The following is a 53,860-nucleotide window of genomic DNA, read 5'->3' as shown; positions in this document are numbered from 1 at the left end:
AAGATTGATGCCGCGGACAGGACGGGGCCGTTGGGGGCCCGCAGGCAAGGAGAAGTGTTGGCGGTGTTAGCCCGCTTTCTTTTGCCTACTTTTCTTTGCGGCGGCAAAGAAAAGTAGGTGCCGCCCCGCACAGGGGCAACGCTAGCAGCCCGATAACAACACGCGGATGCCATTAACACGCGAACGCCACCAACCGCGACCGCCATCAACAACAACAACAAACCCCACCAACGTCACAGACAAAAAAATCACTTCATCTGCACAGACCCAGAAACACTAACCGTAACGGTAGAAGTCCCGCCTTCGACAGGCACAGGCGCCGCCGCCTTGGCGCTCACATCCGATCGCATGCTCATCATCATCACAGGCCGCGGCGACACACCACCGTTATGCCCGACGTTCACTTCGCGGATCGTATAACCGCTGTACCCGAACGCTTGCGCAGCCGCACCCGCCTGCTGCTTGAACGAAGCGATCGCTTCACCCGTCAGCTTCTGCTCGGCAGTCCGCTGCGCCTCAGGCGACAAAGAAAACTGCACGTTGCCGACCTGCATCACCGATGACAACTGCCCAGCGAGCTTCGAAGCCGCCGCAAAGTCACGCGACTCCAGCACGACCTCAGTACGACCACGCCAGGCCGAAATGCGGCCATCGCGATCCGTCGACGGATAGATCGAGAACGACCCCGTGCGCGCCGTCACGCCGCTCACACCCTTGGCCTTTTGCAACGCCTGATCGGCATGCTGGTTCAGCGTGCCCGTCAACGACGACGGATCGCTCGCTTCCTGTTCGTAGAACAGCGTGATGTCGACCACATCCTGCGGCACTTCGGCACTCGCCTGTGCGTTCAGCGACAACACGCCCGCCGGCTGATACTGCTGCACGACGGTTTGTGCCTGCGCCGCCACCGAGGTGAGCGCAAGAGCAACAGGCGCCGCGCATGCGCCGGCCGCGAGCGCCCACACGAGCGCGGATTTCTTCATCATTGTTCGACTCCTTCGTTTTGCAGGTTGTGCGTGCAGGCATCGGAGCACGCGTCGCCGACAGTTTGCCGGACGCGCGTGGCATGACGCTTGCGGGGCAGTTAGGCAGATGAAAGGTCGCGGGGTTCCCGAGTGTCTATTCGATTTTTTGTGTGAACGTGTACGCGAGCCTCGCACTCACGCAGCACGCTTCGCTAGCTGCTTCGTGATGAAGGTCCACTCTGCTTCCGTCACGGGCGTGATCGACAGGCGATTGCCTTTTGCGAGCACACGCATGTCGGCGAGTTCGGGATGCTCGCGCAACTCGGCGAGCGCGATCAGCTTGATCTTCTTCTTGAAGACCACATCGACAAGCATCCAGCGTGGTGTTTCCTGCGTCGACTTCGCGTCGTAGTACGGACTCTTCGGATCGAACTGGGTGGGATCGGGGTAGGCCGTCGACGACACTTGCGCGATACCCGCGATGCCCGGCTCAGGGCAACTCGAGTGATAGAACAGCACGCCGTCGCCCGTCTTCATGATGTCGCGCATGAAGTTGCGCGCCTGATAGTTGCGCACGCCTGTCCAGGGCAACGTGTGTTGCGGAGCGTTGGCGAGATCGTCGATGCTTGCTTCGTCCGGTTCGGACTTCATCAGCCAGTAGCGCATGAGTCGGATTGAACGTGAAGTGAAGAGGAGTGTAGGTTGGACCGCACAAAGAAAAACGGCACCGGACTAGGTCCGATGCCGTTCGTATGGGTCCCCGCCTTAGCCGCTAGGCCGGCATCCTGAACCTGAGGTTCAGAATTGGTCGCAGTTAGCAGCACTTCGGGTACATCAGACTGAGTGACGCGCACGCCCGTGCTACAAATTTCCGCAACCGTGCATATAGCATTGGTTCAAGGAATATATGACCTTGGCGAACCAGGCAGGGAAGCTTGAAAAACGTTTGCTCTACAACATGGACCCGATGATAAAACAATCAAGCCCTTCAAATTTGCTTTATTGCACGCTGTACTGTTGGATCACAGTGCCCAGCTGCTCATTCATCTGGTGCATTGTACGCCGGATTTCTTCGGCGGGAAATGATTCTCCATGTCGCACGCTGGCCTGCAGCTTAAGCAGTTCCGATGCCAGCGACAACGCCGCCATCACCGCAATGCGATCCTGGCCGCGCACGTTACTGTTCGCGCGAATCTTGTTCATCTCGGCATCGACACGCGCCACTGCTTCGAGCAGGGCGGCTTCCGTTTCCGGCGAGCAGGCAAGCCGATAAGGCTGGCCGAGGATCGACACTTCGATCTGCTTCGTGGTCATACGTTTTCTCCGTGGCGGGTCGCGTCACTGTTCGCGTCGTGATTGGCCTGCGCCTGTTGTTCGGGCGCGAGGAGATCGAGTTGATTGTCGGGCTCGTGAGCGCGAGCACGCGGCAACTTCTCGAGAATGGCATTCAAACGGACCTGCGCGTCATCGATCTTCGCGGACAACGCATCGCGTTCCGCTTGCAATGCGGCGCGTTCTTCGCGGGTCTGTTCGAGTTCTGCGCGGGTCGCGTCGCATTCGGCGCGCGCTTGTGCGAGCTGTTCTTCGAGTGCGAGGCGGGCTTCGTTATAACGCTGGCTGATCTCGATCAGCCGGCCGATGTTCTGTGACAGTGTTTCGAGTTCGGTGAGCATGTGCTGCGTCCTCTAAAGACATGGCATTCTAGCGCGGAATGTCGCACGCTCGGGCATTTGTCTCGTTTCGAGACGTAACAGTAGCGCTTTAACGCGGCTTTATCCAGCGCATTATCGGATGCATGCGAGCGATTCACGCATTTTTACCCTTTAAAAAAGGGCTCTTTTAACACTTCCCCGTCGGCGTGCCATGTGAGGCCGCGCGTTTCTTGACGCGTGTGTGCGTCACTTCTACACTTGCGGCACTTTGGTGCCCGCGCACGGTATCGCGCCGCGCGCAGTTAAACGGGAAGCAGGGAGCGAAGTCCGCCCGGACGAGCCAACCTGCGCTGTCCTCGCAACGGTACAACGACCGCAGTGTCTGCAGGTCGATCCATGCACGCATCGGCGGCTCATCAGCCGGTGCCGTGCGAAACGCCACTGCGCATGTTGCGTGGGAAGGCGGATCGGCCAGTCGTCAGCCCGGATACCGGCCAGAGTCCTGGAGCATGCCGCTCCTTGAACAGGCATCGGCCCACGAGGAGCGGGCCGCGCACGGACCCACAGGACTCTTTCGATGCTCACCCCAGTAGCTGTCCACCCGGCGTTGTCGCGCCCGGTGTTTTCACGCGCGATGTTGTCAGGCGCGAACGTGCCGCGTATCGCGCGCGCGCCGCTTGCCGCGCTTGCCGCATTCGCATTCGCTCAGGCGCCGCACGCTGCGTTTGCGCAAACGGCTGCGTCGGCACAAGCGCCGCAAGCGGCCGATGCAGCGAACCCATCCGCCACGTCCGCGGATCGATCGGACAACGGCTCGACGGCCACGGCCTCAACGACGAACGCGACCGCACTGTCGCCCATCGTCGTGACAGCCGATCGTCGCGCGCAAAAACTTGCCGATGCAATTCCGCAGACCACGCTATTCGACCCGCAGGACATCGCCGACAGCAGCGCGCGCGATCTGCCGGGTCTGCTGCAGTTCGCGCCCGGCGCACAGATCGTGCGCAATGGCGGGCCAGGCGCCACGTCGAGTCTCTTCCTGCGTGGCGCGTCATCGACCCAGTCGCTGGTGCTGATCGACGGCGTGCGTGTCGACTCGGTGAGCCAGGGCAATGCGCAACTCGAACAGATCCCGCTCGATCAGATTGATCACGTCGAGGTGGTCAACGGCAATGTGTCGGCGTTGTATGGCTCGGGTGCGATCGGCGGTGTGGTGCAGGTGTTCACGAAGGATGGCGGCAATCATCCACCGCGTTTTCACTTCGACGTGGAGTACGGCAGCTATCACACGCAACGTCAGTCGGCGGGTGTGGACGGCGCGCTCGACAAGGACGGCCGCACGACCTTCAGCATCACGCTCGCGCGCGCGAAGACGGATGGCTTCTCGTCGATCGACCCGGCGCTGGCGCCCGTCAATCCGAATGCAAACGGCTATTTCAACGAGAGCGTGAGCGCGTCGCTGCGTCACAAGCTCAACGAGAACTGGGACATCGGCCTGCGCTACTTCCAGTCGAACGGCAACGACAGCTTCGACAATCCGTTCGGCTTGCCCACCGATCTCAACAATCTGCACAGCAAGGTGCAAACGGTTTCGGCGTTCGCGAACGGCAAGCTCACCGACTGGTGGACGACGCGTTTCGTCGCGGCGACGGGCAACGATCGCAGCAACACGTCGCTCAATGGCGACTATCTATATCGCTACGATTCGGATAACCGGCAGTACACCTGGCAAAACGATTTTACGTTTGCGCGCGATCAAAAACTGCAGCTGGGCTACGAGCATCTCGACCAGACACTCGACTCGAACCAGTACAGCGCGCCCGATCGTCACGTGAACTCTGTGTTCGCGGGCTACACGGGGCGCTTCGGCAACAGCCAGTTCCAGGCGAATCTGCGGCGCGACCAGTACTCGGATTTCGGCGGAGCCAACAGTTACTATCTGGGCTATGGCTACGACATCGACGAGTACTGGAAGGTGACTGCAAGCTGGTCCGATGCATTCCGCGCGCCGAGCTTCAACGATCTGTACTACCCGTACAGCGGCAATCCGCTGATCCAGCCGGAGCATAGCCACTCTGTGGAGGCAGCCGTGCAGTACGCATCCGATGCACTCGGCCTGCTGAAGCTCACGGTTTTCCAGACGCGCTATACGAACCTGATCGACTATGTGCAGACCACGCCGGGCATCTATGTCGCCGAGAACGTCGGGCACGCGAAGGTGCAGGGTATCGAAGGATCGTGGCAAGGGCATGTCGGCAAGACCGACGTGCGCGCGGCCGTGACCTTCCAGAATCCCGTCGATGAAGACACGCATACCGATCTGAACCGGCGCGCGCGGCACTTTGCATCGTTTGCGGCCAACCGCAATATCGGCGCGTGGCGCGTGGGCGGCGAATGGCTCGTGAGCGGCGAGCGCGACGACAGCGGCACGGCGCTCGGCGGGTATGGCATCGTGAATCTGTCGGCGCGCTACAACATCACGAAGGCATGGTACGTGGCTGCGCAAATCCAGAATCTCTTCGACAAGGACTATGAACTTGCCTACACGTACAACACGCCACGGCGCGGCGCGTACCTCACGCTCGGCTGGCAGCAGCAATAAAGTCGGCCATCACGCGCGATGAGCGGACTCGTTCAAGGCCAGCCGATGCACGCCACGCGAGGCATGAACGCGAAGCGTGCCTTCATGATCTGGGCCGTGCTCGGCCTGGCTGCGCTGGTCGTGTTCATCGCGTCGCTGGCGCTCGGCAGCGTGAGCGTTGCGCCGTCGCGCGTGCTCGGCGCGTTGCTGCCATCGACGGATGCATCGTCCGATCTCGCCGTGCAGATCGTGCGAACGCTGCGTCTGCCGCGCGCGCTGGCGGGCTTCGGTTGCGGCGCGTTGCTCGCGCTCGCAGGCGCGCTGCTGCAGGTGCTGCTGCGCAATCCGCTGGCCGAGCCGTATGTGCTCGGCGTGTCGGGTGGTGCGGCGAGCTTTGCACTCGTCGCGATGATCGCAGGCTGCGCCTGGTGGATCGTCGATGCGTCGGCGTTTGCGGGCGCGTTCGTGTCGATCGTGCTGGTGCTCGGGCTTGCGCGCGGCGCATTGTGGCGCGGCGAGCCGCAGGACGCATCGCCACGCCTGCTGCTGACGGGTGCCGTGATCGCGGCGGGGTGGGGCGCCATCATCACGCTGCTGCTGACCATCGCACCGGACAGCCGTCTGCGCGGCATGCTGTTCTGGCTGACGGGCGACCTGAACGGCGGCGGCATGCCGTGGCTCGCGCTCGGTGCGTTATGTGTCGCGCTGTGCGTCATCGTTCCCATCGCGCCGCAACTCAATATCCTGCTGCGCGGCGACCATGCGGCGCAGGCGCTCGGCGTGCATGTGATGCGTGCGAGGCTGCGTGTCTATCTCGTCGCGTCGCTCGCGGCCGCGGCGGCCGTGACGACGGGCGGCACGATCGGCTTCGTCGGACTCGTCGTGCCGCACATGCTGCGGCTCGCGTTCGGCAACGACCAGCGCATGCTGTTGCCTGCCGCTGCGCTCGGCGGCGGCGTCGCCGTGATGGGCGCCGACCTGATCGCGCGCACGGTGATTGCGCCCGCGCAATTGCCCGTCGGCGTGATCACCGCGTTGACAGGCGTGCCCGTGTTCCTGTGGATGCTGCTGCGACGGAGGCGACCGTGAACGCACGCACGTCTGTTGAAACCCTGTTGCATGTCCACGCGCTGACCTTGCGCGCCGGCTCGCGGACCTTGCTCGACGGCTTCACGCATACGTTTTATCCGGGCGAGGTATGGTGCATCGCCGGGCCGAACGGCGCGGGCAAGACCACCTTGATCTCGACGCTGGCGGGACTCGCGCGTCCCACGCAAGGACACGTCGAACTCGACGGCATACGCATGAGCGACTGGCCACTCGCGCGCCTCGCGCAGCGCCGCGCGTTGATGCCGCAAACCTCGCACGATGCCTTCAGCGCGAGCGTGCTCGACATCGTGCTGCTGAACCGCTTTCCGCATCTGGCCGGCTGGGGCTGGGAGCGTGACGAAGACCGCGCAGCCGCGCAGGCCGCGCTCGACACGCTGGGTCTCGCGCAGTTCGCGTCGCGTGACGTGCTGTCTTTATCAGGCGGCGAGCGGCAACGCGTCGCGCTGGCGGCGGCGCTATGCCAGAACGCACCGTTGCTGCTGCTCGACGAGCCGCTCGCGCATCTGGATCTGCATCATCAGATCGATTGCCTCGAAGCGTTGCGCACATGGACACGCGGCGCCGGGCGTACAGTGATGTTCTCGTGCCACGATCTGAATCTGGCGCGGCGTTTCGCGACGCACGCATTGCTGCTGGAAGGCAACGGCATCGCCCACGCCGGCCCCGCGCGCGATGTGCTGACGCCCGAGCTTGCCAGTCGCGCGTTTGGTTATCCGCTTGTGCTGATCCGCGATGGCGACGATGAAGCGCTGATTCCTGCCGCACGCCCATCGCCTCGCAACGAAACAAGCCACTGAATACGCCTCAACCGAACTCTTCACGCCTACACGAACATGAACACTTCATCTTCCCTGCCTGTCGTCGAGCCGCTCGAACAGACGCTGCGTGCCGACCTGCAGCGCATCATCGATCTGAAGACCAAGCCGCCCGGCAGCCTCGGCCAGCTCGAAACGCTTGCGCGACAGATGGGCATGATCCAGCGCACCACGCAGCCCACCATCACGCGACCCGCAATCATCGTGTTCGCCGCCGATCACGGCATTGCGAACGCGGGCGTGAGTCCGTATCCGCAAGCGGTGACGGCGCAGATGGTGCTCAACTTCCTGGCGGGCGGTGCAGCGATCAACGCGTTCAGCCGTGCAGCGGGCCTCGAACTCGAAGTCGTGAACGCGGGCGTCGCGCACGACTTCGCGCCGCACGCCAAGCTCGTCGATATTCCGCAGGGGCGCGGCACGCGCAACTTCGCGCAGGCACCCGCGATGTCGCGCGACGAAGCCCTCGCCGCCATGCGCGCGGGCGCGGAGCGCGTGCGTCATCATGCGGCGCTCGGCACCAATGTGATCGGCTTCGGTGAAATGGGCATCGCCAATACGTCGTCGGCTGCGTGCCTGATGAGCCGCCTGTGCGGCGTGCCTATCGACGATTGCGTCGGGCGCGGCACGGGTCTCGACAACGCGGGCCTCGTGAAGAAGCGCAACGTGCTCGCGGCTGCGCTTGCGTATCACCCGGCCTCGAACGATCCACTCGATGTGCTCGCAACCTTCGGCGGCTTCGAGATCGCGATGATGGCGGGCGCCTATCTCGCGGCGGCGCAGTCGCGCATGACGATCGTCGTCGATGGTTTTATCGCGACCTCGGCGTTGCTGGTCGCCGATGCGTTCGCGCCTGCCGTGCGCGACTACTGCGTGTTCGCGCATGCGTCGAACGAGGCGGGGCATCGGCGCATGCTCGATCACTTCGGTGCGGTGCCGCTGCTCGCACTCGATCTGCGTCTTGGCGAAGGCACGGGCGCGGCACTTGCTATGCCTTTGCTGCGCGCAGCCGCTGCTTTCATCAACGAGATGGCGAGCTTCGAATCGGCTGGCGTCGCGCAACGCGATGCATGATGCGTCGTCGCGCATCAAACCATGCGTTTGAAACGAGTCAAGGTGATCAACAGGAAACAGCGTACGAATAACGATGAATGAACTGCGTTATTTCTTCACGGCGCTCGGCTACTTCACGCGCGTGCCCGTGCCGCGCTGGGTCGGCTACGAACCGCATTATCTGAACGCGGCGGCGCGTTACTTTCCGTTGATCGGCGCACTGGTCGGCGCAGCTGGCGCAATCGTATACATGGCCGCGCTGCGCATCTTTCCGCCGGGCGTGGCCGTGTTACTGTCGATGGCAACGACATTGCTCATCACGGGTGCATTTCACGAAGATGGCCTCGCTGATTGCGTCGATGCGTTCGGCGGCGCCTACACGCGCGACGATACTTTGCGCATCATGCATGATTCGCGCATCGGTGCGTTCGGCGCGATTGCGTTGATGATCGCACTGGCGCTGAAGTGGCAGACGCTCGCCGCATTGCCGCCGCTGTACGCAGCGTGGCTGATGGTCGCGGCGCACGCGGCGAGCCGGGCGTGTGCGATCAGCTATCTCGTCACGCTCGATTACGTGCGCGCGGAAGGCAAGGCGAAGCCCGTTGCACAACGCATGTCACGCAGTGCATTTGGCTGCGCTATCGTTTTGGGTGTGCCGTGGCTCTTCTGGCCGCAGTGGCGCGCCGGTTGCATCACGCTGCTCGTATTGATCGCGTTGCGCTTCGTGTTGGGCCGCTATTTCGTCAGACGCATCGGCGGATATACGGGCGATTGCCTCGGCTTCGCGCAGCAGATTTTCGAACTGGCCATCTATCTGGTGGGGCTTGCATGGATATCGTACTGATACGACACCCGGCTGTTTCCGTCCAAGAAGGCGTGTGTTACGGACAGAGCGACGTCGCGCTGGCCGATGCGCCGGAGACGTCGGCGGCCGCGCTCGCCGTGCGTCTCGCCACCTTGCAGGTGCCTGCGCCACGCGTGCTGCTGTCCAGCCCGCTTACGCGCTGCGCGACGGTCGCGGCGGCGCTCGCGGCGAATTTCGGTTGTGCATACAGCACCGACGACAGCCTCAAAGAGATGGACTTCGGTGCATGGGAACTGCAGCGTTGGGACGCGATCGACCGCGCGCAGATCGATGGCTGGGCCGAAGACTTCGAAGGCGCGCGCGCCCATGGCGGCGAGAGCGTCGAGCAGTTCGTGACGCGCGTGCGTGCATGGTTCGACGTGTTCCAGCAGACGCGTGAACTGACGCCCGCCTATGTCGTCACGCACGCAGGCGTGATGCGCGTGATCGCGGCCATCGTGCTCGGCTTGCCGGTGCAACGCTGTCTGACATGGTCGATCGATATGTCGGGTTGCGTCTGGTTGCGCCGCGACGACGACACGCTGCAGTGGTCGCTGGTGCGCTGGAACGCCTGATTTTGTCTAGTGACCGGCGCGGTGCGAGCGCGCGGTATCGAGGTCTTCGCACAGTTGCGCCGCGCCTTGCGCGAGACGCGGCGCGGGGCGATTGATCAGATCGCCGTCGATGGCGAACAGGTTGTTGCGCGTCACGGCCGTCATACTGGGCCAGGCCTTCCACTTGTCGAGCGATGGCAACGGGCGGTCGGGTTGCGTCGCGCCGGGCGCAGCCGTGACGATTGCTTCGGGATTGGCGGCAAGCACCGCTTCCGTCGATACCGTCGGCACCAGCGGTTCGAGCTTCGCAAATACGTTGCGGCCGCCGCATAGCGCGATCACGTCGCTGATCATGTGCTCGCCGTTGAGCGTCATCAACGGCTCGTCCCATACCTGATAGAACACGCTGACAGGCGACTGCTTTGCATAGCGGTTGCGCAGCCTCGTGATTTCGTCGCGATACGTGCGTGCTGCGGTATCGGCGGCTGCCGACGTGCCGAGCAATGCGCCAAGCTTCGTCAGCGACACGGCAATATCGTCGAGGTGATGCGGCTCGCTGAAATAAAGCGGAATGTGCAGCGCGCGGAGTTGCTCGATTTGACGCTGCGCATTGCCATGCCGCCACACGACGATCAGATCCGGTTTCAACGCGACGATGCGTTCGAGATCGAGCGACTTGTTATCGCCGACACGCGGCAGCTGTTTCGCTTCGGGCGGATAGTCGCTGTACGACACCGCGCCGACCACTTTCGCGCCGCCTCCTGCTGCGTAAAGCATTTCCGTGACATGCGGCGCGAGGCTGATCACGCGTTGTGCGGGCTGCGCGAGCGTGACGGTCGCGCCCGTGTCGTCGGTGACGGTGATGGCGGCATGCGCGTGCGATGCGATGGCGAACGTGCACGTTGCGGCGAGCATGCGAAGTGAACGGAGCATGGTTTTTACGATGTCGTCATCGCGTGACGCAGGCAGGTCTCGAAGCGCGCCCATTCGCTTTCCGCCGCGGGCAGGCCGAAACGCACGCTCGCGGGATCGGCGAAGAAGCGCGTCCAGACGCCTTGCCTCGCGAGGGCTTCATGAAGTTGCGCGGCGCGTGCATCGGCGATCCATGCGAACAGCGGCGTCGAATGCACGATGAAGCCATATGTACGCAACAGCGCGACGAGGCGCGCGCTTTCCTGAGCGAGTTGTGCACGCATTGCCGATTGCCATGCCGTATCGGCGAATGCGGCACTCACGGCATGACGCGCGGGACCGCTGACGGTCCACGCGCCGAGCATTTCGTCGAGCGACGCAAGCAGGCGAGGGCACGCCAGCACAAAGCCCGCGCGCACCCCTGCGAGACCAAAGAACTTGCCGGGCGAGCGCAGCACCACGAGTCCATCGCGATGCGTCTGCGCAGCGATCGATTCAGCAGGCATCGCATCGGCGAATGCTTCATCGACGATCAGCGTGCCGCCACGTTGGCTCAAGGTTGCATGCCACTGCAGCAAGGTCGCTGCGTGCAGATGGTCAGCCGTCGGGTTGTTCGGATTGACGATCACGGCATGGGTGATGTCATCGGGCAACGTTGAACATGTGACATCTAATGTCGTCACGCGATGTCCCGCACGCGCAAACGCTGGCGCGTATTCGCCATACGTCAGCGGCGCAATGCCGACCGTGCCCTGTCGCAACAGTTGCGGCAGCGCACGGATCGCCGCCTGACTGCCCGCGACGGGCAACACATGCGCTGCATCCGGCGCGCCGTAATAACGCGCCGCGCGTTCCGCGAAGCCGTCGCCGCTATCGGGCAAACGGCGCCACGCATCGGCGGGAACGGGCGGCACGGGATAGCCGTGCGGGTTGATGCCCGTCGACAGATCGAGCCACGCGTCATAGGGGATGTCATAGCGGCGCGCCGCTTCATGCAGATTGCCGCCGTGCTGGATGGTTCGCGTCATCGTCTAGCTCTGGAACGGCACGCTCAGCAGCGCAATCGCGATGAACGCGGCGAGCCACAGAATCATGCTGCGTTCAACGAGGATCAGCGCGGCCTCGATGTGCGACGCGCTGGCCGAATGACCCGCACCGAGCGTCGGCCGCTGTTCTATCACGCCGTGATAGACCGCCGCGCCGCCCAGCAGCACATTAAGACTGCCCGCGCCCGCTGCCATCACCGGCCCGGCGTTCGGGCTGTCCCAGCGCGGCGCCTGTTCGCGCCAGCATTGCAAGGCCGTGCGGGTGTCGCCGAGCAGTGCGTAGCTCAACGCCGTCAGGCGTGCGGGCACGTAGTTGAGCACGTCGTCGAAGCGTGCCGCTGCCCAGCCGAAGCGCAGATAGCGCGGCGTGCGATAACCCCACATCGCGTCGAGCGTATTGGCAAGACGGAACGCCAGCGCGCCCGGTCCACCAAAAATCGCGAACCAGAACAATGCGCCGAAGATCGCGTCGTTGCCGTTTTCCAGCGCGGATTCGACAGCGGCGCGCGAAAGCGCACTTTCGTCCGCATGCGACGTTTCGCGCGACACGATGCGCGCCGTCAACACGCGCGCCTGCGCAAGGTCGCGTTTGGCGAGCGCGCGGCCGATCGGCGCGATGTGATCGTGCAGGCTGCGTGCGCCGAGCGCGAAGTAGAGCAGCGCGACGTGCAATGCGCACGACCAGATCAGCGGCAAGGTCAGCACCAGCCATGTGGCGATCAGCACGGGCGGCGCGACCGCGAGCAGCCACGCAAGAATCCCGAACAGGCGACCGCGCCGACCTGTGTTCAGCGCGCCTTCGATCTTCGCAGCAAGTTTGCCGAAACCCACAAGAGGATGCCCGTGCTGTGGCTCACCGAGCCATTTGTCGACTGCGACGGCAGCAGTGGCGAGTGTCGCGACGAGCGGCAAGGACAGCAGCATCATGCGCGGCTCGCAGTCTTCAGATGCATGGGCAGGCCCGCGACCATCATCGTCGCTTGCGTGCTGATCGCCGCGATGCGCTGGTTGAGGCGCCCAAGCTCATCGACGTAGAGACGCGTCGCGGCGCCTAGCGGCACGACGCCCAGACCAATCTCGTTGCTCACCACGATGATCTTCGCGCGTGCCTGCGCAAGCGCCATTTCGAGTGCGGTGAAACGATGGAGATAATCGGCGAGCGGCGGCGAGCCATCGGCAGGGCAGAGCAGGTTGGCGAGCCACAGCGTCAGGCAGTCGATCAGGATGCAATGCCCAGCCTGATCGATTGACGCGATGGCTTGCGGCAGATCAAGCGGCGCTTCGAGCAGCGCCCATTGCGCGGGCCGTCGTTCCCGATGACGCGCGACACGCTCAGCGAACTCGTCGTCGCCGATCCGTGCAGTCGCGACATAAGTCACGGGCAGAGCGCTCGCGCTCGCGAGCTGTTCGGCGTGCAGGCTCTTGCCCGAGCGTGCGCCGCCGAGGACGAAGGTGAGGTCGCGGGAAATCATCGCGTGATTGTACTGGCACTGTTGTGGCCAGCGCGCGTGCGCTTGAGCGCGATGGGATAATGCCTGCACCTTTCTTGATCTGTTCGCACACGTGGCCACTGTGTCTTCCTTTCCCGCTGTTCCGTCTGACTCGCCCGACATGCCGCGCGGCACGCTGATGATTCAGGGCACCACATCCGATGCGGGCAAGAGCACGCTGGTCGCCGGCTTGTGCCGTCTCGCGCGGCGCGCGGGCGCGCGGGTCGCGCCGTTCAAGCCGCAGAACATGGCGCTCAACAGCGCGGTCACGGTCGACGGCGGCGAGATCGGGCGTGCACAGGCGTTGCAGGCAGTGGCCGCGGGCATCGATGCGCATACCGATCTCAACCCCGTGCTGCTCAAGCCGACCAGCGACCGCGGCGCGCAGGTGATCATCCACGGCAAGGCGCGCATGAATCTCGATGCGCGTGCGTATCACGACTACAAGCCCGTTGCGTTCGAAGCGGTGCTGGAGTCGTATGCGCGGCTGAAAGCATCGTATGACACGATCTTCGTCGAAGGAGCGGGCAGTCCCGCCGAAGTCAATCTGCGCGATCGCGACATCGCCAACATGGGTTTTGCGGAAGCCGTGGATTGCCCTGTCGTGCTGGTGGCCGACATCGATCGCGGCGGCGTGTTCGCGCATTTGACGGGCACGCTGGCGTGTCTGTCGGAGAGCGAGCAGGCGCGGGTGCGCGGCTTTGTGATCAACCGTTTTCGCGGTGACGTGAGCCTGTTGCAGCCAGGGCTCGACTGGCTCGAAGCGAAGACGGGCAAGCCGGTGCTTGGCGTCATACCGTATCTGCACGGCCTCACGCTCGATGCTGAAGACATGTTGCCGCGCGAACTCCGTGCGTCCGGCGCGAGCGGGGCCGACGTGCTGCGCGTGGTGGTGCCCGTGCTGCCGCATATCAGCAATCACACGGACTTCGATGCGTTGCGCGCGCATCCTCAAGTCGATTTTCACTATGTGCGCGCGGGCAGCACGCCGCCGCCCGCCGACCTGATCATCCTGCCCGGCTCGAAGAACGTGCAGGGCGATCTTGCGTTTTTGCGTACGCAGGGTTGGGATGCCGTGCTGCAGCGGCATCTGCGTTACGGCGGCCGCGTGATCGGCATTTGCGGCGGCATGCAGATGCTCGGACGCGAGGTTGCAGATCCATATGGCGTCGAAGGGCCGCCCGCGACGGTGGCCGGACTCGGCTGGCTCGACTTCTCGACCACGCTCACGCGCGAAAAGACCCTCAAGAACGTGACGGGGCGCCTTGCCGGCGGATCGGCGGAGGTCGCGGGTTACGAGATTCACATGGGCGAAACGCAAGGTCCAGCGCTCGATACACCCGCGCTGATGCTTGTCGACGAAGCAGGCAACATGCGCCCCGACGGCGCCCGTTCCACCGACGGCCAGATTCTCGCGACCTACGTGCATGGTCTGTTCGACACGCCCGCAGCGTGCGCCGCCTTGCTCGCCTGGGCGGGACTCGACGATGCCGAGGCAATCGACTACCCGGCGCTGCGTGAAGCGTCGCTGGACCGTCTCGCCGATACCTACGCCGAACATCTCGATCTGAAACGGTTGTGGGCGGCTGTCAGTTGATTCGTTCTTGTTGAGAATTAATCTAAGCCGATAGCGCAGTTTTTCTCACGCATGGGTTCGAATAAAGTCCGTTCCATCGACGGCGCACTTCGCGCTGTCACCCCCGATCTGAGGAACCGACATGAATCCGACCGCCGTCAACAAAGCCGATCTGGCCGCCACGATCCTGCGCGTCGCGCTAGGCGTGCTGTACCTCGCGCATAGCCTGCAGAAGATCTTCGTTTTCACGCTGCCGGGCACGGCGCAATTCTTCCAGTCGATTGGTTATCCGGGCTGGCTTGGCTATCTGACGGCTTTCGTGGAACTGTTCGGCGGCATCGCGCTGCTGCTTGGCGTGCAGGTCCGCTGGGTCGCGCTGGTGCTGCTGCCGTTCATGCTCGGCGCGATGTCGGTGCATCTGCCGAACGGCTGGGGCTTCGCGTCGCCGCACGGCGGCTGGGAATATCCGGCGTTCTGGGCGGTCACGCTGGTCGTGCAATCGCTGCTGGGCGAAGGGCTGTTTGCGGTGGGCGGCGTGAAGGCTGCGTCGATCGGCCAGGCGCGCAAGCCGGCCTGATCGCCGGATTCAAGGAAGCACCGAGCGGGCGAGGCGGCATGCCTGCCCGCCCGGTCAGTGTGTAGTCTGCCGCAACGTCTGAGCCATACGTTCGGCCACGTCCGGCCAATCGCGTGAATCCGATTGCCTGAACAGGCGCATCACGCCCGGATACCAAGGCGAATCGTCGCGTTCGAGCAGCCAGCGCCAGTCGGTCCAGTCGCGCGGCAACATCAGCCAGCACGGTTTCCCAAGCGCTCCCGCCACATGGGCGGCCGCCGTATCCACCGTAATCAGCAGGTCCAGCTGCGCGATGATGGCTGCTGTATCGGCGAAGTCGGTGATGTCTGAGCCAAGGTTCACGATAGGCTGACCAGCAGGCGGCGCAGCCGCTTCGTCTTCACCCTGGCCTTTCTGCAGACTGAAGAAGTTTGCGCCGGGCACGTCCCACAACGGCGCGAGTGGCGCGAGACCTGGCAGCGAGCGGGTGGCGTCGTGCGCGTTCTCGGCAAAACCCTTCCACACAAGACCGATCCGGATGCCCGGCTGCGTGCCGAGCCGTACACGCCAACGCGCGATGCGCTCCGGCAGCGCTTGCAGATACGGCAACGAGGCCGGCATGGTGTCGAGCGTCGTGCCGAACTGCAAGGGCATGCTCATCGGATACGCCCAGTAGTCGCTCGGTCCGATCTCGCTGGTGTGCGTGCAGACCTGGTCCACGCCGTCGAGCGTTGTCATCAGCGGTTTGAGCGGTTCGGGGCACATCAGCGTCAGATGGCGGACGCCGCGCGCTTTCAGCAGCGGCGCATAGCGCGCGAACTGGACGCAATCCCCGTAACCCTGCTCGTGCCACAGCACCAGCGACTTGCCTTCGAGCGGCTCGCCTTGCCATTGCGGCGTGCCGGAAGGCGGCGGAACGTGCTTCTGGTGTCGCTGCGGCGAATAGCGCGCTTCGGCGTGCGGCCACGCTTCATCGAGACGCCCCAGCATCAGCAGCAGGATGCCGAGGTTGAAGCGGGCGTCGGCGAAGTCAGGATGGCTTGCCAGCGTCTGCCGATAGCAATGCTCTGCTTCGGCGTAACGGCCCGCGAGCTTGTACGTCGTCGCAAGGTTGTGCAGGGCGTCGCGATGATCGGGTCGCACGTCGAGCGCGCGCCGAAATGCCGTTTCCGCCTCGTCCAGCCGCAAGCTGCGCAACTGCGCCATGCCGAGGTTGTATAGCGCGTGGATGTAGTGCGGATCGACAGCGAGCGCCGAGTGGAACATCGCGACGGCTTCGTCCAGCCGGTTGACGGACATCAGCAGCGTGCCGAGGTTGTTGTGGGCCGCGATCAGATCAGGCTGGCATGCGATCGCCCGACGATAGGTCTGTTCAGCTTCCGCCACTCTCGCCGCGCCGTTCGCGGCCTCAGCCAGAAGAAAATGCGCGAGCGCGCAGCCCGCGTCGATTGCGATAGCGCGGCGGCACGCCGCTTCGGCTTCCGGTATGCGCCGGCGCTTCATCAGCAGATCGGCGAGATTGGCGTGGAAGCTGGCGTCGTCGCGCAGGGAAATGGCCCAGCGAATGAGCGCTTCCGCTTCGGCCCATACGCCGCCCGACAACAGCACCACGCCGAGCAGATGCAGCGCGTCAGCGTGATGCGGATCGGCTTCGAGGGTTTGGCGATAACCGCGTTCGGCTTCGTCGAGACGGCCGGCGAGATGGGCGTCGAAGGCCGCCTGAAAACCGGGTAGTGCAGAAGACATGGTGCGGGAGCGCGGCGGCGGTGAAGATGTCGGGTCCGATCATACTGCGGCGGCATCGGAATGATGCGCCGCAAATGTCGTAAATCGTCACAGGCGCGCGCTTCGCCGGTTCCCGTTCTTCAGTACAGCACGATTTGCGTGCAGCGAAACAGTGCCATCGTCTTGCCGTCGGGCGCGGTCACGGTCGCATCCCACACCTGCGTGCTGCGGCCCAGATGCACGGCCTTCGCGACAGCGCGGATCGTGCCCTCTGTCGACGTTCCGACGAAATTGCTTTTCAGTTCGATGGTCGTGAAATTGCGCGCGGTCTCGGGCAGATGCGCGAGGCATGCATAGCCGCAAGCCGTGTCGGCGAGTCCGATCACGGTGGCCGCGTGCAGGAAGCCGTTCGGCGCGAGCAGTTCGCTGCGCACGGTCAACTCGGCTGTCAGCGTGCCTTCCTCGAGGGCGAGCACCCGCACGCCCAGCAAGCCCGGCAAGGCGCCTTTCTGGCGTTCGTGAAGCCGTTCGATCGTGTATTCGCTGCGCAGTTTGCTCATGGTCGTGTTTTCCGGGAAAAAGGGGCTGGAAGCGTCCCTCAGGCGCGTAGGGGCTTCGGCCTGACGGGTTTTGCCGATATTATCAACGCCTGTAAGCAATGGCCCACGCCGCGTGCACAGGCAATCGACGGCCGCGAGCGCGATCAGCGAGCGGCAGCGCGTGGCCAGGCCGGAAGTCGAGCGGCAATCCGGCTGGCAGTGCCAGCCATCTTCCCGGGAGAATTCATGACGGTGATCGTGGTGGCGAATCCAAAGGGCGGCGTGGGCAAGAGCACGCTGTCGACCAATCTGGCTGGCTATTTCGCGGCTGAAGGCCAATGGGTCGCGCTCGCCGACCTCGACCGGCAGCAGTCCGCGCACGCGTGGCTCGATCTGCGGGCGGAAACGCTGCCGGCCATCGAAACGTGGCAGGTCGATCCCGATGCGCCCGTCAAGCCGCCCAAGGGCCTCGAACAGGCCGTGATCGACACGCCCGCCGGGCTGCACGGCAACCGGCTGAACGTGGCGCTGTCGCTGGCGGACAAGGTGATCGTGCCGCTGCAGCCGTCTATCTTCGATATCCTCGCGCCCAAGGAATTTCTCGAACGCCTCGCCAAAGAGAAGGCCGTGCGCAAGGGCGCGATCGAAGTCGGCGTGGTGGGGATGCGGGTGGATGCGCGCACGAAATCGGCGGATCAGCTGCATCGCTTTGTCGAAGGGCTGGATTTGCCCGTGCTCGGCTATCTGCGCGACACGCAGAACTACGTGCAGCTGGCGGCGCATGGCCTGACGCTGTGGGATGTCGCGAAAAGCCGCGTCGAGAAAGATCTGGAACAGTGGGCGTCGATTACCGAATGGGTCGACGGCAAGGCCGCGAAGGGGAAGGGCGGCGGCAAGAAAGACTAAAGGCGCTTTCGCAAGCGCCTTTAGCGGGGTTCTACAGTTTTGGGAGCAGCGAGCGCTCAGCTCCAGCTTTGCGTCGGCACGTGGTCGCGGCTGCCCTTGATCACGTTGTTTTCGTCGACGAACACCAGATCCGGCTTCCAGCCTGCCTTCAGTTCCGCTTCGTCGACATTCGCGAACGCCGCGATGATCACCAGATCGCCCAGTTGCGCGCGCCGCGCCGCCGAGCCGTTCAGCGAAATCATGCCGCTGCCGCGCTCGCCCTTGATCGCGTAGGGCGAAAAGCGCTCGCCGTTGTTGATGTTCCAGATGTCGATGCGTTCGTTCTCGACGATATTCGCCGCTTCCAGCAGGTTTTCGTCGATGGCGCACGAGCCTTCGTAGTGCAGCTCGCAGTGCGTGACCACGGCGCGGTGAATCTTCGACTTCAGCATGTTGCGTTGCATAACCAGTCCTTCCAGCCTTCAGATTTCGAGGTTGTCGATCAGGCGCGTGGCGCCGATTTTCGCTGCCGCGAGCACGACGAGCGGTGCATCCACGTCGTCAGCGGCGGGCGCGTTCAGGTTCGAGCGCTTGCGGATCGCGATGTAGTCGGGCTGCCAGCCGCGTGCGGCGAGCGATGCCATCGCTTCCTGTTCCAGCTTCAGGAAATCGCGGTTGCCCGCCAGCACGCGTTCGCGCACGCCTTGCAGCGTGGCCGCGAGCATCGGCGCTTCGGCGCGCTCGGCTTCCTTCAGATAGCGGTTGCGCGAGCTGAGCGCGAGGCCGTCGGCGTCACGCACGGTTTCGGCCGCGACGATGTCGCACGGCAGCGCGAACTGCTCGGTCATCGCGCGCACGATCATCAGCTGCTGGTAATCCTTCTTGCCGAATACGGCGACGCGCGGCTGCACGCACGACATCAGCTTCATCACGACCGTGCAGACACCCGTAAAGAAGCCAGGCCGGAATTCGCCTTCGAGGATGTCGCCGAGATCGTGCGGCGGATGCACGCGATATTCCTGCGGCTGCGGGTACATGTCGCGCTCCGTCGGCGCGAACAGCACGTAGACGTTTTCCTTCTGCAGCTTCTCGATGTCGTCCTGGAGCGTGCGCGGATACTTGTCGAAATCTTCGTTCGGGCCGAATTGCAGACGGTTCACGAAGATGCTCGCCACCACCGGGTCGCCGTGCTGGCGCGCGAGGCGCATCAGCGACAGATGGCCCTCATGGAGATTGCCCATCGTCGGCACGAAGGCGGTGCGGTTCTGGCCGCGCAACTGGTCGCGCAATTCCTGGATCGAACTGATGACTTTCATGATCGGGCGGTGTTGTGAGCCACGCGGGGCGCCGTCAGGCGGCAGCGTAGTTCGCGGTTGTCTCGTCCACGCGCCGTTGCGCGCGGTGTCGTAAGTGCACGACGAAGCAGGAAATGGCCGGCTTCAAAGCGCGGGATTGTAGTGGATTTATTGTCGTGCTGCACCGAGTTTGGGCGGCGGGGTAAACGCCTGGCGTTCCGGATAGTGGAACGCAATGCGCGTCGTCAGGCGGGCAGATAGGCCAGCCGCACGTAAATCGGCGCGAACGGCTCGGCTTGCGTGATCTCGATCAACGATTCACGCGACAGTTCGAGCATCGCGATGAAATTCACGACCACGACGGGTACGCCGCGCGTCGTGTCGAACAGCTCGGAAAACTCCATGAAGCGCGCGCCCTGCAGCCGGCGCAGGATCACGCTCATGTGCTCGCGCACGGACAGTTCTTCGCGCGAAATCTTGTGATGCTGGACCAGCTTCGCGCGCTTGATCACGTCGGCCCACGCGGAGCGCAGGTCGTCGGTGTTCACATCGGGGAAGCGCGGCGTGATGCTCTGCTCGATGTACACGTCGGCGCGCAGGAAGTCGCGGCCGAGCTGCGGCAAGTGGTCGAGGCGCTGTGCGGCAAGCTTCATCTGCTCGTATTCGAGCAGGCGGCGGACCAGTTCGGCGCGCGGATCTTCCGCTTCTTCGCCGGTGTCGGCTTTCTTCACGGGCAGCAGCATGCGCGACTTGATCTCGATCAGCATCGCGGCCATCAGCAGATATTCGGCGGCGAGTTCGAGATTGGTCTTGCGCAGCTGTTCGACATAGCCGAGATACTGGGCCGTCACATCGGCCATCGGAATGTCGAGCACGTTGAAGTTCTGCTTGCGGATCAGGTACAGCAGCAAGTCCAGCGGGCCTTCGAAAGTCTCCAGAAAAACTTCGAGCGCGTCCGGCGGAATGTAGAGATCCTGCGGCAGCTTGAAGAGCGGCTCGCCGTACAGGCGAGCGAACGCGATGCCGTCGACGGTGTTGGTCGTCGAATCGGTGGCGGGCGCGGCGAGCGCCGCGTCGGATTGCTCCTGAGCGGCGCGGGCCTCGTCGGCGGTGGTCACTTAGAAATTCTGGTAGTAGACGTAGGAGGTCTGCTTGACGCGGGCAGCCTGATTGGATGCGCGCTCGTCGAGGTCGATCGGCTGCTTGTCCCACAGCAGCGAACGGCCGCGGCGCTGCTCTTCTTCCAGATTGGGCTTTTGTTCTTTCAGTTGATTCAGGAACTGCGTGATATCCGATTGATACATGGCTCGACGTCCGTGAATGAGGATGACGGCGCCCGGATGCGCTTCTGGCGCGGGGCCGCCGGTGCAGAACAGGATTTTACCGCAAGCCCGTGAAGCGCAAGCGAAAAGTCAGCGGAACCGCGCGCGGCGAGGCGCGTCCAAGCGCGGGCGCGCGATGAGCAGGGCGGCTGACGCATCGGCCGCGCGGCAAGAGCGGCGTGCCTTACCGAGCTTGTCCCGTAAATTGCGCGTCGCTGCCGATGTGTTCAAATAGCGCTCGGCCCCTCGCGCCTTGTCTGGCGGGGCCGGGTGTCGGCATTTTTCAACAAACTGTCAATAAGAGCCGGAGGTCGTGTTTGGCGGGGTGGGCCATCGAACGGTCGCGCAAGCGCCGCAGCGAAAGCACCGCGACAGGCCGTCGCGCGATGCGGCGCGCATCGTTCGCGACGATGCTGCTGCGCGCCTGTCTGTCGTGCGCATTGTGCGTGCTGCTGCTCGCCACGCTGCCGGCACACGCCGCGCGGGCGAAGCCGACCTACAAGGTCGACGTGGAAGCCGAGCCGCGCTCGCTGCGCAAGCTGCTCGAAGAGCATCTGGACATCTCCCGCTTCGCGAAACGCGAGGACATCAGCCCCGAGCAGTTCGACTTTCTCGTCACGGCCACGCCGCAGCAGGTGCGCGATCTGGCGTCGACGCAAGGCTATTTCACGCCGGTCGTGCGCACCGACGTGCGCACCATCGACGATAAAAAGGTCGTGCGCGTTTCCGTTGATCCCGGTCCGCGCACCATCATTTCTTCGATCTCGCTGTCGTTTCGCGGCCCCGTGCTGACGGAAGACCCAGAGCAGGAGAACAAGACCCGCTTCGCGTTCTCGCTGCACGAGGGCGATCCTTTCACGCAATCGGACTGGGATGACGCCAAGAATGCGTCGCTCAAGGCGTTGCAGTCGCGCCGCTATCTGGGCGCGAAGATTGCCCGTTCGGAGGCGCGCATCGATCCGCGCACGCACGACGCGAAGCTCTCCGTCACGTTCGAAAGCGGCCCGACCTTCACGATGGGCAAGCTGGATGTGGAAGGCACGCGGCGCTATCCCGAGCGGATCGTCGAGAACGTCAACCCGATCTCGCCGGGCGAAATCTACGACGTGCAGCGCGTCACCGAGTTGCAGCGCCAGTTGCAGAACACGCCGTACTACGCGAGCGTCGCCATCGACGTCGGCAACGATACGGAGAAGCCGCTCGATACGCCCGTGCACGTGAAGGTCAGCGAGTATCCGTACAACAGCGTGCGCGGCGGCGTCGGCTATTCGACGGATACGGGCGCGCATATCCAGGGTTCGTATTCGTATCTCGACACCTTCGGCGCGGCCTGGCCGTTCACCGTCGAAGGCCGCCTCGACCAGATCCAGCAATATGGCCAGGTCACGCTTGCGATGCCGCCTGGCAGCCGCGGCTGGACCAATAGCGGGCTGGTGTCCTACACCAGCACCAACGTGTCGGACACGCGCATCTACAGCTTGCGTGCGGGTTTGCAGCGCACGCGCACGTCGCAATACATCGACTACGCGTACTCGCTGCTCTACTACCAGGACAGGTTGGACCAGAACACCCAGGCGCCGACCACCAGCCGCGCGCTGGTGCCCGCGTGGTCGTGGACCCGCCGCAATACCGACGATCCGCTGTTTCCGCGTTCGGGGAACCTGATTCACGTCGAAGCGGGCTTTGCCGTCAAGGGTGCGCTGACCGACCAGACCTTTATCCGCGGCTATGCGCGCGGGCAGCAATACGTGCCCGTCGGCGCACGCGACCTGGTGCTGTTCCGCGCGGAACTGGGCGGCGTGTTCACGAGTGGGCCGTCGAGCGGCGTGCCCGCCTCGCTGCTGTTCCGCGCGGGCGGCTCGAACTCGGTGCGCGGCTACGGGTATCAGAGCATCGGTAACAACGTCGGCGGCTCGATTCTGCCGACCAAGTATCTCGTCACGGGCACGTCCGAATACCAGCACTGGTTCGACCGCGACTGGGGCGCCGCCGTGTTCTTCGACATCGGCACGGCCACCGACGCATGGGGCGAAAAAGTCTTCTATCCGGGCGTCGGCGTGGGCGCGCGCTGGCGCAGCCCGGTCGGCCCGGTGAATATCGACGTCGCGTACGGCACCCGCAACCGCAGCGTGCGGCCCTACCTGACGCTGGGCATCGCGTTCTGACATCACACTGAATCGACGGCACTTTTTGAGCATGACGACGGACCCTTCCGACAACCCATCCGATCAACCGTCCGGCGGCGCCCAGCCGGGCGGCGAGCCGCCGCGCGGCCCGGATGGCGCGGAGACGCCGCCGACGCCGCCTGGCAGGAAACCGCGGCGCGTCAGGCGGCTGTGGAAGGCGATCGCGTGGGGCATCGCGGTGCCGGCTGTGCTGGTCGCGCTGGTGGGTGGACTGCTGTACGGCGTGGTGGTCACCGAGCGCGGCACGGCGTACGCGTGGCAGACGGCTGTGAAGCTGCTGCATGGACAGCTCGAAGGCAAGCTCGACGGCGGCTCGATTGCGACGGGGCTGCATATGCGCGACGTGCGCTGGCGCAGTCTCGATGGCAGCGGCACGGACATCCGCGTCGATCGCATCGACGGGAAATGGGCGCTGTCGGACAAGCCGTGGCGCTTCGTGGTCGACTATCTGCACATCGGCACGGTCGAGGCGCGCATTGCGCCGTCCACGTCGAAATCGGAGCCGATGAGCTTGCCGAAAGATTTGCGTCTGCCGTTGCAACTGGCCGTGCGCGATCTGAGCGTCGACAAGCTGATCCTGCACGAGGGCGCGTCGACTTCCGAATATGCGCGGCTGCTGTTCCATGGACGCAGCGACGGGCAGCATCACGAGGTGTCGGTCGAACGGCTCGACACGCCGTTCGGCGCGGTGACGGCGAATGCGAAGCTCGACGGCGTGCGGCCGTTTCCGCTGACGGGCGATGCGGGCTACTCGGGCAAGGTCAACGACGAAGCCGTGCAGGTGCGCGCGCATCTGTCGGGCACGCTCGAAACGCTGATCGCCGAACTCGACGCGTCGGGGATGAAGCTGACGGGGCATGCGCGCGTCGAGGCGACGCCGTTCGCGGACGTGCCGCTGCAACGCGCGACACTCCCCGTCGATCACGTCAATCCGCAAGCTTTTGCGCCGGGTGCGCCAGCCGCCGATCTAGCGGTGCGCGCGGAATTGCAGCCGGTGCAGGCGGGTGCGGCGGTGGCGGGCGCAACGGAACTGGCCAGCGCCGTCGTCGTTTCCGGTCCAGTCAAGACAGCGAGTGCCGTGCGTCCGGCGAGTGCAGCGAAATCGGCGAGTGCAGCGAGTGCCGGGCGCGCAGCCAGTGCTGCCATCCTCGCGAGCGCGGCAAGCGTGCCGCAGGCAGCCTCGGAAGCGCAAGCCGATGCCGCGCATCGCCCCCAAGGGTTCGCGGTGCAAGGCCAGATATCGATCGTGAACGCGAAGCCCGGTTTGATCGACCAACACCTGTTGCCGCTGATCGACGCACGCGCCGACGTGCAACTCGACGCGAAAGCGCAGCGCATCTCGAACCTGAACGTGCGTCTGCTCAAGGACGCGACCATCACGGGTGCCGGCGCGCTGACGGGCAAGCGCGGCCACTTCGATCTGAAGGTCGCGAAGCTCGACCTGAACGCGCTGCAATCGAGCGTCCGGCCGACAGACTTCGCCGGTCCCGTTTCGATCCGTCTGAACGACGATGTGCAAAGCGTCACCCTCGATCTCAACGATCCGAAGGCGGCCCTGCGCGCGCAAGGCAAGATCACGCTCGACCCGGCGCGCACCAGCTTCAACGATGTGCGCGTGAGCTCCGGCAAAGGCCGCATCGACCTGAGCGGCGCGATCAAGCGCGACGCCAGTTCGACCTACAACCTGAAGGCGACACTGACCGATTTCGATCCGTTGTCGCTTACCATGCAGACGCCGTCGCGTGCCGCGGCGCCTGCGGGCGGCGGCGCGGGCAAGGGCAAAGGCAAAGCGCCACGGGCAGCGGCTGGCGCGCCCGACACGTCGAAAGCGCCGTCCAAAGCCGTATCGAAGGCACCTGCCAGCGCAGCCGTTTCGCGCAAGATCGAAGCGCGCGTGAACGGCACGCTGACGGCAGCGGGCGTGCTCGCACCGACCTTCACCACGAAGGCCGAGTTCCGTCTCGGCGAAAGCGTCTACGACAACCTGCCGATGACAGGCAGCGGCACGATCCAGCTAGCCGGCTCGCGCATTCTGCCGAGCCGCGCGAATCTGTCGGTGGCGGGTAATCAGGTCGATCTGCAAGGCAGCTTCGGCGCGCGTGGCGACCGGCTGCGCTTTCATGTCGATGCGCCGGATCTGGAGCGTCTCGGTTTCGGTCTCGCCGGTCAGGTCGCAGCACAGGGCGATGTGACGGGCAGCTTCGAGCATCCCAACGTCGCGCTCGACTACAAGGCCGACAGCGTCGTGTTCGGCTCGAACAAGGTCGGACACGCCGAAGGGCACGCCGAGTTGCGCGACGGCGCGAACGGCGCGATGGTTTTCACCACGGACGCGCGCAATGTCAGCACACCAGGCGTCGAACTGAACACGCTGACGGCGCGCCTGAACGGCACGCGCGCGAAGCACACGCTCGATGCCGCCGCCACGGGTACGCTGGAAGGCCGCCCGCTCGACCTCGCCGTGGCCGCCAATGGCAAGCTCACCGACGCCCGCGACGGCACGCACTGGGACGGCACCGTCACGCGGCTGTCGAACAAGGGCACGCCCGCACTGAACATGGAAGCGCCGCTCACCGTCAGCGTTGGCGGCCAGCGCGTGACGCTCGGCCCGACGCGGCTCACGCTGGAAGGCGCGGTGCTCGATCTGAAGTCGTTTGCGCTCGATCATGGGCGCATCAAATCGGCGGGGACGCTGACGGGCGTGTCGGTGGCGCGCATGCTGGAATTGCGGCAGGAATTCACAGGCGTGCCGTCGACACTGAAGACCGATCTCGTATTCGACGGCAACTGGGATTTCGCGCTCGGCGACACGGCGACGGGGCATGTCGAATTGAAGCGACGCGGCGGCGACATCACGGTCGAAGTGGGGCGCGGCTTCGCGCCGCTCGGTATCACCGATGTCGCCGCGCGCGCGGATTTCAGCGGCGGCAATCAGCTGAACGCGACCGTGCATGCGCAGGCGAGCCGTATCGGTGTGATCGACGCGTCGGCGCATACCACGCTGGTGCCGCGCGACGGCGTGCTGACCGTCAACCAGGAAGGGCCGCTCACGGGTTCGATCAACGCCAGTGTGCCGTCGCTGAAGACGACGGGTGGCCTGTTCGGGCCGAGCTATCTGCTCGATGGCCATCTGGCGCTGAAGCTCGCGCTCGGCGGCACGATCGCGAAGCCGAACCTGTCGGGATCGCTGGTTGGCGACGGGCTGTCGGCGACGATGGTCGATCTCGGCGTGCAACTGAAGGATGGCGTGGTGCGCATCGCGCTGTCCGAGAATCTCGTCGATTTCCAGCAGGTCGAGTTTCACGGCGCCACGGGCACGCTGCGCGCAACGGGACGCGTGCGGCTCGACAATGCCGAGCCGGATCTGACGGCGAGCATCGTCGCCGATCAGCTTGAACTGTTCGCGTCGCCGGACCGGCAGCTGACGATGTCGGGCAGCGCAAGCATCGCCAATGCGGGCAAGGAAGGCGGCATGGCGATCAACGGCAAGTTCGTGATCGACCATGCGTTGTTCGATATGCCGGACAAGTCGGAACCGCGTCTCGGCGATGACGTCGTGGTGGTGCGTCCCGATGGGTCGGTGGCAAGCGGCAAGCCGCAGGAAGTGGGCAACTCGAACAAGCCGGTGGGGCCGTTCGCGCCGCGCGCGAACATCGATATCGATCTGGGCAAGAAATTCCGCTTCCGTGGCCAGGGCGCCGACGTGGGCCTGACGGGCACCATCACGGCGCTGTCTGCTCCGAATCTGCCGCTGCGCGCAGTCGGCAACGTGCGCGTGACGGAAGGCTCGACCTACACGGCGTTTGGCCGCAAGCTCGGCATCGAAAACGGCTTCTTTACGTTCAACGGGCCGGTGGCGAATCCGGGTATCAATATTCTCGCGATGCGCCGCAATCAGCAGGTCGAAGCGGGCGTTCAGGTGACGGGCACGATCCAGTCGCCTGTCGCCAGGCTGGTGTCGGAGCCGAACGTGCCGGACAACGAAAAGCTGTCGTGGCTGCTGTTCGGCCACGGTACCGATCAGGGCAACAACGTCGGCCAGCAGAGCACGATGACGACGGCGCTCGCGTTGCTCGGCAGTGCGAGCGGCAAGCGGATCGCCCAGGAATTCGGGCTCGACGAATTTTCGATCGGGCGCAGTGAAGTGGGCTTGACCGATCCGCAGGTCGTGATGGTGTCGAAGGCGATCAGCGAGTGGCTGGTGATCGGCTATGAGCAGGGCTTGCAGTCGGCCAGCAACGCGATCAAGGCGACGGTGAACCTGACGCGTTACTGGTCGGTGGCCGCGTATGGTGGCACGTTCCAGGGGATGGATCTGCAGTACACGCGGCGCTTCGACCGCTTGCGCTGGTAATAAAAAAGTCCGGGCTGCAAAGGCCCGGCCTGGTTGCTGCGTTGCGAAGCGCGCTATGTGCGTTGCGCCTGTTCCTTCACGAGCGCGAGGACGTTGCGGCCGAATGCTTCGGGCCGTCCTTCGAAAATCCGTTCGACGGCTTTCTCCGCGATCATCGTGCTGCGCAGCGCTTCGCGCTCCTCGTGACGCGGCGCAAGACGCACGACGGCGCGCACGTAATCGTCGATCGAATGCGCCGTGAGCCAGTCAGGCATGCCGGCGCGTTCGAACAGACCGGCGTCGATATGCTCGAACACCTCGCGGCCGCACAGGTTGACGCCGGGCAGGCCGAGCGTAAAGGCGTCGACGATGCCGTTCGTATTGCCGAACGGGAACGGGCTGACGAACATGTCCATCGCGTTGATCACTTTCAGGTACGTGCTGTACGGAAGCCCGCCATACACCAGCACGTTGCTGCGCGGCAGCGCCGCTTCCACCAGACGGCGCACATAGGCGATGTCGAGACCTTCGGCCCACGACGTCATGAAATGAAAGCACACGGGAATGCCCGCCGTCTCGATGACCTGCCGGCATGCGGCGAGGAAGCGCGGATTGAGCTTCATCGCGCTCGCGGTCACGGCGATGTTGACGTAGTGCCCACGCTCGGGAATGCTCGGCGTGATGTCGGTCAGCAGTTTCGACGGCACGTAGGGCTGGCCGTCCTTCGGCAGGCGCATCAGTTTTTCGCTGAAGCAGGCGGGATCGCCGACGAAGTCCTCTTCGACGCTCACGTAATCGATGCACTCGGCGTGCATCGTCGCCGGATGGCCGAGCGCGGCGATCTGCAGCGGTGCGATGCGCACATTGGTCATGAAAATAGTGTGCGGGAACATGCCGACACTCGGCATATACAGCACGGCAGGCGGATTTTCACGCGCGAAATCCTGCACCTGACGCACGATCTCGCCGACATATTCGGGATGCTCGAACGGGATAAAGCGGTCAAAAATCTCGCGGCCAGCCGCATCGACATGTTGCGATTCGCCGAACGCGACCACTTCGAAGCGCTCACGCGCGGCGAGCATCGTGCGTGAGTGCGTGCGATAGATCGAATGGCCGCCGTTGAACCATTCGAGCACGACGATCATCAGCGGCTTGCGGTCGTCCTGCTGCGCGGACGCGTGGCCGACTTCGGCTTCATGTTCGAGCAGACCGAGCACGCCCAGCTTCTTGCGCACGAGCTTGCTGATGCCGCGCTTGAGCGCATGCCGGTCCGGTAGGTCAGAATAGCTGCAATGCATGTAGGCGCCACACACGGCGCCGCCCGGCATGTCGTCGAGATCGTCGATGGCGTCGAGCGTTTGCGGCAGCCATTCGATCAGACGCTCCCGTTTCGCATGCGCGGCGGGCGAGATCACCACCGCAGAGCCGACGATCGACATGCCGAGACTCGTCGCCAGATCCGGTTCGTTTTTCGCGAGGTCGGCGAGATCGATTTCATATTCGGATTCGACCGTGTACAGCACCATCTGCTTCTTGATCAGCGCTTTCGTGTCCTGGTGATCGTTCGATTGGGCCGCGTGCGCGAGCAGTGCGCGCAGGATGTGATCGGTGTTGCCATACTACGACGCCACGAACAGCATGTTGAGCCAGTGACGCGCGCTGAACAGCTGGCCGAATTGCCGGTCGTCGAGCCTGAATTGCGGATCGGCGAGCAGGGCGGTGATGGCGTCGGCAATGCGCTGCAGGACCACGGCGGCTTCGTCGCTGGGAGCGCGAGTGGGATCGGCAAAGGCCAGATCGACGCCCGGCAGGCGGCTGCGATTCGAGATGAACGTGTTGATCAACGTGATCAGCGCTTCGTGTGCGGCTTCGAAATCGCGCGCGAGGACGAGGGTTTCGAACTGCTCGAGGGAAAATTCGGTGCTCATGTCAGTGATCGATTGAAGACGGCTCGAGTCTCGTCGAGCGCGTCGGTGAACAGGGATGCGAGCGGTCTTGCCGCACGAGACGCAACGGCGCGATGGCACCGTCGATACACCCGCTGTGAGACGTGTCCCGCCAGCAAACTCGGACGCTGACGCACGTCTCACAAACCGATCTCAATCTTCAAAGAATTCGCTACGAATGAATCTAGGAGCAGTCTGATTTTGAAAAAGGAGCGAGCGGTATACGCGCGGCGAGCAGGCGAAAAAAAAGCACGTCCGAAGACGTGCTTTTTGCTTGATGCGCTAGTTGCGCCGGTTGTGCCGATCGCGCCGGAAAGACGCTGCGCCTGGCTTACTTCACGCGCATGCCGGGCTTCGCGCCGCTGTCCGGTTCGAGCACGTAGATGCCCGGTTCGGCCTTCTCGTCAGCCGCCGATGCCGCGAGCACCATGCCTTCCGACAAACCGAACTTCATCTTGCGCGGCGCCAGATTCGCGACCATCACCGTCAGCTTGCCGACCAGTTGCTCCGGCTGATACGCCGACTTGATGCCCGAGAACACGTTGCGCGTCGTCTCTTCGCCGACATCGAGCGTCAGTTGCAGCAGCTTGTCCGAGCCTTCGACCGCACGGCAATCGACGATCTTCGCAATGCGCAGATCGATCTTCGCGAAATCGTCGATCGAAATGATGCCGCTGTCTTCGGGCTTGGCCGCCGCGTCGCCATGTGCAGCCGCCGTCGCCTTCGCGTGCGCCTTGGCTTTGGCCTTGGCATCCGCCGGTTGCGCTTCGGCTGCGGCAGTCGGTTGCAGCGAGCCGCGGTTCGCGTTCAGCAGTGCCTCGATCTGCTTCGGGTCGACGCGCGTCATCAGATGCTTGTACGCGTTGATCGGGCGCGCCGAGCTGAGCGGCGTGTCGGCGTGCGCCCACGTCAGCGGCTCGGTGCCGAGGAACGCCTCAGCCGATTCGATCACCTTCGGCAGCACCGGCTTGAGCGCGAGCGACAGCAGGCGGAACGCTTCCAGCGACACGCTGCACGTCTCATGCAGCGCGACGGCGTTGGCAGGGTCTTTTGCCTGATCCCACGGTTTGGCCGTATCGACGTACGCGTTGACGGCATCCGCGAGTTCCATGGTCTGGCGCAGCGCGCGGCCGTAGTCGCGTGCTTCGTAGTGCGCGGCGATCTGCGGAATGGCCGTGCGCAGCGACACCAGCAGCGGATGCTGCATCGCGCTGTCCTGCACGCGGCCTTCGAAACGCTTGATCAGGAAACCCGCCGCGCGGCTCGCGATGTTCACGTACTTGCCGACGAGGTCGCTGTTCACGCGCGCCTGGAAGTCTTCGAGGTTCAGGTCGATGTCTTCCATCGTGCTGTTCAGCTTGGCCGCGAAGTAGTAGCGCAGCCACTCGGGGTTCATGCCCGTTTCGATCACGCTGTTGGCCGTGATGAACGTGCCGCGCGACTTCGACATCTTCGCGCCGTCGACGGTCAGGAAGCCGTGCGCAAACACGTTGGTCGGCGTGCGATGGCCCGAGAATTCCAGCATGGCCGGCCAGAACAGCGTGTGGAAATACAGGATGTCCTTGCCGATGAAGTGATACTGCTCGGTCGTCGCGCCTTTCTGCGTCCACGCGTCGAAGTCGAGGCCGCGCTTTTCCGCGAGATTGCGGAAGCTCGCGTAGTACCCGACGGGCGCGTCCAGCCACACGTAGAAGTACTTGCCCGGCGCGCCGGGAATTTCGAAGCCGAAGTAGGGCGCGTCACGCGAGATGTCCCAGTCGGCGAGCTTCGCTTCGCCTGCGTCGCCGAGCCATTCGCGCATCTTGTTGGTCGCTTCCTGCTGCGCCAGACCGCCAACCCAGCCGCGCAGGAAGTTCTCGCAGCGCGGATCGGACAGTTTGAAGAAGTAGTGCGGCGAGGTCTTCTTGATGGGCGTCGCGCCGGATACAACCGAATACGGATTGATCAGCTCAGTGGGCTGATAGGTCGAGCCGCACACTTCGCAGTTGTCGCCGTATTGATCCTTTGCGTGGCACTTCGGGCACTCGCCCTTGATGAAGCGGTCCGGCAGGAACATTTCCTTGACGGGATCGTAGGCCTGCTCGATATCGCGCGCTTCGATCAGACCGGCCTTCTGCAACGCCGTGTAGATCGACTCGGACAATACGCGATTCTCTTCGGAATCGGTCGAGTAGTAGTTGTCGAACGAAATGCCGAAGTTGTCGAAGTCGCGCTTGTGTTCCTGCCACACACGGTCGATCAGCTGCTTGGGCGTGATGCCTTCCTGCTCAGCCTTCAGCATGATCGGCGTGCCGTGCGTGTCGTCGGCGCCGACGTAGTAGACCTCGTGCCCGTGCATTCGCAGCGCGCGGACCCAGATGTCCGTCTGGATATATTCGACCAGGTGGCCGATATGGATTTGCCCGTTCGCGTACGGCAGGGCAGACGTGACGAGGATCTGGCGGCGGCCCTTCGGCGCGCCGGCGGCGGTGAGGGCCGCGGATTGAACCGCGGTGGCGTCGGTTGCTGACATGTGGGTTCTATGGACTGGCGGAAGGTTCGGGCGGCCGTCGCGACGTTTTGACGTCGGCGGACGGCGCAGTGCCCAGGACCGCATGAACGGGGTATACGCCCACGCAGCTCGGGTGTCGAACGCGGCTTGGCGGACTTTCATCGCGCGTAACCGGCCCGAACCGTCGATTTTACCAGTGTGAACCCATCACGGCAGTGCGCAACCGATGATCGCGCCAGCTTTGCGGGAAGAAGTCACAGGGAAGGGGGAGGCGCTGCTTGCGCGGTGCGTATCGTCGCCGTGCAAAAAACGGCAAAACGCAGGCAAAAAAAACCGGGGCTAATGGGCCCCGGAGCAACAACGACAAGAGGAGAATGGTGACGCGGCGGCATCGCCGCACACGTACCGTAGAGACAGACCACGGATTTTCACAAGAGTTCGAAAATTTTTTCGATTTGCCTGGGAGACCCGTGAGACCCACCCGGTGGGTTGTCAGGCAGTCTCACCCGGTCCCGCCATGGCCTGTCCTTTCCTCATGACTTTACTGAGCGTGCTGTGCCGTCGCGCGCAGATAGATTTCCACGCGGCGATTCTGCGCGCGGCCTGCTTCCGTGCTGTTGTCGGCGATCGGCTGGTTCGCGCCCATGCCCGACGCTGCCAGGCGCTGCGGCTGGACGCCGTCTTGCGCCAGCTGGTTCACGACGCTTTGCGCGCGGTTGACGGACAGCGTCTGGTTGTACGCCGGCTGGCCCGTGCTATCCGTATGGCCGACGACCTGCGCGACCACTTCCGGGTTCTGGTTCAGCGTTTGCGCAACCTGCGTCAGCACCGGCGCGAAGCTCGGCTTGATTGCGTAGCTGTTGGTGTCGAACGTGACCGAGCTCGGAATGTTCAGCTTGAGCGAGCCGTCCGGCTGTTCGGTGATCTGCGTGCCCGTGCCCTTCGTCGCGCCCGACAGCTTGTTCTTGATGTTCTGCCAGTTGTAGCCGGTCACGCCGCCGACCGCCGCGCCGACGCCTGCACCGATGGCCGCGCCCTTGCCGCCGCCGAAGATCGCGCCGAGGGCAGCGCCCGTGCCTGCGCCGACGCCCGTGCCGACAGCCGTGTTAGTGCCTTGCTGGGTCGCGCAGCCGCCGAGCAGCGCACCGACGACAGCCAATGCCGACAAACGGGTCATGATTTTTGCATTCATTTCTGGATCCTCTCTTCAAATAAACAGTCGACAGTTGCAAGGGCCGCCGATACGCGCCGACAGCCGGAAAGGGTCTTCCGGCAGCCCCAGGCGTCAGCCACTACAATGACGACTGAGCAGACGCCGATTCGGCCCTATTGCAAACTTGCGCGGCAAGCGTGCCTATGAGATGGGTTTTAGGCAATGCCGCATAACAATTTCTTTCAATATTTCAGGCGCGTGGCGCTGACTTCGATCGCGCACCACGCCGAGCGTTCCCACGGAGACTCAATGAGCATCGATCGGGCTATGGTAGACGCGGCCCTCGCGGCCATCACCGACCCTAACACCCAAAAGCCCTTCGCCGCAGCGAAGAACTTCCGGAATGTCAGCGTCGATGGTGCCACGGTCAGCGTCGACGTGGTACTCGGCTATCCGGCCAGGCGTCAGTTCGACGCGATCCGCGCGCAGGTCGAGCAGGCGCTGCGCGCAGTGCCGGGTGTCGAGGCGGCGCGCGTGCAGGTTTCGCAGGAAATCGCCGCGCATACGGTGCAGCGCGGCGTCAAACTGTTGCCGAACGTGAAGAACATCGTCGCCGTGGCGTCGGGCAAGGGCGGTGTCGGCAAGAGCACGACGGCCGTGAACCTGGCGCTGGCGCTGGCGAGCGAGGGCGCTTCCGTGGGCATTCTGGACGCCGACATCTACGGCCCGTCGCTGCCGATGATGCTGGGCATCGAAGGCCGCCCCGAGTCGCCTGATGGTCAATCGATGAACCCGATGGCGGGCCACGGCGTGCAGGCCAACTCCATCGGCTTTCTGATCGAGCAGGACAACCCGATGGTGTGGCGCGGCCCGATGGCCACGTCCGCACTCGAACAGCTGCTGCGGCAGACGAACTGGAAAGATCTCGATTATCTGGTCGTCGACATGCCGCCGGGCACGGGCGACATCCAGTTGACGCTGTCGCAGCGCGTGCCCGTGACGGGCGCCGTGATCGTCACGACGCCGCAGGACATCGCACTGCTCGACGCCAAGAAGGGCTTGAAGATGTTCGAGAAGGTCGGCATCCCCATTCTCGGCATCGTCGAGAACATGGCGATGCATATCTGCTCGAACTGCGGCCACGAAGAGCATATCTTCGGCACGGGCGGGGCCGAGCGGATGTCGAAGGAATATGGTGTGGACGTGCTCGGCAGCCTGCCGCTCGACATCACGATCCGCGAGCAGGCCGACTCGGGCACGCCGACCGTGGTGGCCGATGCCGATGGCCGCATCGCCGAGATCTATCGGACGATTGCACGCAAGGTCGCGATCCATATCGCCGAGCGCTCGCGTGACATGAGCTCGAAGTTCCCGACCATCGTCGTGCAGAACACATAAGGGCGCGTTGGCTCGCACGGGAATCCAACCGAACAACGTCTCAGGAGCGGGGAGAAAGGGGTCTGAATGCGGCCCCGCTCGCGGTATCATGTCGGCTTCATCAGGTCCGGCAACGCGGTCGCGGGGACGGCCGGCTCGACAAGAGGATCGCATGAGAAAACGAATCGGCGGCGAGGCGATCAAGACCATCGTCGTCCTGGCTGCGGCCAGCGCCCTGCTGTCAGGGTGCATGGGCTTCCTGAAGCCACAGGAGAAGCGCGCCGACGCGCAACTGCTGCCGACGCTGGGCAACCAGACGCGCGGCATGGTGACGTTCATCGAGCGTTCGGACGGCGTGCAGGTGACCTATAACCTCACGGGTTTGCCGCCCAACAGCGATCACGCGCTGCAGGTTCACGAGCGCGGCGACTGCAATTCCGCCGATGGCTCGGGCGCGGGCGCCGTGTTTGCTCCCGCCGCGGAACGCCTGAAGTCGGGTTCGCGGGTCGAGGGCGATCTCGGCAATATCCATGCGGACGCGGCGGGCGTGGCGGCGGGCTTCATCGTCGCGCCGGACGTGTCGCTCGACGGCGTGCGCTCGGTGCTGCAGCGCGCCGTGCTGCTGCACCGCGAAGCCTCCGATCCCTACGCCTATCCGCAGCATGGCGCCGGTCCCGCGCTCGCATGCGGGCTGATTCGCCAGTAAGCCGGGCCGCTGCTGGCCGTCGTTTTGCCAATTTTCCGTTTGCCAATCGTTTGCGCTGTGTGCAAACCGCCTGTTTCCGCGTCAAGTCCCGCGCTTATCCGTTCTGCATCGTTACGAGCCTCGAAGGCTGGTCTGCCTCGCTGCATGTGCGCATCTTTATGCGCGATTCAGGTCGCATCCGGCACGCCCGCCAGGTTCGCGTAAAATAAGCGCCTTTCTTCCGGCGGCATGCGTGGCGTAAGCCGCGCGCAAGCGTCAGCCGGTCCGATTTCCTCTCCGTCAGCAGCGTTCACCTATGAGCATCAAATCCGACAAGTGGATCCGGCGCATGGCCGCAGAGCACAAGATGATCGAGCCGTTCGCGCCAGGCCAGGTGCGCGCGACGGACGATGGTCGCAAGATCGTCAGCTACGGCACCTCGAGCTACGGCTACGACATCCGCTGTGCCGACGAATTCAAGATCTTCACGAACATCAACTCGACCATCGTCGATCCGAAGAACTTTGACGAGAAATCGTTTGTCGATTTCAAGGGCGACGTCTGCATCATCCCGCCGAACTCGTTTGCGCTGGCGCGCACGGTTGAGTATTTCCGCATTCCGCGCAGCGTGCTGACGGTGTGTCTGGGCAAATCGACGTATGCGCGCTGCGGCATCATCGTCAACGTGACGCCGTTCGAGCCGGAATGGGAAGGGCACGTTACGCTCGAATTCTCAAATACGACACCTTTGCCTGCCAAAATCTACGCGAACGAAGGCGTTGCGCAGGTGCTGTTCTTTGAAAGCGTCGAGATTTGCGACGTGTCGTACGCGGATCGCGGCGGTAAATATCAAGGACAACATGGCGTGACGTTGCCGAAGACGTAACGAAAACGCGCATTGAATCACCAGCTATTCGGGTGACCGCTGCGCTTAACCGGCCCAGCGGTCGTTCTTTTTGGAGAATCGCCCATGAAGTTTCGCTTCCCCGTCGTCATCATCGACGAAGATTTCCGCTCCGAGAACATCTCGGGTTCAGGCATCCGGGCGCTTGCCGAGGCCATCGAAAAAGAAGGCGCGGAAGTGCTGGGTCTCACGAGCTATGGCGATCTGACCTCGTTCGCGCAGCAGTCGAGCCGTGCCTCGTGCTTCATCCTGTCGATCGACGACGATGAACTGCTGCCCTACGTCGAAAACGGCGATGGCCAGGCGCAAGATATCGCGCCCGCAATCGTCGATCTGCGCGCGTTCGTCGAAGCCGTGCGCAAGCGCAACGCGGACATCCCGATTTTCCTGTACGGCGAAACGCGTACCTCGCGCCACCTGCCGAACGACATCCTGCGCGAACTGCATGGTTTCATCCACATGTTCGAGGACACGCCGGAGTTCGTCGCGCGCCACATCATCCGTGAGGCGAAGGTGTATCTGGATTCGCTCGCGCCGCCGTTCTTCAAGGAACTGGTGCAGTACGCGGACGAAGGCTCGTACTCGTGGCACTGTCCGGGTCACTCGGGCGGTGTGGCGTTCCTGAAGAATCCGCTTGGCCAGATGTTCCACCAGTTCTTCGGCGAGAACATGCTGCGCGCGGACGTCTGCAATGCTGTCGACGAACTCGGCCAGTTGCTCGATCACACGGGTCCCGTTGCCGCTTCCGAGCGCAACGCGGCGCGTATCTTCAGCGCGGATCACCTGTTCTTCGTGACCAACGGCACGTCGACGTCGAACAAGATCGTCTGGCATGCCACGGTTGCGCCGGGCGACATCGTGCTGGTGGACCGCAACTGCCACAAGTCGATCCTGCACGCGATCACGATGACGCACGCGATCCCCGTGTTCCTCACGCCGACGCGCAATCACTTCGGCATCATCGGGCCGATTCCGCGCGACGAGTTCAAGCCGGAAAACATCCGCAAGAAGATCGAGGCAAATCCGTTCGCGCGTGAAGCGCTGGCGAAGAACCCGAAGGTCAAGCCGCGCATTCTGACGATCACGCAGAGCACGTACGACGGCGTGATCTACAACGTCGAAATGATCAAGGACCTGCTCGGCGATCTGCTCGACACGCTGCACTTCGACGAAGCGTGGCTGCCGCACGCCGAGTTCCACGAGTTCTATCAGGACATGCACGCGATCGGCGCGGGCCGTCCGCGCACGGGCGCACTCGTGTTCGCGACGCACTCGACACACAAGCTGCTTGCCGGTATTTCGCAGGCTTCGCAGATCGTGGTGCAGGACAGCGAGAACAGCACGTTCGACCGCCATCGTTTCAACGAGGCGTATCTGATGCACACGTCGACTTCGCCGCAATACGCGATCATCGCGTCGTGCGACGTGGCGGCAGCAATGATGGAGCCGCCGGGCGGCACGGCGCTGGTCGAGGAATCGATTGCCGAAGCGCTGGATTTCCGCCGCGCGATGCGCAAGGTCGATGCCGAATACGGCGACGACTGGTTCTTCAAGGTCTGGGGCCCGGAAGAACTCGCGGAAGAGGGCATCGGTTCGCGCGACGACTGGATGCTGCGTCCGAACGACCGCTGGCACGGCTTTGGCCCGCTTGCGGACGGCTTCAACATGCTCGACCCGATCAAGGCGACGATCATCACGCCGGGCCTGGACGTGGACGGCGAGTTCGGTGAAACGGGCATTCCCGCTGCCATCGTCACGAAGTATCTGGCCGAGCACGGCATCATCGTCGAGAAGACGGGTCTGTACTCGTTCTTCATTATGTTCACGATCGGCATCACGAAGGGCCGCTGGAACTCGATGGTCACTGAACTCCAGCAGTTCAAGGACGACTACGACAACAACCAGCCGCTGTGGCGCGTGCTGCCCGAGTTCGTCGCGCAGCATCCGGCGTACGAGCGCATCGGCCTGCGCGATCTGTGTGAGCAGATTCACAGCGTCTATCGTGCCAACGACATCGCGCGTCTGACGACGGAGATGTACCTGTCGAGCATGGAACCGGCGATGAAGCCGTCCGACGCCTTCGCGAAGCTCGCACACCGCGAGATCGACCGGGTACCGATCGACGAACTCGAAGGCCGCGTGACGTCGATCCTGTTGACGCCGTATCCGCCGGGCATTCCGCTGCTGATTCCGGGCGAGCGCTTCAACCGCACCATCGTCAACTATCTGCGCTTCGCACGTGAGTTCAACGAGCGCTTCCCGGGCTTCCATACGGATATCCACGGGCTGGTCGGCGAAACGATCAACGGACGCATCGAGTATTTCGTCGATTGCGTGCGCGATTCGTGATCATGAAGACGGCACTGCGCTGGCCGTCGTGGCATCGTGCTCGCGTGATCGCGAGCGCGGCGGCGCTGCTCGCCGCATGGCTTGCCGCGCCTGGCGCGGCGCATGCGGAAGTCGCCGCCGCCGATCCCATCGACGCATCGATGCGTACCTGTCTGGCGCGTGCCGACATGTCGTCGACGGTCGGGCAGGTTCAGTGCATGGACACGGCGCGGATTGCGTGGAAGGCGTCGATGGATCAGTCGCTGCAGCAACTGCAGTCGGACGCGCCTGACGCGCAGCGCAAGAAGTGGGAAGACAGCCAGAAGCGCTGGCTGGCCTGGCGCGAGGCCGACGGCAAGCTGCTCGCCGCCGTGCTCGCGACCACGCACGGCACCGCGTATCAACTCGCGGGCGCCGACATCCAGTTGCAGCCGGTGCGTGACCGCGCGCTCGCGCTGCGGGCTGCCGCCGCGGCGTCAGGCAAGCAGGACCCGAAGACGCGTCCGCGTGCCTGTTCGTTCGATGCCCAGTGCGAGCACGCGATGTTCGACCTGAACCGCTACTACCGGCGTCTGCATGCGAAGCTGCCTTCGCACGCGCGCCCGCTGCTGTCGCGCGCGCAACGCGCGTGGACGGCGTATCGCGATGCGACCGTGCCGTTGATGGATGCCCGTTCGCAGATCGATATCATCGGCACGCGCGTCGCGCAGCTCAAACGCATGGGCGACACGGCCGGCAACGACTGAGCGTGGCTGCCGGGCGCCTGTCGTGCATCCTGATTGATTCGGATCGCTAAGCTTGTTCTTTCACATGCGCTCTGCATGCCTGCATGCTCTCGTGCGTTGATAAAGCGCAATCGTTTGTCATTTGATCCGACGAATGCTCAAGTTGCATCGTAGAGTGCCGTTAGAACGTATTACCAGAACGCCTGAGTGACGGGCGCATGCAGTCTGCACGTTTCGAAGGCACTGGGAATACGAGTCACTCTTTGAGCAGGATCAGCACTTTGAAACCAACTACAAGCATCACGCTGCTCGTCGCCGCGGTAGTCAGCGCGGCACTGAGCGGTTGCGCGACGGAAGCGTCGCGCGCGCTGCCGACGCCTGAAGTCAGCAGCGCACAAGTGCCCTATGCGGGCAAACCGGTGGCCGTCGCGGTCGGCAAGTTCGATAACCGTTCGAGCTATATGCGCGGCATCTGCTCCAACGGCATCGACGTGGTCGGCAGCCAGGCGAAGACCATCCTCGTCACGACCCTGCAGCAAAGCCGCCGCTTCTCGGTACTCGAGCGCGACAACATGGCCGAGCTCGCGCAGGAAGCCTCGATTGCGAACAAGTCGCAGAAGCTCAAGGGCGCCAGCTACGTGATCACCGGCGACGTCACCGAGTTCGGCCGCAAGGAAGTCGGCGATCACCAGCTGTTCGGCATTCTCGGGTCGGGCAAGAGCCAGATTGCGTATGCGAAGGTCAGCCTGAACATCGTCGATACGACGACCTCCGAAGTGGTCGCATCGAGCCAGGGCGCGGGCGAATACAGCCTGTCGAATCGCGAAGTGATCGGCTTTGGCGGCACGGCATCGTACGACTCCACACTCAACGGCAAGGTGCTCGACCTCGCCATCAAGGAAGCCGTCAATCACCTGGTGCAGCAGGTCGACGCGGGTGCACTACAGGCATCGAAGTAAAACACAAACGAGAGATTTCCGAGGCATAACAATGAAGAACCAACAATGGCTGACGGGCCTTGCGCTGCCCGTCGCGGCAGCGTGCGCGCTGCTGACGGGGTGCGCGAACACGGCGAAGCCGGTGGCGCTCTATCAATGGGACGGCTACCAGCCGCAGGTCTACGAGTACTTCAAGGGCAAGAACAGTCCGCAACAGCAGATCGACGCGCTCGAAAAGGCCGGCCAGCAGATCGCTTCGAAGGGCGCGGCGGTGCCGCCGGGTTTCCATGCGCATCTGGGCATGCTGTACGCGAGCGTCGGCAATGATCAGCGCGCGAAGCAGGAACTGCTTGCCGAGAAGCAGTCGTTCCCCGAATCGACCGTGTACATGGACTTCCTGTTGAGCAAATTCCAATGATGATGAAACGCCTTCTATCACTCAAGCTGATCGCCGCCATGTCCGTGCTGGTCGCGCTCACCGCGTGCGTCTCGAAGCCCTCGCGCCAGATGGACTACACGGCATTTCGCAACAGCAAGCCGAGCACGATTCTCGTGCTGCCGCCCGTCAACGATACGACGGACGTAGGCGCGAGCTACGCGATGCTCTCGCAGATGACCATGCCGCTCGCGGAAGGTGGCTACTACGTGGTACCTGTCGTCGAGATGGAAGAGACGTTCAAACACAACGGCCTGACCAACGCGAACGACATTCAGGGCGTCGCACCCGACAAGCTGCGCAGCATCTTCGGCGCCGATGCTGCGTTGTACACGCAGGTCTCGCAGTACGGCTCGAAGTACATGGTGATCGACAGCACGACGGTGGTCACGGCCAGCGCGAAACTGATCGACCTGCGTTCCGGCAATACCTTGTGGACGGGCGTGGCCAGCGCGACGGGCAAGGAGCTTGGCGGCAACGTCAATGTGAATGCCGGGCTGATCGGTGCGCTGGTGCAGGCGGCCGTCAAGCAGGTCGCACACTCGCTGACGGATGAAGCGCACGACGTAGCAGGCCTGACGAGCGAGAAGCTGCTGTCGAGCGGTGGCCCGAATGGCTTGATGTATGGTCCGCGTTCGCCGAAGTACGGCACGGACTGAGTGTTCTTCAGGTGGTGCAGTTCACGGCGCGAAGCGGCGCCCGTGAACTGCGCATGCCGTGCTCACCGTTCAGGTGAGCACATGTCCTTCCCTGACGCCCATCTTCTGCAGCGAGGGTTCGCCGAGCAGATCACGCGCCGCATCTTCGATGAACGCGGACAGCGCGTCGAGTGCGAGGTCGTTATCGTCGGTGCCGAACGGCTCTTCGATCTGTGACGCGATCGCGTCGAGCGCCATAAACGTGTACGCGACGAACACCGAGAACAGCGGCGTGAACGCGCCGACACTTTCCACCAGCCCGAACGGCAGCGCTGCACAGAAGAAATACACGGTGCGGTGAATCATCACCGAATACGCGAACGGCAGCGGCGTCGACACGATCCGCTCGCAGCCGCCGAGCACGGTGGACATCCCATTCAGATTGCGGTCGATGGCCTGCACGGTCCATGCATCGAGCTTGCCGTCGCGCGCCTGGCGCTGCACCCATTCGCCGAGCCACAGCAGGATCGTGGCGGGGCGGTAGCGCGAATGCATCACCCGCTCGAAGAGTACGGGATCGAGCCGGCTCGACAGATCCTGCGACGGATCGGTGCCGCGCAACTGATGCCGCAACGCATGACCGAATGCGCCCAGCGTTTGCACGAAGGCCTGGGTTTCGCGGGCGTCGATTTGGCCGGTGGACATCGTCAGCACCTGGCGCGTCAGTGAGCGGGTTTCGTTGAGCAGTTGCCCCCACAGCTTGCGCGCTTCCCAGTAGCGGTCATAACTCGCGCTGTTGCGAAAGCCAAGAAAGATTGCCAGTGCGATGCCGATCAGCGAGAACGGCGTCGTGGTCATGTTGACAGTGATCTTCAGCAGATGGTCGTGCACGCCGAGCGCGACCAGCGAGATCAGCAGGATGAGGCACAGGCGCGGCAGCAGTTCGGGAAGCACGGAGCCGCGCCACGCGAGCAGCATGCGGAACCAGTGGAGTTGCGGACGGATGATCATGACGGGGCAGGATTGAAGCCGGGTGTTGCCGTGATAGTAGCCGACGAGGCGCCGCACCAGGGAGAGAGGGCCGCGGCCAATTGTCTCTGCATGGCCGCGCGAAGGGTCGAGGCCGAAGCCGCAGGCAATTCGTGCGAAAATAAAAAAGGCGAACTCTCGGCAGAGAGTTCGCCTTCTGGAAGCCTGAACGAAGCCGGTTAGCTCAGCGCAGCCCTTGCAGCAGCAATCGCGGCGCGCACCTGATCCGGCGCCGTGCCGCCCGGATGGTTGCGGCTTGCCACCGAACCTTCCAGCGTCAGATAGCCGAACACGTCTTCGCCGAGCAGCGACGCGACGTTCGGCAATTCAGCCTTCATCTCGTCGAGCGACAGATCGGCGAGATCGCAGCCGCGCTGTTCGCAGAAGCGCACCGCGTGGGCGACGGCTTCGTGCGCGTCGCGGAACGGCAGGCCACGCTTGACGAGGTAATCGGCGAGATCGGTGGCCGTCGAGAAACCTTGCAGCGCAGCTGCACGCATGTTGTCGGCCTTCACCGTGATGCCCGCGACCATTTCGGCAAAGATGCGCAGCGTATCGGCGACGGTGTCGACGGTATCGAACAGCGGTTCCTTGTCTTCCTGATTATCTTTGTTGTACGCGAGCGGCTGGCCTTTCATCAGCGTGAGCAGCGCCATCAGATGGCCGTTCACGCGTCCCGTCTTGCCACGAGCGAGTTCGGGCACGTCCGGGTTCTTCTTCTGCGGCATGATCGACGAGCCGGTGCAGAAGCGGTCGGCGATGTCGATGAAGCCGACGCGCGGGCTCATCCACAGCACGAGTTCTTCGGAGAAGCGCGACACGTGCGTCATCACCAGCGCCGACGCAGCCGTGAATTCGATCGCGAAGTCGCGGTCGGACACGGCGTCGAGCGAGTTCGCGCAGATGCCGTCGAAGCCGAGCGTCTTCGCCACCGCGTGACGGTCGATCGGATAGCTCGTGCCCGCGAGCGCCGCTGCGCCGAGCGGCAGACGGTTCACACGCTTGCGGGTGTCGAGCATGCGCTCGGCGTCGCGCGAGAACATTTCGACGTAGGCGAGCAGGTGATGGCCGAACGTCACAGGCTGCGCCACTTGCAGGTGCGTGAAGCCCGGCATGATCGTGCCGGCGTTCTTGTCGGCGAGGTCCAGCAGCGCGACGCGCAGATCTTTCAGCAGATCGCCAATACGGTCGATTTCGCCGCGCAGCCACAGGCGGATGTCGGTCGCGACCTGGTCGTTACGCGAGCGGCCCGTGTGCAGGCGCTTGCCGGCATCGCCGATCAGGGCGGTCAGGCGCGCTTCGATGTTCAGGTGCACGTCTTCGAGATCGAGTTGCCATTCGAACTCGCCGCGTTCGATTTCACCCTTGATCTGTGCCATGCCGCGTTGAATCGACGCGAGGTCGTCGGCGCTGATGATCTTTTGCGCGGCCAGCATCGACGCGTGCGCGAGCGAGCCTTCGATGTCGACGAACGCGAGGCGCTTGTCGAAGAAGACCGACGACGTGTAGCGCTTGACGAGTTCCGACATCGGCTCGGAGAAGCGAGCCGACCAGGCTTCGCCTTTTTTATGCAGTTGGGACGTCATGGTGATGGGCAGTAAGCGAGGTGAAGACGCGGACGGCGCGGCGTGCCGGGCAAATGCTTGCCTGATGCTGCGACGTCTCGAAGGAGACAACGATTTTAACACCCGCCGCGCGGGCCGCTTTTTCGGGGCCAGGCGAACTCATTCGCGCACGAGCACGACCAGTTTCAGGTCTTCGCGATGCGCGGGCTTGAAGGTGATCTGGTTGTAGACGACGTGGCCATCGCGTGGATGATTGAAGCGGCGCTGGCCGCCTTCGCGCTCGTTGACGTCCTGCGACGCCCAGAAGCGCGCGAACGCGTCACTGGCGGCGGACAGCGAATCGATCAGCGAGCGCGTGGGTGCGTCGTTCTGATGGCGGATCGAATCGGCACGGTATTCGGCCGCGAGACGCCGCGCACGGATCTCCCAGTCGTCGATCAGATTGCGCGCATCCGGCGACAGGAACGTATAGCGCAGCAGGTTGCGGTCGTGCTCGCCGTCGAGCCAGCCGACGAACAGATCCGCCGCCGGGTCGTTCCACGCCAGCGCGGTGAACTGGCGATCGAGCACGTAGGCGGGCGCGTTCACGAGTTGCACGGTTTTGAGCAGCAGCGTGGGGGTGTCGGTGGGAGCGAGGGCCGGTTCGGCAGGGTCGCGCTGGGCGGCCAGTTCGAACAGATACGCGCGCTCGGCCCGCGACAGCTGCAGCGCGACGGCGATGCGTGCGAGCGCGTCGGCGGACGCGGACACCGGGCGGCCCTGTTCGATCCACGTGTACCAGGTCGGGCTGACGCCGCACAGTTGCGCGACGTCCTCGCGGCGCAGACCGGGCGTACGTCGGCGCGGGCCGGGCGGCAGGCCGACCGCTTGCGGCGTAAGCCGTTCGCGATGGGCACGGATGAATTCGCCGAGCGCGCGGGCGGGCGATGCGTCGAGCGGCGGGGCGGAATCGGCGGAAGACGGCGTGTTCATGGGGTGGACTGCGGTGACGGGTAATCTCGATACCAGAATAATTGCTTGACTTGTACCGGTACAGCGCGGGCTCTATTGTAACGACAGGCGAGGCGCTTCGCGACCTCGGACCAGTCCTCACGAACTACTCTGAAAGCCCCGGCGGGGCAGGAGCACACGATGAAGCATCACGATCAGGTAGCCGACGCGTTCGGCTCGACAGCGGCCTCGTATCTCACGAGCCAGGTTCACGCGACGGGCGCGGATTTGCAGACGCTGGCGGCTGCCGTGGCTGCGACGCCGGGTGCGGCCGTGCTCGACATGGGATGCGGGGCAGGGCATGCGAGTTTCGCGGTGGCGCCGCATGCCGGGTCGGTTGTTGCTTACGACATTGCGCCGCAGATGCTGGCGACAGTCGCGTCCGCGGCTCAGGAGCGCGGGTTATCGAACATCCGTACCCAGCAGGGCGCGGCTGAAAAGCTCCCGTTCGACGACGCTTCGTTCGACTGGGTCGTCAGCCGGATGAGTGCGCATCACTGGCACGACGTGCCGCTCGCTTTGGCCGAAGTGCGGCGGGTGTTGAAGCCGGGCGGGCGAGTGCTGTTCATCGACATCGCCGGCAGCGGGCATCCTTTGCTGGATACGCATCTTCAGGCTGTCGAGGTGCTGCGCGATGGATCGCACATTCGCGACTATCGTGATGACGAGTGGGTGGCGTTTTTCGAAGCTGCGGGGTTTGAGGCGGTCGTGCGGGTGCGCTGGCGGCTCGATATCGAGTTTGCTTCCTGGGTCGCGAGGATGAGGACGCCCGAGGTGCGCGTCGTGGCGATTCAGTCCTTGTGGGCGTCCGCACCGGATGAAGTGCGGGAGTACTTTGCCGTGCAGCAGGATGGGTCTTTCAAGCTCGATGCGCTGATGGTCGAGGCTTGGTGAGGTTTCGCAACAGCGAATTCACGTTCAAACAAAAAACGGCGGCCTCAAAAAGAGTGCCGCCGTTTGCAGGACAAAAACAGCAACCTTAGCCAGTATTTCTCAACCCAGCCGCAATCCCGTTGATCGTCAGATGAATCCCGCGCCGCACGCGGACGTTGTCATCGCCTGAGCGATGCCGCTTGAGCAGTTCCACCTGCAGGTGATTCAACGGATCGAGATACGGGAAGCGGTTTTTAATCGACCGCGCGAGCAACGGATTATCCGCGAGTCGCTCCTTCTTGCCGGTAATCTCGGACAGCACATTCGACGTCCGCTCCCACTCGGCCACGATCCGTTCGAACACGTGCTTGCGCAGCTTCTTGTCGGTCACGAGCGCTGCGTAGCGCGAAGCCACGGCGAGATCGGTCTTCGCCAGCACCATGTCCATATTCGACAGCAGGTTCGAGAAGAACGGCCACGCCTTGTGCATCTTGCGCAGCAGATTCAGACGACGCTCGCGTTCGACATTCGTGTCCGCACCTTCGAGCCAGCCCGAAACGGCGCTGCCGCACCCATACCAGCCCGTCAGCAGCAGACGGCATTGTCCCCACGAGAAGCCCCACGGAATGGCGCGCAAATCTTCGATCTTGCGTTGCTTCGGATCCTGCAGCTTGCGCGACGCCGGACGGCTGCCGATATTCAGTTCGGCGATCTCCGAAATCGGTGTCGACGAGAAGAAATACTCGGTGAAGCCAGGCGTCTCGTAGACCAGCGCGCGATACGACGCCATCGCTGCGTCGGACAGCGCCTGCATCACTTCCTCGAACTCGGGCAGCTGCTTGGGCGCATTGCCGTGCGGCAGCAGCGATGCTTCGAGCGTGGCAGCCACCACGGTCTCCAGATTGCGCAGGCCAATCTCCGGATTGCCGAACTTGCTCGCGATCACTTCACCCTGTTCCGTCAGACGGATCTGGCCGTCGACCGTGCCAGGCGGCTGCGACAGAATCGCCTGATAGGTCGGGCCGCCGCCGCGTCCTACCGTGCCGCCGCGGCCATGGAACAGGCGCATCGTGATGCCACGCTCGTTGAAGAGCGACACCAGCGCGAGTTCCGCGCGATACAACTCCCAGTTCGACGTCAGGAAACCGCCGTCCTTGTTGCTGTCGGAGTAGCCGAGCATCACTTCCTGCTCGTTGCCCTGGTGTTCGATGAGGGTATCGATGCCCGGCAGCGCCATCAGGTCGCGCATGATGTGCGGGGCGTTGCGCAAGTCGGGAATCGTTTCGAAGAGAGGAATCACCATCAGGCCCGCGCGCGCCGGGTCGACGCTGTTGCCGAGCAGGCCCTGCAGCAGTCCCGTTTCCTTTTGCAGCAGCATCACTTCGACCAGATCGCTCACCGTCTCCGTGTGCGAAATGATGTAGTTGCGCACCGCGCGCGCGCCGAACTTCTCGCGTGTCACGCGTGCCTGCTCCAGCACGCCGAGTTCGCTCTTCACGAGATCGGAATACTCGACATACGGTGAGCGCAACAGGCGAGGCTGCGCCAGTTCCGACAGCAGCACGCGCAGCTTGTCGGCTTCGGAGAGGGCCGCGTAATCGCTTTCCACGCCCGCGCGGCGCAGCAGTTCGGCGATCACCGCTTCGTGGATGTCCGAGCTTTGACGCAGATCGATGCTCGCGAGGTGGAAGCCGAACACTTCCGCGGCGCGCGTGAGCGGCGACAGACGCGGCGTCGCCAGCGAAGCGCCGTGATGCTCGGCGAGCGAATCGATCAGCACGTGCAGATCGCGCACGAACTCGGATGAATCCTCATAAGGCGTCGCGCGAATCTTCGGCACGCCGGGGCCGGCGCTGCGCAGCGGCACGACGCCTTCGCCCAGCCGCACGCGCGCGCTCGCACCAAGCCGCGTGTAAATGCCGATCAGCGCACGGCGATACGGCTCGTCCGTGCGATGCGGCGAGTGATCGGGCGACGCTTCCGCGAGCGCCTTCAGTTCATCGTTCGCGCCCGCCAGCAGGTTCGACACCGATAGTTCGGCGCCGAGCTTGTGCACCTGTTCCAGGTAGTGCTCGAAAATCACCGCGGCCTGGCGCGTGATCGCGTTTTCGAGCGTCGCGCCTGTGACGTTCGGATTGCCGTCGCGGTCGCCGCCGATCCAGCTGCCCATCTGGAAGAACGACGGCAGGCGCGCATCGAGACCATGCTCGACGAGCGCTTCCTCGATGTCGGCGTAAAGCTGCGGAATCTCTTCGAGGAAGGTCGCGCGGTAGTACGACAGCGCGTTTTCGATTTCATCGGCGACCGTCAGGCGCGAATCGCGCAGCATGCGCGTCTGCCACAGCGACGTCACGCGTGCGCGCAGCAGCGATTCGTTCTGCAGACGCTCGCGCGCCGTCAGCGGCTGGTCGCGCTCGGCGAGCAGGCGCGCGATGTCGTGCTGCGCGTCGAGAATGCTCTTGCGCTGCACTTCCGTCGGGTGCGCCGTCAGCACGGGGACGATCAGTGCGTCGTTGAAGAACTGCTGCAGCACGGGCGTGGCGGCGGCGTTCGCTTCGACGAGGCGGTCGAGCGCATGCGCGATGGTGCCCGGCTGCGAGGTCGAGCCGGCCAGATCGTGGATGCGGTGACGGCGGTTGCGATGGCGGTCTTCCGCGATATTGGCAAGGTGCGAGAAGTAGCTGAACGCGCGCACCACGCTCACCGTCTGTTCCGGCGACAGCCCGCGCAGCTTCTTGTCGAGTGCCTGCGCGGCGACGCTGTCGTCCTCGCGGCGAAAGCGCACGGCCGTCTGGCGGATCGTTTCGACCACGTCGAACACGGCATCGCCTTCCTGCTCGCGGACCACGTCGCCGAGCAGCCGCCCCAGATAGCGGATGTCTTCGAACAGCGGCTGGTCCTTGTCTTCGCGCGTGCGGGCGGTGTCTTTCGCCTGCGTCGCCGCGCCGTTCTTTGCTTGCTTCGACGCGCGCGCGGCCTCCTGCTTGCCGCCGCCGTCTGATTTGATTCGTTTCGAGGCGCCGTTGGCGGCTGCCTTGGTCTTCGTGGATTTGCCGGTCTTGCTGGTATCGGGGGCTTGCGTTGCTTTCAGGGCCTTGGCGGCCTTGACGACGGAAGCGGCGGAGGCGGCCGATGCGCTGTTGGCAGCGTCGGGCGAGGCAGTAGTGCGGCGGGCAGGGCGCGCCGATCCGGAAGACGTCACGATGTTTCCTCAGGAAAGCCAGGGTCTAAAGAATGGTGAACTGCAACTGCGGGTACTGCGGGTTGCTGCGGAGAACAATGCGGCGCGCGCGACGAAGGAAGAGCCGGGTGCGCGTGCTGCGCCGCATTAAATCATCGCGCATGCGGCGCATCGACGCGCGCACGACCGTGCTAGGGCTTCTGGCGGCCCTGCGGGCAACGATCGATACGGCTCGTGGACGTGACTGCGCGCAAGACAAGCGGGCGAGTCTGTCTCCTGCTATGCGTTCGCCCATGCAGCCGCAGACACTGAGAGTGAGCGCCCTAGCGCTTCCTTTCGTTGACGGCAACTGCCCGACGAACAGCTTTGACATGGCCGTGCGGCCAGCGAGAGGTGCCAAAGCGCGTGCTAACATTGTTTGTTATCACATCCCGTCTTTCAATGACTCAAACAATGAATTCCGAGACGTTTGCGCCCACGCCGCCCACTACGCTTGTCATAGCGTCGCGGGAAAGCCGGCTCGCGATGTGGCAGGCCGAGCACGTGCGGTGTGCGCTGCACAAATTATATCCATCTTGTGACGTAAAAATCCTCGGAATGACGACACGCGGCGATCAAATTCTCGATCGCACGCTATCGAAGGTCGGTGGCAAGGGGCTGTTCGTCAAAGAGCTGGAGAATGCGCTCGCCGATGGCCGCGCCGATCTCGCCGTCCATTCGCTGAAAGACGTGCCGATGGAATTGCCCGACGGCTTCGCGCTGTCCACCATCATGGAGCGTGAAGATCCGCGCGACGCCTTTGTCTCCAGTCAGTACGACTCGCTGGCCGCGCTGCCGCCCGGCAGCGTAGTCGGCACTTCCAGCCTGCGCCGCGAAGCGATGCTGCGGGCACGTTATCCCGAACTCGTCGTGAAGCCGCTGCGCGGCAATCTCGACACGCGCCTCGCGAAGCTCGACCGCGGCGATTACGCGGCCATCATTCTGGCCGCGGCCGGCCTGAAGCGGCTGGGTCTCGGCGATCGTATCCGCGCACTGCTCGATCCCACCGACAGTCTGCCCGCAGCCGGGCAGGGCGCGCTCGGCATCGAGATCCGCGCGGACCGTGCCGATCTCGCCGCATGGCTTGCGCCGCTCCATCACGAGCACACGGCAACCGCCGTCGAAGCGGAGCGCATGGTGTCGCGCTCGCTCGGCGGCAGTTGCGAAGTCCCGCTCGCGGCCTACGCGACGTGGCATGACGGCGCGCTGCATCTGCGCGGCGTGGTCGCGACGCCCGACGGCCTGCGCGTGCTGAGCGCTCACGCTTCGGCGCCTGCCGCGACCACGGGCGCCGCGCTCGAACTGGGGCGTGAGGTTGCGCAGCAGCTCGAAGCGCAAGGCGCGCTCGACATCGTGCGCGCGCTCTCCACGGCGAGCGGCCCGGCCGCTTCCGCGTGATGGCGGCCAGCTCGAACCCGACACCCGACGCATTCCCGTCCACGGACGGCGCAGGCGCGCCGCACGCGGCGGCCTCGCGTCTGACGGTCGTGCTGACCCGTCCGGCAGGGCAATCCGATGCGCTGGCGCGCACGCTGCGCGACGCGGGTGTCGCAAGCATCGACTTTCCGCTGCTCGACATCGCCGCCGCCGACGACGAAGGCCCGCTGCGCACCGCGCTCGCGTCGCTCGACCGCTACGCGCTGGTGGTATTCGTGTCGCCGAATGCCGTCGATTACGCGTTCGCGAGCCACGACGCGATCTGGCCGCATGCACTGCCCATCGGCGTGGTCGGGCCGGGCAGCGTGGCGGCGCTCGCGAAGCACGGCGTCGAAGCGCCTGCTTACCGCGTGATCAGCCCCATCACGTCATCGGACGATCATGACGGCGCGCGCTTCGATTCCGAGGCGCTGTACGCAGCGTTCGAAACCCTGCTCGGCGACAACGCTTTCGAAGGCAAGCGCGTGCTGATCGTGCGCGGCGACGGCGGGCGTGAATGGCTCGCCGACCGTCTGCGGGAAGCAGGCGCCGAAGTCGAGACGGTCGCGGCCTACCGGCGCCTTGTGCCGGAGCCGTCGATCGGCGCCTGGTCGCGCATCCACGCCTTGCTGTCCGACGGATCGAAGACGCCGAGCGCGTGGCTCGTGACCAGTTCGGAAGGCGTGCGCAATCTCGCCGAACTCGCGCACGACCATCTCACCGCCAGCGAGCAGGCGCATCTGAAGCAGGCGATGTTCGTCGCGCCTCACCCACGCATCGCGGAAACCGCGCGGGCATTGGGTTTTGATAGCATTACGGTGTCCGGTGCGGGCGATGAACGGATTGCCCGTACGCTGCTGTCGATTGCGGCACCTTTAGTGGCACCCGCTGCGGCACCCGTCGCGGCACCTTTCGAAGTTCAACCGGTCCAGTCCAACCCGGCACAAGAACGCATGTCTGATACCAACGCATCCACCACATCCTCGCCCAACCCCGCATCGCGGCCAGCCGCTTCGCTGCCGCCGAATCAACCCTTTACGCCTTACGAAATGCAGCAGCCCAAACCCAAGGGCAACGGCCTGCTGTGGGTTGTCATCGCGCTGGTGCTGATCGTGGCGGTGGCGGGCGGCGTTGCATTGAACCGCAGGATCATCAAGCTCGATCAGCAACTGTCGCACCGTCAGCAGATCAACGACTCGACCACGGCCGAACTGCGCGTGAAGACCGAGCAGGCGGTCGCGACCGTGCGTCAGGCCGACGCGCAGATCGCGCAACTCGAAGGCAAACTCGCCGACGCGCAGGGCGCACAGCAGGCGCTGCAGCAGCAATATGCCGACCTCGCACGCAAGCGCGATGACTGGACCATGGCCGAAGTCGGCCAGATGCTGTCGGCGGCGAGCGAGCAGTTGCAACTGACGGGCAACACGCAACTCGCGCTGTTCGCGCTGCAAAGCGCCGACACGCGGCTGGCTGCATCGGACGGCGCGCAGGTCGTGGCGGTGCGCAAGGCGATCGCGCAGGACATCGACAAGCTGAAGTCGGCGCCGTCCACCGACCTGACAGGTCTCGCGATCAAGCTCGACAACGCCATCGACCAGATCGACCAGTTGCCGCTGTCGGGTGAAGCGCAGATCGCGCATGCCACGCCGCATGCGTCGACGCCGAAGGATGTCGACCGCGTTGCCGCGGCGACGGGCGAGCCGAAGTGGAAGGCGTGGTGGAACCAGTTCGTCGCGGGCGTCGGCCAGCAGCTGACGAGTCTCGTGCAGGTGCGCCGCATCGACAACGCCGATGCGATGCTCGTGGCGCCCGATCAGGGCTACTTCTTGCGCGAGAACCTGAAGATGCGCCTGCTGTCTGCGCGTCTCGCGCTGCTCTCGCGCAACCAGACCACGCTCAAGTCCGATCTGCATGCCGCGGATGATGCGCTCGCGCGTTATTTCGATGCATCGTCGAAGAACGTGCAGACGGTGCGCGGCCTCGTGAAGGAGGTCGACGACGGCTCGGGTGCCGTCGATGTGCCGAACCTGGATACGAGTCTGCAGGCCGTCCATCAATACCGGAGCCGGGGTTAATCATGGCGCTGCGTGGACTTCTCTGGCTTGCCTTCCTGTTCGCGATCGCCGTCGTGCTGGCGATTGTCGGGCGCTTCGACACCGGTCAGGTGTTGCTTGTCTATCCGCCGTATCGCATCGATATTTCGCTGAACCTGTTTATCGTCGGTCTGATCGTCGCGTTCATCGTGATCTATGCGCTGCTGCGCATCTTGCGCAACATCTGGCGCATGCCGCAGCGGGTCGCGGCGTATCGGGCGCGGCAGCGTGTCGCCAAGGCGCATTCGGCCTTGCGCGATGCGATCGGCAATCTGTATGCGGGCCGTTTCTCGCGCGCCGAGAAGGCTGCGCGCGATTCACTGATCAATCCCGATAACAAGGGCGCGGCCGGGTTGATCGCCGCGAACGCTGCGCACCGCATGCACGAGTACGCGCGCCGCGATGAGTACCTCGCGCAGATCGACTCAGCCGACTGGCAGGATGCGCGCCTGATGGCGACGGCCGACATGCGCGCCGATGGCCGCGATGCGGACGGCGCGCTGCTGGCGCTGACTGAAATGCAATCGCAGGGCGGCCGGCGGATTCACGCACAGCAGATTGCGTTGCGGGCGCAGCAGCAGTTGAAGAACTGGGGCGAAGTGCTCAAGCTCGTGAAGACGCTGGAGAAGCGTGAGGCGATTCATCCTGCTGTTGCTGTGCGTTTGCGGCAGCTGGCGGCGGAGAATCTGCTACGCGATCGACGGCACAATGCCGATGCGTTGCTGGAGTTGTGGCATTCGCTGACGCCCGTCGAGCGGCATTCGCCGCGGCTTGCCGATCTCGCTGCTGAGTTGCTGGTGGCGTTGAATCGTCCGCAGGAGGCGCGTCGGAGTGTCGAGGAAGCACTGGCGCAGAACTGGGATGCTCGCTTGTTGCGGCGGTATCCGGATACGACTGGGGGCGATGCGTTGCCCTTGATCCAGAAGGCCGAGGCCTGGCGGAAGGAGCGTCCCGAGGACGCGGATCTGATGTTTGCGCTTGGACGGTTGTGCCTGCATCAGCAGTTGTGGGGGAAGGCGCAGTCGTTTCTCGAACAGGCGCTCAAGCTTGCTGATAATGAGACTTTGAAGATTCGCTCTCATCGGGCGTTGGCAAGGCTGCATGAGCAGCTTGGGGACGCTGATAAGGCTAGCGCGCATTATCGGGAGTCGGCGCTGGCTATGAATGTGGTTTGAGGTTTTTTTTGCCTGCGGCGGGTTTGGGTTGGTTTGCTTTTGGTTTTGGTTTTGCTGGCATCCGCGATTTCGTACTGGTCTGCTAGCGTCGCCCCTGTGCGGGGCAGCACCTACTTTTCTTTGCCGCGGCAAAGAAAAGTAGGCAAAAGAAAGCCGCTGAACACCACCCACTACGGTCCTTGCCTGCGGGTCCCCAGCCGGTCCTATCCTTCATGCGGCATCACTCTTGTTGATGCCCGCTGCCAGCGCTCTTTAAGGGCGCATCACCCTCTTCAAGCACCCGCGTCTCAGCGGGCCTTACCAGTTCGGCCCAGGCCGCCCAGGTGGCAAACGGTGTGTCGGCCGTCGCGCCTTATACGCTCCACTCCGGACTGAAAAGCAAAGGCGGTGTGTCTTGTAGGATCGCCGACGCAGAATGCGCGACAACCTACACACCGTT

At 64.0% G+C, this 53,860-nt stretch carries 46 protein-coding genes, 1 other RNA gene and 1 riboswitch; of the genes, 24 read left to right on the top strand and 23 right to left on the bottom strand.

Annotated elements, in window-relative coordinates; genetic code table 11:
- Positions 1-248: 248 nt before the first annotated feature.
- The 5 genes from DK391_RS26735 to DK391_RS26715 form a co-directional block, all read right to left on the bottom strand.
- Positions 249-986 (bottom strand): SIMPL domain-containing protein, encoded by a 738-nt coding sequence (locus DK391_RS26735; RefSeq protein ID WP_109481014.1) that lies wholly within the window; start codon positions 984-986, stop codon positions 249-251.
- Positions 987-1,160: 174 nt separating this feature from the next.
- Positions 1,161-1,631 (bottom strand): EVE domain-containing protein, encoded by a 471-nt coding sequence (locus DK391_RS26730; protein ID WP_109481013.1) that lies wholly within the window; start codon positions 1,629-1,631, stop codon positions 1,161-1,163.
- 87 nt (positions 1,632-1,718) lie between these two features.
- Positions 1,719-1,900, bottom strand: a non-coding RNA gene (ssrS, locus tag DK391_RS26725) — 6S RNA.
- Between the two features lie 64 nt (positions 1,901-1,964).
- Positions 1,965-2,279 carry a cell division protein ZapA gene (locus DK391_RS26720; RefSeq protein ID WP_109481012.1) on the bottom strand — a complete coding sequence of 105 codons (315 nt, stop codon included), beginning with the start codon at positions 2,277-2,279 and terminating at the stop codon, positions 1,965-1,967.
- On the bottom strand, positions 2,276-2,638 hold the full coding sequence (locus DK391_RS26715) for an ATPase (protein WP_109481011.1): 363 nt from the start codon (positions 2,636-2,638) through the stop codon (positions 2,276-2,278). Before DK391_RS26715 ends, DK391_RS26720 begins: the two co-directional genes overlap by 4 nt.
- A 231-nt stretch (positions 2,639-2,869) precedes the next feature.
- A riboswitch (cobalamin riboswitch) is annotated at positions 2,870-3,131 on the top strand.
- Positions 3,132-3,194: 63 nt separating this feature from the next.
- Between DK391_RS26715 and DK391_RS26710 the strand changes: the two genes are divergently transcribed.
- The 6 genes from DK391_RS26710 (at position 3,195) to cobC (ending at position 9,592) form a co-directional block, all read left to right on the top strand.
- Positions 3,195-5,219, top strand: a complete 2,025-nt coding sequence (locus DK391_RS26710) for a TonB-dependent receptor (RefSeq protein ID WP_109481010.1) — start codon at positions 3,195-3,197, stop codon at positions 5,217-5,219.
- Positions 5,220-5,237: 18 nt separating this feature from the next.
- Positions 5,238-6,287, top strand: a complete 1,050-nt coding sequence (locus DK391_RS26705; RefSeq protein WP_109481009.1) for an iron ABC transporter permease — start codon at positions 5,238-5,240, stop codon at positions 6,285-6,287.
- Entirely contained in the window at positions 6,284-7,105 is an 822-nt protein-coding gene (locus DK391_RS45375) for an ABC transporter ATP-binding protein (RefSeq protein ID WP_109481018.1), read from the top strand. The genes DK391_RS26705 and DK391_RS45375 overlap by 4 nt, the downstream gene beginning before the upstream one ends.
- Positions 7,106-7,141: 36 nt before the next feature.
- The gene (gene cobT / locus DK391_RS45370; protein WP_109481008.1) at positions 7,142-8,194 is read left to right on the top strand and encodes a nicotinate-nucleotide--dimethylbenzimidazole phosphoribosyltransferase; all 1,053 of its coding nucleotides are present in this window, start codon (positions 7,142-7,144) and stop codon (positions 8,192-8,194) included.
- Positions 8,195-8,267: 73 nt separating this feature from the next.
- Positions 8,268-9,017, top strand: a complete 750-nt coding sequence (locus tag DK391_RS26690) for an adenosylcobinamide-GDP ribazoletransferase (protein ID WP_109481007.1) — start codon at positions 8,268-8,270, stop codon at positions 9,015-9,017.
- Positions 9,002-9,592: an alpha-ribazole phosphatase gene (gene cobC / locus DK391_RS26685; protein WP_109481006.1), complete on the top strand. Its 591-nt coding sequence runs from the start codon at positions 9,002-9,004 to the stop codon at positions 9,590-9,592. Before DK391_RS26690 ends, cobC begins: the two co-directional genes overlap by 16 nt.
- Before the next feature lie 6 nt (positions 9,593-9,598).
- On the opposite strand, the gene DK391_RS26680 is transcribed toward cobC, so the two are convergent.
- The 4 genes from DK391_RS26680 to cobU are packed head-to-tail and all read right to left on the bottom strand — an operon-like array spanning position 9,599 to position 13,001.
- Positions 9,599-10,504 (bottom strand): cobalamin-binding protein, encoded by a 906-nt coding sequence (locus DK391_RS26680; RefSeq protein WP_109481005.1) that lies wholly within the window; start codon positions 10,502-10,504, stop codon positions 9,599-9,601.
- Between the two features lie 5 nt (positions 10,505-10,509).
- On the bottom strand, positions 10,510-11,511 hold the full coding sequence (gene cobD, locus DK391_RS26675; protein ID WP_109481004.1) for a threonine-phosphate decarboxylase CobD: 1,002 nt from the start codon (positions 11,509-11,511) through the stop codon (positions 10,510-10,512).
- A gap of 3 nt (positions 11,512-11,514) precedes the next feature.
- On the bottom strand, positions 11,515-12,456 hold the full coding sequence (gene cbiB, locus DK391_RS26670) for an adenosylcobinamide-phosphate synthase CbiB (protein WP_109481003.1): 942 nt from the start codon (positions 12,454-12,456) through the stop codon (positions 11,515-11,517).
- On the bottom strand, positions 12,453-13,001 hold the full coding sequence (cobU, locus tag DK391_RS26665; RefSeq protein WP_109481002.1) for a bifunctional adenosylcobinamide kinase/adenosylcobinamide-phosphate guanylyltransferase: 549 nt from the start codon (positions 12,999-13,001) through the stop codon (positions 12,453-12,455). The genes cbiB and cobU overlap by 4 nt, the downstream gene beginning before the upstream one ends.
- 157 nt (positions 13,002-13,158) lie before the next feature.
- Between cobU and DK391_RS26660 the strand changes: the two genes are divergently transcribed.
- Together DK391_RS26660 and DK391_RS26655 are read left to right on the top strand one after the other, a co-directional pair.
- A complete protein-coding gene (locus DK391_RS26660; protein WP_109481017.1) occupies positions 13,159-14,616 on the top strand; it encodes a cobyric acid synthase in 1,458 nt (485 codons plus the stop codon).
- Between the two features lie 121 nt (positions 14,617-14,737).
- Positions 14,738-15,172 (top strand): DoxX family protein, encoded by a 435-nt coding sequence (locus DK391_RS26655; RefSeq protein ID WP_109481001.1) that lies wholly within the window; start codon positions 14,738-14,740, stop codon positions 15,170-15,172.
- Positions 15,173-15,226: 54 nt separating this feature from the next.
- Here the strand turns inward: DK391_RS26655 and DK391_RS26650 are convergent, their stop codons facing one another.
- Both DK391_RS26650 and DK391_RS26645 read right to left on the bottom strand, forming a co-directional pair.
- Positions 15,227-16,897, bottom strand: a complete 1,671-nt coding sequence (locus tag DK391_RS26650; RefSeq protein WP_109481000.1) for a tetratricopeptide repeat-containing glycosyltransferase family protein — start codon at positions 16,895-16,897, stop codon at positions 15,227-15,229.
- Positions 16,898-17,016: 119 nt separating this feature from the next.
- Positions 17,017-17,436 carry a PaaI family thioesterase gene (locus DK391_RS26645; RefSeq protein ID WP_109480999.1) on the bottom strand — a complete coding sequence of 140 codons (420 nt, stop codon included), beginning with the start codon at positions 17,434-17,436 and terminating at the stop codon, positions 17,017-17,019.
- Positions 17,437-17,661: 225 nt separating this feature from the next.
- Between DK391_RS26645 and DK391_RS26640 the strand changes: the two genes are divergently transcribed.
- Positions 17,662-18,321: a ParA family protein gene (locus DK391_RS26640; protein WP_109480998.1), complete on the top strand. Its 660-nt coding sequence runs from the start codon at positions 17,662-17,664 to the stop codon at positions 18,319-18,321.
- 56 nt (positions 18,322-18,377) lie between these two features.
- Here the strand turns inward: DK391_RS26640 and panD are convergent, their stop codons facing one another.
- The 4 genes from panD to DK391_RS26620 all read right to left on the bottom strand — a co-directional run bounded on the left by panD (position 18,378) and on the right by DK391_RS26620 (position 20,899).
- Positions 18,378-18,764 (bottom strand): aspartate 1-decarboxylase, encoded by a 387-nt coding sequence (panD, locus tag DK391_RS26635; protein WP_109480997.1) that lies wholly within the window; start codon positions 18,762-18,764, stop codon positions 18,378-18,380.
- Between the two features lie 18 nt (positions 18,765-18,782).
- Entirely contained in the window at positions 18,783-19,616 is an 834-nt protein-coding gene (panC, locus tag DK391_RS26630) for a pantoate--beta-alanine ligase (RefSeq protein WP_109480996.1), read from the bottom strand.
- Between the two features lie 224 nt (positions 19,617-19,840).
- Positions 19,841-20,713, bottom strand: a complete 873-nt coding sequence (locus DK391_RS26625; protein WP_109480995.1) for a ScpA family protein — start codon at positions 20,711-20,713, stop codon at positions 19,841-19,843.
- On the bottom strand, positions 20,714-20,899 hold the full coding sequence (locus DK391_RS26620) for a DUF3460 family protein (RefSeq protein ID WP_109480994.1): 186 nt from the start codon (positions 20,897-20,899) through the stop codon (positions 20,714-20,716). It lies immediately after the preceding gene.
- 335 nt (positions 20,900-21,234) lie between these two features.
- On the opposite strand from DK391_RS26620, the gene DK391_RS26615 reads away from it, so the two are divergent.
- Complete coding sequence (locus DK391_RS26615) at positions 21,235-23,082, top strand: autotransporter assembly complex family protein (protein ID WP_109480993.1); 1,848 nt, start codon at positions 21,235-21,237, stop codon at positions 23,080-23,082.
- Between the two features lie 31 nt (positions 23,083-23,113).
- Complete coding sequence (locus DK391_RS26610) at positions 23,114-27,457, top strand: translocation/assembly module TamB domain-containing protein (protein WP_109480992.1); 4,344 nt, start codon at positions 23,114-23,116, stop codon at positions 27,455-27,457.
- A gap of 53 nt (positions 27,458-27,510) precedes the next feature.
- Here the strand turns inward: DK391_RS26610 and DK391_RS26605 are convergent, their stop codons facing one another.
- From DK391_RS26605 to DK391_RS26595, 4 genes are all read right to left on the bottom strand, one after another.
- A complete protein-coding gene (locus DK391_RS26605; protein WP_239482958.1) occupies positions 27,511-28,965 on the bottom strand; it encodes an adhesin in 1,455 nt (484 codons plus the stop codon).
- Between the two features lie 93 nt (positions 28,966-29,058).
- A complete protein-coding gene (locus DK391_RS45365; protein WP_239482957.1) occupies positions 29,059-29,367 on the bottom strand; it encodes a hypothetical protein in 309 nt (102 codons plus the stop codon).
- 349 nt (positions 29,368-29,716) lie between these two features.
- Positions 29,717-31,897: a methionine--tRNA ligase gene (gene metG / locus DK391_RS26600; RefSeq protein WP_109480991.1), complete on the bottom strand. Its 2,181-nt coding sequence runs from the start codon at positions 31,895-31,897 to the stop codon at positions 29,717-29,719.
- A gap of 520 nt (positions 31,898-32,417) precedes the next feature.
- Positions 32,418-33,068 carry an OmpA family protein gene (locus DK391_RS26595; RefSeq protein ID WP_109480990.1) on the bottom strand — a complete coding sequence of 217 codons (651 nt, stop codon included), beginning with the start codon at positions 33,066-33,068 and terminating at the stop codon, positions 32,418-32,420.
- A gap of 270 nt (positions 33,069-33,338) precedes the next feature.
- On the opposite strand from DK391_RS26595, the gene apbC reads away from it, so the two are divergent.
- The 8 genes from apbC to DK391_RS26555 all read left to right on the top strand — a co-directional run bounded on the left by apbC (position 33,339) and on the right by DK391_RS26555 (position 41,081).
- On the top strand, positions 33,339-34,427 hold the full coding sequence (apbC, locus tag DK391_RS26590) for an iron-sulfur cluster carrier protein ApbC (RefSeq protein ID WP_109480989.1): 1,089 nt from the start codon (positions 33,339-33,341) through the stop codon (positions 34,425-34,427).
- Positions 34,428-34,578: 151 nt separating this feature from the next.
- Entirely contained in the window at positions 34,579-35,112 is a 534-nt protein-coding gene (locus DK391_RS26585) for a superoxide dismutase family protein (protein WP_109480988.1), read from the top strand.
- Between the two features lie 295 nt (positions 35,113-35,407).
- Complete coding sequence (dcd, locus tag DK391_RS26580) at positions 35,408-35,977, top strand: dCTP deaminase (protein WP_109480987.1); 570 nt, start codon at positions 35,408-35,410, stop codon at positions 35,975-35,977.
- A gap of 84 nt (positions 35,978-36,061) precedes the next feature.
- Positions 36,062-38,344, top strand: a complete 2,283-nt coding sequence (locus DK391_RS26575) for an arginine/lysine/ornithine decarboxylase (protein WP_109480986.1) — start codon at positions 36,062-36,064, stop codon at positions 38,342-38,344.
- 2 nt (positions 38,345-38,346) lie between these two features.
- Complete coding sequence (locus tag DK391_RS26570) at positions 38,347-39,069, top strand: lysozyme inhibitor LprI family protein (protein WP_204117440.1); 723 nt, start codon at positions 38,347-38,349, stop codon at positions 39,067-39,069.
- Between the two features lie 260 nt (positions 39,070-39,329).
- Positions 39,330-40,007, top strand: a complete 678-nt coding sequence (locus tag DK391_RS26565; RefSeq protein WP_239482956.1) for a CsgG/HfaB family protein — start codon at positions 39,330-39,332, stop codon at positions 40,005-40,007.
- Positions 40,008-40,038: 31 nt separating this feature from the next.
- Positions 40,039-40,404, top strand: coding sequence for a DUF4810 domain-containing protein (locus DK391_RS26560; protein ID WP_109480984.1), 366 nt, complete (start codon positions 40,039-40,041; stop codon positions 40,402-40,404).
- A gap of 2 nt (positions 40,405-40,406) precedes the next feature.
- Entirely contained in the window at positions 40,407-41,081 is a 675-nt protein-coding gene (locus DK391_RS26555; protein ID WP_109481015.1) for a DUF799 domain-containing protein, read from the top strand.
- A 69-nt stretch (positions 41,082-41,150) separates the two neighbouring features.
- On the opposite strand, the gene DK391_RS26550 is transcribed toward DK391_RS26555, so the two are convergent.
- The 3 genes from DK391_RS26550 to DK391_RS26540 form a co-directional block, all read right to left on the bottom strand.
- Positions 41,151-42,071 (bottom strand): bestrophin family ion channel, encoded by a 921-nt coding sequence (locus tag DK391_RS26550; protein ID WP_109480983.1) that lies wholly within the window; start codon positions 42,069-42,071, stop codon positions 41,151-41,153.
- 197 nt (positions 42,072-42,268) lie between these two features.
- Positions 42,269-43,675, bottom strand: a complete 1,407-nt coding sequence (gene argH / locus DK391_RS26545) for an argininosuccinate lyase (RefSeq protein WP_109480982.1) — start codon at positions 43,673-43,675, stop codon at positions 42,269-42,271.
- A 138-nt stretch (positions 43,676-43,813) separates the two neighbouring features.
- Positions 43,814-44,626 carry a helix-turn-helix transcriptional regulator gene (locus DK391_RS26540; protein ID WP_109480981.1) on the bottom strand — a complete coding sequence of 271 codons (813 nt, stop codon included), beginning with the start codon at positions 44,624-44,626 and terminating at the stop codon, positions 43,814-43,816.
- 159 nt (positions 44,627-44,785) lie between these two features.
- Between DK391_RS26540 and DK391_RS26535 the strand changes: the two genes are divergently transcribed.
- Complete coding sequence (locus DK391_RS26535; RefSeq protein ID WP_109480980.1) at positions 44,786-45,538, top strand: class I SAM-dependent methyltransferase; 753 nt, start codon at positions 44,786-44,788, stop codon at positions 45,536-45,538.
- 85 nt (positions 45,539-45,623) lie between these two features.
- Here DK391_RS26535 and ppc read toward each other — a convergent pair whose 3' ends face one another.
- The gene (gene ppc, locus DK391_RS26530) at positions 45,624-48,719 is read right to left on the bottom strand and encodes a phosphoenolpyruvate carboxylase (RefSeq protein WP_109480979.1); all 3,096 of its coding nucleotides are present in this window, start codon (positions 48,717-48,719) and stop codon (positions 45,624-45,626) included.
- 1 nt (position 48,720) lies between these two features.
- Here ppc and DK391_RS45630 point away from each other — a divergent pair, with 1 nt between their 5' ends.
- From DK391_RS45630 to DK391_RS26510, 4 genes are all read left to right on the top strand, one after another.
- Positions 48,721-48,849 (top strand): hypothetical protein, encoded by a 129-nt coding sequence (locus tag DK391_RS45630; RefSeq protein ID WP_275426834.1) that lies wholly within the window; start codon positions 48,721-48,723, stop codon positions 48,847-48,849.
- 302 nt (positions 48,850-49,151) lie between these two features.
- Positions 49,152-50,135 (top strand): hydroxymethylbilane synthase, encoded by a 984-nt coding sequence (gene hemC, locus DK391_RS26520; protein ID WP_109480978.1) that lies wholly within the window; start codon positions 49,152-49,154, stop codon positions 50,133-50,135.
- The gene (gene hemDX, locus DK391_RS26515) at positions 50,135-52,228 is read left to right on the top strand and encodes a fused uroporphyrinogen-III synthase HemD/membrane protein HemX (RefSeq protein WP_109480977.1); all 2,094 of its coding nucleotides are present in this window, start codon (positions 50,135-50,137) and stop codon (positions 52,226-52,228) included. The genes hemC and hemDX overlap by 1 nt, the downstream gene beginning before the upstream one ends.
- Before the next feature lie 2 nt (positions 52,229-52,230).
- Positions 52,231-53,421, top strand: coding sequence for a heme biosynthesis protein HemY (locus DK391_RS26510; protein WP_109480976.1), 1,191 nt, complete (start codon positions 52,231-52,233; stop codon positions 53,419-53,421).
- The last annotated feature ends 439 nt before the right edge of the window (positions 53,422-53,860 follow it).

Source organism: Paraburkholderia sp. C35 (assembly GCF_003121405.1).
Lineage (GTDB): Bacteria > Pseudomonadota > Gammaproteobacteria > Burkholderiales > Burkholderiaceae > Paraburkholderia.
This window is presented reverse-complemented; position numbering and strand designations above follow the sequence as displayed.

Excerpts from the sequence above, each read along its gene's own strand:
- DK391_RS26715 (WP_109481011.1), bottom strand. The coding sequence starts at position 2,638 with ATGCTCACCGAACTCGAAACACTGTCACAGAACATCGGCCGGCTGATC.
- DK391_RS26605 (WP_239482958.1), bottom strand. The coding sequence starts at position 28,965 with ATGGTGCTGTACACGGTCGAATCCGAATATGAAATCGATCTCGCCGAC.
- DK391_RS26595 (WP_109480990.1), bottom strand. The coding sequence starts at position 33,068 with ATGAATGCAAAAATCATGACCCGTTTGTCGGCATTGGCTGTCGTCGGT.
- argH (WP_109480982.1), bottom strand. The coding sequence starts at position 43,675 with ATGACGTCCCAACTGCATAAAAAAGGCGAAGCCTGGTCGGCTCGCTTC.
- dcd (WP_109480987.1), top strand. The coding sequence starts at position 35,408 with ATGAGCATCAAATCCGACAAGTGGATCCGGCGCATGGCCGCAGAGCAC.
- DK391_RS26585 (WP_109480988.1), top strand. The coding sequence starts at position 34,579 with ATGAGAAAACGAATCGGCGGCGAGGCGATCAAGACCATCGTCGTCCTG.
- DK391_RS26660 (WP_109481017.1), top strand. The coding sequence starts at position 13,159 with ATGATTCAGGGCACCACATCCGATGCGGGCAAGAGCACGCTGGTCGCC.
- DK391_RS26535 (WP_109480980.1), top strand. The coding sequence starts at position 44,786 with ATGAAGCATCACGATCAGGTAGCCGACGCGTTCGGCTCGACAGCGGCC.
- DK391_RS26570 (WP_204117440.1), top strand. The coding sequence starts at position 38,347 with ATGAAGACGGCACTGCGCTGGCCGTCGTGGCATCGTGCTCGCGTGATC.
- DK391_RS26720 (WP_109481012.1), bottom strand. The coding sequence starts at position 2,279 with ATGACCACGAAGCAGATCGAAGTGTCGATCCTCGGCCAGCCTTATCGG.
- DK391_RS26690 (WP_109481007.1), top strand. The coding sequence starts at position 8,268 with ATGAATGAACTGCGTTATTTCTTCACGGCGCTCGGCTACTTCACGCGC.
- DK391_RS26710 (WP_109481010.1), top strand. The coding sequence starts at position 3,195 with ATGCTCACCCCAGTAGCTGTCCACCCGGCGTTGTCGCGCCCGGTGTTT.
- metG (WP_109480991.1), bottom strand. The coding sequence starts at position 31,897 with ATGTCAGCAACCGACGCCACCGCGGTTCAATCCGCGGCCCTCACCGCC.
- DK391_RS45365 (WP_239482957.1), bottom strand. The coding sequence starts at position 29,367 with ATGAGCACCGAATTTTCCCTCGAGCAGTTCGAAACCCTCGTCCTCGCG.
- hemDX (WP_109480977.1), top strand. The coding sequence starts at position 50,135 with ATGGCGGCCAGCTCGAACCCGACACCCGACGCATTCCCGTCCACGGAC.
- DK391_RS26730 (WP_109481013.1), bottom strand. The coding sequence starts at position 1,631 with ATGCGCTACTGGCTGATGAAGTCCGAACCGGACGAAGCAAGCATCGAC.
- DK391_RS26575 (WP_109480986.1), top strand. The coding sequence starts at position 36,062 with ATGAAGTTTCGCTTCCCCGTCGTCATCATCGACGAAGATTTCCGCTCC.
- DK391_RS26550 (WP_109480983.1), bottom strand. The coding sequence starts at position 42,071 with ATGATCATCCGTCCGCAACTCCACTGGTTCCGCATGCTGCTCGCGTGG.
- apbC (WP_109480989.1), top strand. The coding sequence starts at position 33,339 with ATGAGCATCGATCGGGCTATGGTAGACGCGGCCCTCGCGGCCATCACC.
- DK391_RS26650 (WP_109481000.1), bottom strand. The coding sequence starts at position 16,897 with ATGTCTTCTGCACTACCCGGTTTTCAGGCGGCCTTCGACGCCCATCTC.
- panC (WP_109480996.1), bottom strand. The coding sequence starts at position 19,616 with ATGAAAGTCATCAGTTCGATCCAGGAATTGCGCGACCAGTTGCGCGGC.
- cobC (WP_109481006.1), top strand. The coding sequence starts at position 9,002 with ATGGATATCGTACTGATACGACACCCGGCTGTTTCCGTCCAAGAAGGC.
- DK391_RS26645 (WP_109480999.1), bottom strand. The coding sequence starts at position 17,436 with ATGAGCAAACTGCGCAGCGAATACACGATCGAACGGCTTCACGAACGC.
- DK391_RS26735 (WP_109481014.1), bottom strand. The coding sequence starts at position 986 with ATGATGAAGAAATCCGCGCTCGTGTGGGCGCTCGCGGCCGGCGCATGC.
- DK391_RS26620 (WP_109480994.1), bottom strand. The coding sequence starts at position 20,899 with ATGTATCAATCGGATATCACGCAGTTCCTGAATCAACTGAAAGAACAA.
- DK391_RS26555 (WP_109481015.1), top strand. The coding sequence starts at position 40,407 with ATGAAACGCCTTCTATCACTCAAGCTGATCGCCGCCATGTCCGTGCTG.
- DK391_RS26510 (WP_109480976.1), top strand. The coding sequence starts at position 52,231 with ATGGCGCTGCGTGGACTTCTCTGGCTTGCCTTCCTGTTCGCGATCGCC.
- DK391_RS45630 (WP_275426834.1), top strand. The coding sequence starts at position 48,721 with ATGTTTCCTCAGGAAAGCCAGGGTCTAAAGAATGGTGAACTGCAACTG.
- DK391_RS26655 (WP_109481001.1), top strand. The coding sequence starts at position 14,738 with ATGAATCCGACCGCCGTCAACAAAGCCGATCTGGCCGCCACGATCCTG.
- cobU (WP_109481002.1), bottom strand. The coding sequence starts at position 13,001 with ATGATTTCCCGCGACCTCACCTTCGTCCTCGGCGGCGCACGCTCGGGC.
- DK391_RS26705 (WP_109481009.1), top strand. The coding sequence starts at position 5,238 with ATGAGCGGACTCGTTCAAGGCCAGCCGATGCACGCCACGCGAGGCATG.
- cobT (WP_109481008.1), top strand. The coding sequence starts at position 7,142 with ATGAACACTTCATCTTCCCTGCCTGTCGTCGAGCCGCTCGAACAGACG.
- hemC (WP_109480978.1), top strand. The coding sequence starts at position 49,152 with ATGAATTCCGAGACGTTTGCGCCCACGCCGCCCACTACGCTTGTCATA.
- DK391_RS26680 (WP_109481005.1), bottom strand. The coding sequence starts at position 10,504 with ATGCTCCGTTCACTTCGCATGCTCGCCGCAACGTGCACGTTCGCCATC.
- cbiB (WP_109481003.1), bottom strand. The coding sequence starts at position 12,456 with ATGATGCTGCTGTCCTTGCCGCTCGTCGCGACACTCGCCACTGCTGCC.
- DK391_RS26560 (WP_109480984.1), top strand. The coding sequence starts at position 40,039 with ATGAAGAACCAACAATGGCTGACGGGCCTTGCGCTGCCCGTCGCGGCA.
- cobD (WP_109481004.1), bottom strand. The coding sequence starts at position 11,511 with ATGACGCGAACCATCCAGCACGGCGGCAATCTGCATGAAGCGGCGCGC.
- panD (WP_109480997.1), bottom strand. The coding sequence starts at position 18,764 with ATGCAACGCAACATGCTGAAGTCGAAGATTCACCGCGCCGTGGTCACG.
- DK391_RS26540 (WP_109480981.1), bottom strand. The coding sequence starts at position 44,626 with ATGAACACGCCGTCTTCCGCCGATTCCGCCCCGCCGCTCGACGCATCG.
- DK391_RS26640 (WP_109480998.1), top strand. The coding sequence starts at position 17,662 with ATGACGGTGATCGTGGTGGCGAATCCAAAGGGCGGCGTGGGCAAGAGC.
- DK391_RS26610 (WP_109480992.1), top strand. The coding sequence starts at position 23,114 with ATGACGACGGACCCTTCCGACAACCCATCCGATCAACCGTCCGGCGGC.